Annotated in this window: 61 protein-coding genes (2 of these 61 cut by a window edge); 53 read left to right on the top strand and 8 right to left on the bottom strand. The window is 44.8% G+C overall.

From position 1 onward, the window contains the following. The 32 genes from IEY34_RS07680 to IEY34_RS07525 form a co-directional block, all read left to right on the top strand. A protein-coding gene (locus tag IEY34_RS07680) for an efflux RND transporter periplasmic adaptor subunit (RefSeq protein WP_189009933.1) crosses the window boundary here: on the top strand, window positions 1-1,257 show its 3' portion. The gene continues 27 nt to the left of window position 1, outside the view; the window shows 1,257 of its 1,284 coding nt (coding positions 28-1,284); the start codon falls outside the window, past its left edge; the stop codon is at window positions 1,255-1,257. A gap of 21 nt (window positions 1,258-1,278) precedes the next feature. Then, window positions 1,279-2,997, top strand: a complete 1,719-nt coding sequence (locus IEY34_RS07675; RefSeq protein WP_189009931.1) for a hypothetical protein — start codon at window positions 1,279-1,281, stop codon at window positions 2,995-2,997. Window positions 2,998-3,010: 13 nt separating this feature from the next. Continuing rightward, window positions 3,011-3,199, top strand: coding sequence for a hypothetical protein (locus IEY34_RS07670; protein ID WP_189009929.1), 189 nt, complete (start codon window positions 3,011-3,013; stop codon window positions 3,197-3,199). Continuing rightward, entirely contained in the window at window positions 3,196-3,465 is a 270-nt protein-coding gene (locus tag IEY34_RS07665; RefSeq protein ID WP_189009927.1) for a PqqD family protein, read from the top strand. The genes IEY34_RS07670 and IEY34_RS07665 overlap by 4 nt, the downstream gene beginning before the upstream one ends. 211 nt (window positions 3,466-3,676) lie before the next feature. Continuing rightward, complete coding sequence (locus IEY34_RS07660; RefSeq protein ID WP_189009925.1) at window positions 3,677-5,617, top strand: asparagine synthase-related protein; 1,941 nt, start codon at window positions 3,677-3,679, stop codon at window positions 5,615-5,617. Between the two features lie 14 nt (window positions 5,618-5,631). Beyond that, window positions 5,632-5,766, top strand: a complete 135-nt coding sequence (locus tag IEY34_RS07655) for a paeninodin family lasso peptide (protein ID WP_189009923.1) — start codon at window positions 5,632-5,634, stop codon at window positions 5,764-5,766. 146 nt (window positions 5,767-5,912) lie between these two features. Beyond that, entirely contained in the window at window positions 5,913-6,848 is a 936-nt protein-coding gene (locus IEY34_RS07650; protein WP_189009921.1) for an aldolase, read from the top strand. Between the two features lie 2 nt (window positions 6,849-6,850). Continuing rightward, entirely contained in the window at window positions 6,851-7,165 is a 315-nt protein-coding gene (locus tag IEY34_RS07645; protein ID WP_189009919.1) for a lasso peptide biosynthesis PqqD family chaperone, read from the top strand. Beyond that, window positions 7,152-7,607 carry a lasso peptide biosynthesis B2 protein gene (locus tag IEY34_RS07640; protein WP_189009917.1) on the top strand — a complete coding sequence of 152 codons (456 nt, stop codon included), beginning with the start codon at window positions 7,152-7,154 and terminating at the stop codon, window positions 7,605-7,607. Before IEY34_RS07645 ends, IEY34_RS07640 begins: the two co-directional genes overlap by 14 nt. Window positions 7,608-7,625: 18 nt before the next feature. Next, window positions 7,626-8,825 carry a nucleotidyltransferase domain-containing protein gene (locus tag IEY34_RS07635; protein ID WP_189009915.1) on the top strand — a complete coding sequence of 400 codons (1,200 nt, stop codon included), beginning with the start codon at window positions 7,626-7,628 and terminating at the stop codon, window positions 8,823-8,825. Continuing rightward, window positions 8,825-10,621, top strand: a complete 1,797-nt coding sequence (locus IEY34_RS07630; RefSeq protein WP_189009913.1) for an ABC transporter ATP-binding protein — start codon at window positions 8,825-8,827, stop codon at window positions 10,619-10,621. Before IEY34_RS07635 ends, IEY34_RS07630 begins: the two co-directional genes overlap by 1 nt. A gap of 167 nt (window positions 10,622-10,788) precedes the next feature. Next, window positions 10,789-11,511, top strand: a complete 723-nt coding sequence (locus IEY34_RS07625; RefSeq protein WP_189009911.1) for a glycosyltransferase family 32 protein — start codon at window positions 10,789-10,791, stop codon at window positions 11,509-11,511. Window positions 11,512-11,533: 22 nt separating this feature from the next. Then, on the top strand, window positions 11,534-12,139 hold the full coding sequence (locus IEY34_RS07620) for an acyltransferase (protein ID WP_189009909.1): 606 nt from the start codon (window positions 11,534-11,536) through the stop codon (window positions 12,137-12,139). After that, a complete protein-coding gene (locus IEY34_RS07615) occupies window positions 12,132-13,367 on the top strand; it encodes a glycosyltransferase (protein WP_189009907.1) in 1,236 nt (411 codons plus the stop codon). The genes IEY34_RS07620 and IEY34_RS07615 overlap by 8 nt, the downstream gene beginning before the upstream one ends. Continuing rightward, a complete protein-coding gene (locus tag IEY34_RS07610; RefSeq protein ID WP_189009905.1) occupies window positions 13,364-14,476 on the top strand; it encodes a polysaccharide pyruvyl transferase family protein in 1,113 nt (370 codons plus the stop codon). The genes IEY34_RS07615 and IEY34_RS07610 overlap by 4 nt, the downstream gene beginning before the upstream one ends. A gap of 16 nt (window positions 14,477-14,492) precedes the next feature. Continuing rightward, entirely contained in the window at window positions 14,493-15,692 is a 1,200-nt protein-coding gene (locus IEY34_RS07605; RefSeq protein WP_189009903.1) for a glycosyltransferase, read from the top strand. A 2-nt stretch (window positions 15,693-15,694) separates the two neighbouring features. Further along, window positions 15,695-17,239, top strand: a complete 1,545-nt coding sequence (locus tag IEY34_RS07600; protein ID WP_189009902.1) for a lipopolysaccharide biosynthesis protein — start codon at window positions 15,695-15,697, stop codon at window positions 17,237-17,239. Window positions 17,240-17,424: 185 nt separating this feature from the next. Further along, complete coding sequence (locus tag IEY34_RS07595) at window positions 17,425-21,093, top strand: fibronectin type III domain-containing protein (protein ID WP_189009900.1); 3,669 nt, start codon at window positions 17,425-17,427, stop codon at window positions 21,091-21,093. 315 nt (window positions 21,094-21,408) lie between these two features. Continuing rightward, the gene (locus IEY34_RS07590; protein WP_189010131.1) at window positions 21,409-23,238 is read left to right on the top strand and encodes a polysaccharide biosynthesis protein; all 1,830 of its coding nucleotides are present in this window, start codon (window positions 21,409-21,411) and stop codon (window positions 23,236-23,238) included. Window positions 23,239-23,251: 13 nt separating this feature from the next. After that, a complete protein-coding gene (gene galU / locus IEY34_RS07585) occupies window positions 23,252-24,127 on the top strand; it encodes a UTP--glucose-1-phosphate uridylyltransferase GalU (protein ID WP_189009898.1) in 876 nt (291 codons plus the stop codon). 9 nt (window positions 24,128-24,136) lie between these two features. Then, window positions 24,137-25,291, top strand: coding sequence for a glycosyltransferase family 4 protein (locus IEY34_RS07580; RefSeq protein ID WP_189009896.1), 1,155 nt, complete (start codon window positions 24,137-24,139; stop codon window positions 25,289-25,291). After that, complete coding sequence (locus IEY34_RS07575) at window positions 25,276-26,385, top strand: glycosyltransferase family 1 protein (RefSeq protein WP_189009894.1); 1,110 nt, start codon at window positions 25,276-25,278, stop codon at window positions 26,383-26,385. Before IEY34_RS07580 ends, IEY34_RS07575 begins: the two co-directional genes overlap by 16 nt. A 4-nt stretch (window positions 26,386-26,389) precedes the next feature. Continuing rightward, complete coding sequence (locus tag IEY34_RS07570; protein ID WP_189009892.1) at window positions 26,390-27,274, top strand: glycosyltransferase family 2 protein; 885 nt, start codon at window positions 26,390-26,392, stop codon at window positions 27,272-27,274. 21 nt (window positions 27,275-27,295) lie between these two features. After that, window positions 27,296-28,372, top strand: coding sequence for an EpsG family protein (locus tag IEY34_RS07565; protein ID WP_189009891.1), 1,077 nt, complete (start codon window positions 27,296-27,298; stop codon window positions 28,370-28,372). 19 nt (window positions 28,373-28,391) lie between these two features. After that, window positions 28,392-29,426: a UDP-glucose 4-epimerase GalE gene (gene galE / locus IEY34_RS07560; RefSeq protein ID WP_189009889.1), complete on the top strand. Its 1,035-nt coding sequence runs from the start codon at window positions 28,392-28,394 to the stop codon at window positions 29,424-29,426. 24 nt (window positions 29,427-29,450) lie between these two features. Then, complete coding sequence (locus IEY34_RS07555) at window positions 29,451-29,597, top strand: YwzD family small protein (RefSeq protein WP_189009887.1); 147 nt, start codon at window positions 29,451-29,453, stop codon at window positions 29,595-29,597. Between the two features lie 34 nt (window positions 29,598-29,631). Beyond that, a complete protein-coding gene (locus IEY34_RS07550; RefSeq protein ID WP_189009886.1) occupies window positions 29,632-30,564 on the top strand; it encodes a glucosamine inositolphosphorylceramide transferase family protein in 933 nt (310 codons plus the stop codon). Window positions 30,565-30,585: 21 nt separating this feature from the next. Next, window positions 30,586-31,182: a sugar transferase gene (locus IEY34_RS07545; RefSeq protein ID WP_189009883.1), complete on the top strand. Its 597-nt coding sequence runs from the start codon at window positions 30,586-30,588 to the stop codon at window positions 31,180-31,182. Window positions 31,183-31,198: 16 nt separating this feature from the next. Then, window positions 31,199-31,849, top strand: a complete 651-nt coding sequence (locus IEY34_RS07540; protein ID WP_189009881.1) for an acetyltransferase — start codon at window positions 31,199-31,201, stop codon at window positions 31,847-31,849. Further along, window positions 31,849-33,015: a DegT/DnrJ/EryC1/StrS family aminotransferase gene (locus tag IEY34_RS07535; RefSeq protein ID WP_189009879.1), complete on the top strand. Its 1,167-nt coding sequence runs from the start codon at window positions 31,849-31,851 to the stop codon at window positions 33,013-33,015. The genes IEY34_RS07540 and IEY34_RS07535 overlap by 1 nt, the downstream gene beginning before the upstream one ends. Window positions 33,016-33,045: 30 nt before the next feature. After that, window positions 33,046-33,396 carry a helix-turn-helix domain-containing protein gene (locus IEY34_RS07530; RefSeq protein ID WP_229757518.1) on the top strand — a complete coding sequence of 117 codons (351 nt, stop codon included), beginning with the start codon at window positions 33,046-33,048 and terminating at the stop codon, window positions 33,394-33,396. Between the two features lie 137 nt (window positions 33,397-33,533). Next, a complete protein-coding gene (locus IEY34_RS07525; protein WP_189009877.1) occupies window positions 33,534-33,875 on the top strand; it encodes a helix-turn-helix domain-containing protein in 342 nt (113 codons plus the stop codon). Window positions 33,876-33,896: 21 nt separating this feature from the next. Here the strand turns inward: IEY34_RS07525 and IEY34_RS07520 are convergent, their stop codons facing one another. Then, window positions 33,897-34,076, bottom strand: coding sequence for an anti-repressor SinI family protein (locus IEY34_RS07520; RefSeq protein WP_229757509.1), 180 nt, complete (start codon window positions 34,074-34,076; stop codon window positions 33,897-33,899). A 199-nt stretch (window positions 34,077-34,275) separates the two neighbouring features. Here IEY34_RS07520 and IEY34_RS07515 point away from each other — a divergent pair, with 199 nt between their 5' ends. Beyond that, the gene (locus IEY34_RS07515) at window positions 34,276-35,142 is read left to right on the top strand and encodes a metallophosphoesterase (RefSeq protein WP_189009875.1); all 867 of its coding nucleotides are present in this window, start codon (window positions 34,276-34,278) and stop codon (window positions 35,140-35,142) included. Window positions 35,143-35,187: 45 nt separating this feature from the next. Here IEY34_RS07515 and IEY34_RS07510 read toward each other — a convergent pair whose 3' ends face one another. Further along, a complete protein-coding gene (locus IEY34_RS07510) occupies window positions 35,188-35,472 on the bottom strand; it encodes a hypothetical protein (RefSeq protein ID WP_189009873.1) in 285 nt (94 codons plus the stop codon). Between the two features lie 246 nt (window positions 35,473-35,718). On the opposite strand from IEY34_RS07510, the gene IEY34_RS07505 reads away from it, so the two are divergent. Then, window positions 35,719-36,225, top strand: a complete 507-nt coding sequence (locus IEY34_RS07505) for a tyrosine-type recombinase/integrase (protein ID WP_189009871.1) — start codon at window positions 35,719-35,721, stop codon at window positions 36,223-36,225. A gap of 152 nt (window positions 36,226-36,377) precedes the next feature. Here IEY34_RS07505 and IEY34_RS07500 read toward each other — a convergent pair whose 3' ends face one another. Continuing rightward, window positions 36,378-36,746, bottom strand: a complete 369-nt coding sequence (locus IEY34_RS07500) for a helix-turn-helix domain-containing protein (protein ID WP_189009869.1) — start codon at window positions 36,744-36,746, stop codon at window positions 36,378-36,380. Between the two features lie 138 nt (window positions 36,747-36,884). Between IEY34_RS07500 and IEY34_RS07495 the strand changes: the two genes are divergently transcribed. Further along, a complete protein-coding gene (locus tag IEY34_RS07495; RefSeq protein ID WP_189009867.1) occupies window positions 36,885-37,313 on the top strand; it encodes a hypothetical protein in 429 nt (142 codons plus the stop codon). Between the two features lie 454 nt (window positions 37,314-37,767). Here the strand turns inward: IEY34_RS07495 and IEY34_RS07485 are convergent, their stop codons facing one another. Next, on the bottom strand, window positions 37,768-38,196 hold the full coding sequence (locus IEY34_RS07485; protein ID WP_189009863.1) for a DUF2621 domain-containing protein: 429 nt from the start codon (window positions 38,194-38,196) through the stop codon (window positions 37,768-37,770). Between the two features lie 122 nt (window positions 38,197-38,318). On the opposite strand from IEY34_RS07485, the gene IEY34_RS07480 reads away from it, so the two are divergent. From IEY34_RS07480 to IEY34_RS07455, 6 genes are all read left to right on the top strand, one after another. Further along, the gene (locus IEY34_RS07480; protein WP_189009861.1) at window positions 38,319-39,446 is read left to right on the top strand and encodes a deoxyribonuclease IV; all 1,128 of its coding nucleotides are present in this window, start codon (window positions 38,319-38,321) and stop codon (window positions 39,444-39,446) included. Window positions 39,447-39,511: 65 nt separating this feature from the next. Beyond that, window positions 39,512-40,378 carry a formyltetrahydrofolate deformylase gene (purU, locus tag IEY34_RS07475; RefSeq protein ID WP_189009859.1) on the top strand — a complete coding sequence of 289 codons (867 nt, stop codon included), beginning with the start codon at window positions 39,512-39,514 and terminating at the stop codon, window positions 40,376-40,378. A gap of 93 nt (window positions 40,379-40,471) precedes the next feature. Next, entirely contained in the window at window positions 40,472-42,493 is a 2,022-nt protein-coding gene (gene tkt, locus IEY34_RS07470) for a transketolase (protein ID WP_189009857.1), read from the top strand. A gap of 79 nt (window positions 42,494-42,572) precedes the next feature. After that, the gene (gene ppnP, locus IEY34_RS07465) at window positions 42,573-42,890 is read left to right on the top strand and encodes a pyrimidine/purine nucleoside phosphorylase (protein ID WP_189009855.1); all 318 of its coding nucleotides are present in this window, start codon (window positions 42,573-42,575) and stop codon (window positions 42,888-42,890) included. A gap of 344 nt (window positions 42,891-43,234) precedes the next feature. Then, on the top strand, window positions 43,235-43,534 hold the full coding sequence (locus tag IEY34_RS07460) for a hypothetical protein (protein WP_189009853.1): 300 nt from the start codon (window positions 43,235-43,237) through the stop codon (window positions 43,532-43,534). Next, window positions 43,531-45,846: an AraC family transcriptional regulator gene (locus IEY34_RS07455; RefSeq protein WP_189009851.1), complete on the top strand. Its 2,316-nt coding sequence runs from the start codon at window positions 43,531-43,533 to the stop codon at window positions 45,844-45,846. Before IEY34_RS07460 ends, IEY34_RS07455 begins: the two co-directional genes overlap by 4 nt. Before the next feature lie 121 nt (window positions 45,847-45,967). On the opposite strand, the gene IEY34_RS07450 is transcribed toward IEY34_RS07455, so the two are convergent. The 4 genes from IEY34_RS07450 to IEY34_RS07435 all read right to left on the bottom strand — a co-directional run bounded on the left by IEY34_RS07450 (window position 45,968) and on the right by IEY34_RS07435 (window position 49,730). Further along, a complete protein-coding gene (locus IEY34_RS07450) occupies window positions 45,968-47,602 on the bottom strand; it encodes a carbohydrate-binding protein (RefSeq protein WP_189009848.1) in 1,635 nt (544 codons plus the stop codon). Between the two features lie 639 nt (window positions 47,603-48,241). After that, window positions 48,242-48,625 carry a hypothetical protein gene (locus IEY34_RS07445; RefSeq protein ID WP_189009846.1) on the bottom strand — a complete coding sequence of 128 codons (384 nt, stop codon included), beginning with the start codon at window positions 48,623-48,625 and terminating at the stop codon, window positions 48,242-48,244. After that, the gene (locus tag IEY34_RS07440) at window positions 48,618-49,184 is read right to left on the bottom strand and encodes an ImmA/IrrE family metallo-endopeptidase (protein WP_189009844.1); all 567 of its coding nucleotides are present in this window, start codon (window positions 49,182-49,184) and stop codon (window positions 48,618-48,620) included. The genes IEY34_RS07445 and IEY34_RS07440 overlap by 8 nt, the downstream gene beginning before the upstream one ends. Before the next feature lie 138 nt (window positions 49,185-49,322). Next, a complete protein-coding gene (locus tag IEY34_RS07435; protein ID WP_189009836.1) occupies window positions 49,323-49,730 on the bottom strand; it encodes a helix-turn-helix domain-containing protein in 408 nt (135 codons plus the stop codon). 165 nt (window positions 49,731-49,895) lie between these two features. Between IEY34_RS07435 and IEY34_RS07430 the strand changes: the two genes are divergently transcribed. The 12 genes from IEY34_RS07430 to IEY34_RS07375 all read left to right on the top strand — a co-directional run. Continuing rightward, window positions 49,896-50,387: an ArpU family phage packaging/lysis transcriptional regulator gene (locus IEY34_RS07430; RefSeq protein WP_189009835.1), complete on the top strand. Its 492-nt coding sequence runs from the start codon at window positions 49,896-49,898 to the stop codon at window positions 50,385-50,387. 262 nt (window positions 50,388-50,649) lie between these two features. Next, on the top strand, window positions 50,650-51,474 hold the full coding sequence (locus tag IEY34_RS07425) for a minor capsid protein (RefSeq protein ID WP_189009833.1): 825 nt from the start codon (window positions 50,650-50,652) through the stop codon (window positions 51,472-51,474). An 11-nt stretch (window positions 51,475-51,485) separates the two neighbouring features. Beyond that, complete coding sequence (locus IEY34_RS07420) at window positions 51,486-51,704, top strand: YqzN/YkzM domain-containing protein (protein ID WP_189009831.1); 219 nt, start codon at window positions 51,486-51,488, stop codon at window positions 51,702-51,704. Next, entirely contained in the window at window positions 51,704-53,167 is a 1,464-nt protein-coding gene (locus IEY34_RS07415; RefSeq protein WP_189009830.1) for a phage tail sheath subtilisin-like domain-containing protein, read from the top strand. The genes IEY34_RS07420 and IEY34_RS07415 overlap by 1 nt, the downstream gene beginning before the upstream one ends. A 12-nt stretch (window positions 53,168-53,179) precedes the next feature. Further along, window positions 53,180-53,590, top strand: a complete 411-nt coding sequence (locus IEY34_RS07410; protein ID WP_189009829.1) for a phage tail tube protein — start codon at window positions 53,180-53,182, stop codon at window positions 53,588-53,590. Between the two features lie 18 nt (window positions 53,591-53,608). Continuing rightward, window positions 53,609-54,001, top strand: a complete 393-nt coding sequence (locus IEY34_RS07405) for a phage tail assembly chaperone (protein ID WP_079414104.1) — start codon at window positions 53,609-53,611, stop codon at window positions 53,999-54,001. Window positions 54,002-54,036: 35 nt separating this feature from the next. Then, window positions 54,037-54,177 carry a hypothetical protein gene (locus IEY34_RS07400; RefSeq protein ID WP_189010153.1) on the top strand — a complete coding sequence of 47 codons (141 nt, stop codon included), beginning with the start codon at window positions 54,037-54,039 and terminating at the stop codon, window positions 54,175-54,177. Window positions 54,178-54,182: 5 nt separating this feature from the next. Beyond that, window positions 54,183-55,616: a glycine zipper domain-containing protein gene (locus IEY34_RS07395; RefSeq protein ID WP_189009828.1), complete on the top strand. Its 1,434-nt coding sequence runs from the start codon at window positions 54,183-54,185 to the stop codon at window positions 55,614-55,616. Between the two features lie 7 nt (window positions 55,617-55,623). Beyond that, on the top strand, window positions 55,624-56,256 hold the full coding sequence (locus tag IEY34_RS07390) for a LysM peptidoglycan-binding domain-containing protein (RefSeq protein ID WP_189010128.1): 633 nt from the start codon (window positions 55,624-55,626) through the stop codon (window positions 56,254-56,256). Beyond that, window positions 56,256-57,272, top strand: a complete 1,017-nt coding sequence (locus IEY34_RS07385) for an XkdQ/YqbQ family protein (protein WP_189009827.1) — start codon at window positions 56,256-56,258, stop codon at window positions 57,270-57,272. Before IEY34_RS07390 ends, IEY34_RS07385 begins: the two co-directional genes overlap by 1 nt. Next, window positions 57,259-57,648: a hypothetical protein gene (locus tag IEY34_RS07380; RefSeq protein ID WP_189009826.1), complete on the top strand. Its 390-nt coding sequence runs from the start codon at window positions 57,259-57,261 to the stop codon at window positions 57,646-57,648. Before IEY34_RS07385 ends, IEY34_RS07380 begins: the two co-directional genes overlap by 14 nt. Beyond that, a protein-coding gene (locus IEY34_RS07375; RefSeq protein WP_189009825.1) for a DUF2634 domain-containing protein crosses the window boundary here: on the top strand, window positions 57,649-57,671 show its 5' end (the start). The gene runs 439 nt beyond the window's last position; 23 of the gene's 462 nt are visible here — the first part of the coding sequence; the start codon lies at window positions 57,649-57,651; its stop codon lies off the right edge, out of view.

The following is a 57,671-nucleotide window of genomic DNA, read 5'->3' as shown; positions in this document are numbered from 1 at the left end:
AGAAAAACTGCAAGAACCTTCTGTATCTTGGCGCTAAGCATTGGCGTTTTGTCTGGATGCTCAGATACAGCTCCGATTAATTCCGATTCGAAATCAGTTTATAATGAACAAAGTCTGAAAAGTGTGAAAGCTTTTAAAGTCATTAAGCAGAAAATTGGCGACCCTCTCGAGCGTACCGCTGAAGTGCAATCCTCGGCACAATTCGGTGTTGTGTCCAAAGCAGCGGGTGATGTGGAGCAAATCTTCAAGAAGCGCGGAGATATGGTACAAGAAGGAGAAATTATCCTCAGACTCAAATCTGGAGACGTTGCCCTGCAAAGGCAAGTTGCTGAACTAACGGTTAAGACGGCGCAAGAGGCTATTGAAAAAGCAAGAGTGAAGGCCAAGAAAGAGACCGAAAATCAAAAGCTGGAAATGAGCAACTCGATTCAAAAAAAGGAATTAGGGATGACCAGCCTGCGCAGAAGCTATAACAAAATGAAGAATGATTATGATATCGGTTTAGTGACCAAAGCCCAGTTGTTCCAAATGGAAACTCAGATGATGGATGCTCAGCTGGATCTGGATCAGCTCAAGAAGAAATTGACGATGCTGGAGCCGATTGACATGACCTCGGAGCTGGAAACACAACTTAAAAATGATCAGATTGCCTTGCAGCAAATGGATCAAATACTCAAAAACCTTGAAATAAAGGCACAAGTCAGCGGTCTATTGACCGAGATGCCGCTGGAAGCCGGGATGTCGCTGCAGATGGGATCAGCGGTTGGGGTCATTATAAGACTGGATCCCGTCAAGATCAAAGCGCAACTGACGGAAGAAGAAACGAGACACTTGAGTGACAAGAAAGAGCTGCCTTACTATTTAACGGGAACTACGCAGAAGTTCAAAGGGCCGATCAGTTATCTCTCCAAGGTAATAGATCCCCAAACGAGAGCTTATGAAATCAATTTGGAAGTGCCGAATAAGGATTTAGCCTTGAAGCCTGGTATGAAACTAATGATTCAATTGACGGAAGAGAAAGATCAAATCGTACTCACCGTTCCTACATATGCGATTGTTAAAGAGGGCGATGCCAACTATGTGTTCGTAGTTGCAGGCGATACGGTTGAGAAACGAAGTGTCCAGCTAGGTCGCTTGAATGAGCCTATTCAGGAAGTGATTTCCGGTCTTAAAGAGGGCGATCTTGTCGTAAAAACGAGCCCGAATCAATTAAGAGATAAAGAAAAAGTTCAAATGACGGCAGTTGAAGAGCAATAATGGAAAATGGAGTGACTTGAATTGAAAATAAACTGGAAACACACGATGGTCGCCCTTGTCTTGACAGCCTCTCTGGTTATATCTTCAGCGTCTTTCCACGCGGCAGCCGATGAGAAGTATACCCAAACCTCTGTAGAGAAAACTTATCAGTTAACGGATGCAATTAAGGTGGAAGTGAAGGGGATTCTAAATGAATCCACCTCGGAGGGAACTCGAATTGCGGCAACGATTCGTTTATTTAATAATGGAGATCGATTGACCGGGGTGCCCGAGTATGAAGTTCGCGTCAAGACGCAAGAAGGACTGGAGTATATCATGCGTCCCAGTCAAGCGAATGCCAAGAATATTCAGCCCAAGGAGACTGTCGAACTTAGCTATATGAACGTCATTGACCGCTATGATAATTTCTCGCTGACTGAGCTTTCATGGCTGGATGTTAATGAATTCGTCTATCCCAAACAAGAAGAAAGAATTATTTCAATTCCTATTTCTTCCAATGAATGGAAGGGGGAGAAGGCTACACTTGCCAATCCCGCTGTGACTAAGAAATGGGAAGATACGTTCACAATTCCTGTGCTGTCTACTACATTGGAATTCAAGCCCGTTAGTTTGAATGAACAGAATACACCGGATGGTCCAATGGTCATTGTAGGTTTACTTGTTACGAACCAAGGAGACAAGAAGACGACCATACCAGATTTCCGGATCAATGGTATTTCAGATAAGAAGGTCTACAATGGCAAAAGGCTGGAACAAGGCCCGCTCTCGCTGGAATACGGCGAACAGACGTATATTCATTATGCCATTCCTGCGAGAAACCGGTTAGAAATGAAGAGCTTGTCGATTCTAACACCGGAGGATTTCGCGGGAGAAGACAAAACACATACGAATTATCTAATCGGTCGACTGACCATTACGCTTCCTGGCGCTAAGAGCACGATCGGTTATATTAATCAATTATCGCCGTATGAGTGGAATAAGCCGATCCACTTCGATCCCTTGTACAAGTTAATACGGCCTGAGGTTGACGTATCGATGGTGGATCTTCGCTTGCAAGAAAGTGCTGGTGGTGGCTTCAAAGCGGCAGTCGCCAAATTCAAATTGCTTAATCATAGCGATACGCCGATGCAGGTTCCACAATTCGATACGAAGTTAACCAGCTATAATGGCAATAGCTATATGGGAACCAGACAGAACACGCAAGTGGATACGCTGATTCCGAATATCAGTTATGTCATCTATTATTCCTTTATCATTCCAAGCTCGGAAACTGGCGAGCAATTAGTGATGGAAATTCTGGATGGCAAGAGTGTAGCGCCGTACCATATTACAATGGCTGCGTTTAAGACGAAAGTAATGGATACGAAGGAAGACAGTACCCTTGCTTTCTACCCTTTTCAGGCTACGCTGAATGATTGGTCGACATCGGCTAATTATAATAACGGCAATGGTTTACCTTATTCGTATAAGCTTAATTTGGATTTTACGATCAAGCTTCAGGACGAAGTCGTTGTTGATCAAAGTTTTTCCAAGATGAGGCTTGAATTGGTTGATGCCAAAGAGCGGATCATGGTTTCCAAGGTTCTTTCGTTTACTGGCGAGAACAAGCTGGTTAGCGGGGCCCAGACCATTAATTTTGACTTGGATCGATTCGAAACAACCGTCTTCCTGCGTATGTACGAAATTATTGATACCCCTTTCGGAGAAGCAAGAAGACTTATTCAAACGTGGAAAAGATAGGAGACGTACCTTTATGACAAAGGATACTCGCGTAAATACGAATGTGTATACACGTCCTATGGTGTTAAGTCAGCAGCCGGTTTATTTGGAACCGGCTTATCGCTGGAACCAAGAGCAAAGCAAGGTGAATCAACCTTTTAAGGGGGATGAGGCTATTCATCATCCCCATCTTGACCCAACATTTAGGGGGTTGCGTATATGATAGGCCAGTATCTGCGTATGAATAACTATGAGACCATTCAGCTGGACATGGAATGGATTATCTTAAATACGGATGAATATACCTTAACGAAGTTAAATAGCGTGGGGGGATTCTGCTGGTCATTGCTGGGGGAAGTTCAGACGGTCGACTCAATTAGCGAGGCGGTGCGTCAGAAATACGATTTCGTGGATGAGTCGGTCGAAGAGGATATTGCATCCTTTTTGCATGATCTGATTCGGCGTGGACTTGTGCAGCAGGCTAGTTAAGGACTTTTAAAAAAACATCCAAGAAATTGTTGACAGTGAAGAACATAGATGGTATTCTAAGATTGTTCTCCATAAAGAACAAAAACAGATAGAATTTAGAATGAATTTCGTGTAATAAGATTATAAAAAGAAATATAAATGGAAAACTAGGCTTTAATGTTCTTTAATGAGAACAACAACGTTTTCTAGCAGATCGTTTTGGAGGAAAATCATGAGTGCCATTACCGGGATCTTTCACTGTAATCAAGAGCCAGTTAGCGCCGAGCATGGCCAAACCTTAATGCAAGGACTAGCGAAATATCCATCGAACGATATCCGAACCTGGTATAACGATCATATTTTTCTTGGGTGTCATGCACAGTGGATTACACCTGAGTCTGTCCATGAACGCTTGCCATACCGGGACTCGCAAAGGGAATTAGTCATTACAGCCGATGCGATCATAGATAATCGAGATGAATTGTTTCAGCTTTTACAGGTAGAGCCGGGGCGCCGGAATCAGATGTCCGATAGTGAACTTATCTTACTTTCGTATCAGAGATGGAAAACGGACGCACCTAAGTATTTGGTCGGTGATTTCGCTTTTATGATCTGGGACGAAAGAAATCAGAAGCTCTTCGGTGCCAGAGATTTTTCCGGAAGTCGTACCCTGTATTACCTCCACCATCGTGAACGGTTTGCTTTCTGTACGATTATTGAACCGCTTTTGACGCTGCCTTATATTCAGAAGAAGCTGAACGAACAATGGTTGGCGGAATATCTGGCCATATCGGCGCCAATCGACGGGGTAGACGGTTCCATCACACCGTACGAGAATATCGCACAAATACCTCCCTCACATAGCATTACAGTAACGCGTGAGCATATTACCTTGCAAAGATACTGCACGATTGAAGCTAGTGAGCCGTTGAAACTGAAATCCAATGAAGAATACGTCGAGGCTTTTCAAGAAGTATTCCAGCAATCCGTGGATGCTCGGCTGCGTACGTATCGTGGTGTTGGGGCACATCTAAGCGGGGGTCTGGATTCGGGTTCCGTTGTCAGTTTCGCTGTTAAATCGCTAAGTAAAGAGAACAAACGGCTGCAGACATTCAGCTACGTTCCCTCAAGTGATTTTAGAGATTATACAGCCAATCAGCTGATGGCTGACGAAAGCCCCTTTATTCAAATGACGGTGAAGCATGTAGGCGGAATCGATGATCATTATCTGGATTTTAAAGGAAAGAATTCTTACTCAGATATTGACTCTCTGTTAGAAACAATGGAAATGCCCTACAAGTTTTTTGAGAACTCATTCTGGATGCGGGGCATGTTTGAGAAGGCTCAGGAGCAAGATGTTGCCGTTCTCCTAAGTGGAGCCAGAGGGAATTTAAGCATTTCATGGGGATCCGCGTATGATCATTATGCAACTTTAATGAAGAAATTACGCTGGGTGCGGCTCTTGCAAGAACTCCATCAGTATAGTATTCATACTAGCGGAGCTCGACTGCGCAGCCTTCCAATTGTCGCAAGGGTGGCCTTTCCGTTCCTGGATCGTCTGCTTGAAAAGGGTGCTTTCAACCCATTTCCGATTTTGATTAATCAGGAATTCGCCAATAGGAGCCAAGTGTTTAATAAACTAAGCGGCTATGGCATAGACCGGTCAGGCTGGTTCTCAACTTCCAATATTTATGAACAAAGGCGTCGTCATTTCCAAGATCTTTTTCACTGGAATGCCACGAATACACTGACTACCAAATTATCCTTGCGTCATTCGCTGTGGCAGCGTGACCCAACCAATGATATCCGCGTCATTCGTTACTGCTTATCCGTGCCTGAAGATCAGTATGTTCAGAATGGCCTGGATCGCGCTCTGATTCGAAGATCAACGGAGAAACTACTGCCTGATACGATTCGGTTGAATCAACGGATTCGCGGCGTGCAGGGAGCTGATTGGGTTCATCGCATGGTGCCGCATTGGGATTCTTTCCTCGATGAAGCACAGCAGCTAAGCACAGATTCGAACGTGCTCCGATTTATGGACGGTGCGAAGATCAAGTCCGCATTGCTCAAAGTCAAGGCTGGAGTTCGACCTGAGCTGGCTACGGATTCAGAGTACAGATTATTAATGCGCAGCTTAATTGTGTATAGGTACATGAAAAAATTCGCTTGAGAGGAGGTGAAGATATGAAAAAAGAATGGAAAAAACCAGCGCTTGAGGTTCTTGAAGTAAGCATGACAATGGCTGATCCTAACAACGGAAACCATCTTGACTTTGCTTACCCATCAGGTACTCCGCGTGATCAATTAACTTATAGCTAATAGGAAATGAAACTCGATCTGCTTGGATTTCAGTACATACGAAACCATGTAGGCAGCTGGTATTTTGGAGTTAATACGTAAAGGTCCTTATACAGCAAGTCGTATAAGGGCCTTTACCATAATTAGGGAAATGGTGGCGTGAATTGATGTTGGGAACGAAGCAGCATACGTGTTATCTGGCGTTTGGACTTACCATATCCAGTGAGCTGGATTTTCCGGAATTAAAACAACTGAATCAGGATGTACCTGCTTATGATATGGACATTATTGTAGAAGATGAAGATAGAAATGGGATGTATGCGGACGTATATGAGAAACCCAATACCTATCTCATTGCGAATGATTCGGTCATGTTCTATGTCCCTGGTGTTGCCGTATTTGTTGCCCAGGCAGGCAAACGTATCGCAGTTACCCCGATGAAAGACGTGGAAGCGAGTAAATTGCGTTTGTATATCTTGGGAACTTGTATGGGCGCCATTCTGATGCAGCGAAGAGTGCTTCCGTTGCATGGCAGCGTTGTTGCAGTTGATGGAAAAGCCTATGCCATTGTAGGTCAGTCAGGGGCTGGGAAGTCTACGCTGGCTTCAGCTTTTATGCAGCAAGGGTTTCAGCTGCTTACCGATGATGTGATCGCCGTTGCATGTTCAGGTGAAATGAATATTCCTTATGTCACTTCCTCCTACCCGCAGCAGAAACTGTGGCAAGAGAGTTTAACGAATTTTGGCATGGATGCTGGGGAATATCGGGCTATTTTTGGGAGAGAGACCAAGTATAACGTTCCCGTAGATTCGCACTATTTCGCTGGAATGCTGCCGCTCGCTGGAATTATCGAATTGGTGAAGTCCGACCAGGATGAAAGCCAGATTCGCCCCATTGAACGCCTGGAACGATTTCAAATCCTATTTGAACATACGTTTCGGAACTTTTTTATCCCGCAATTGGGGTTAACGGATTGGCACTTTCAAACCTCTGTAAACTTGGTGAAGCACATCCAGATGTATCGCTTACTCAGACCAACCAACGGTTTTACCGCTCCACTGCTGGTATCAACCATTCTGCAAGCCATTAACAAGGAGGTATAGCGATGATGAAGAATGACGTCGTTTCAGTTTCGCAGAAAAATGTTTTTGTTCAAAGTCAAGGGAATATTGTTAGTGATATGGGCGGCGAGAAGGTGATGCTGAGCATTCACAATGGGAAATATTATAACTTGGGTGAGATCGGCGGGAGAATCTGGGAATTATTAGCGGAACCATCCGAGGTTGCACAGATTATTAGCTTGCTGATGGCGGAATACGATGTTGAGCAACAGGAGTGCGAGCAGGAGGTTATCACCTTTATTGAGCGGTTATCCAAAGAAGGATTGATCGAATTCGGAGAAGATCATGGGCATCTTTAGGAAAATCAATATTCTGTTTTCATTAAATTTTAGAACCCTTGGCCTGTATGCAGAGGCTGCCTGTTATCTGGGTTGGGCGCGCATCCAAGTGGCAATTCCCTTCTCGAAGGTGGCTCCCAAGCTTGGAGTTCGAATGGAAGAAACATCGAATGATAGATTTGAGAAGCATCGCACAGAGTTAATAAGCGTGCAAGATGCTATTCACTTGATAAGTCAACATACGATCTGGGAGAGTAAATGCTTGGTCAAAGCGATTGCCGCTTCGCGCATGTTGGAAAAGCGTCACATCGACAGCACGTTATATCTGGGAACGGCCCGCGATGAATCGGGCAAAATGATAGCTCATGCTTGGCTGCGCAGCGGTCCTTACTATATTACGGGAGCCGAAGGCATGGAACGGTTCGTCGTGATTGGTAAATTCGCTAAATATGCAGGTCAATAGAGGATGAAGGAGATTAAGATGACTACCCATTCCCATTCGGATTCGACGCTCTTCTCCCAAGAATTAAATATGCTACTTTCCATTTTGAAAATGAAGATAGGCAAGAATGACCTGTCTGCTTATAGAGACTGTCCAAATGAGTTGAATTGGGATGAATTCCTGCAGTTAGCCAGACATCATCGGGTTTATCCTAATCTGTATGCCAAGTTAAAGCAAACAGAAATAGCATGGATACCGCCGCATGTTAGTAAAGAACTGCAAATGTACTATCAGGACAATACCTTTGCGATGCTTCATTTAAGTGCAGAGATGGCCAATATCGCCAAAGTGTTCGCTGAGTCAGACATTCGCACGATTATGTTGAAAGGTCCCATTCTGGCGAGTGATTTGTATGGCGATATTTCCCTTCGCACTTCCGGTGATCTGGACGTCTTGGTGCCTATGGAAAGTGTGCAGCGAACCGAGGAACTTCTGAGCTGTCTAGGCTACGTGAAGGATGATGAATATAAATCCATTCTGAATGATTGGAAATGGCGGCATCATCACGTCACGTATGACCATGTGCAGAAGGGCATAAAGCTTGAAATCCATTGGCGACTAGGCCCTGGACCTGCTAAGGAGCCAGCTTTCGAAGAACTATGGGAACGCAGAAGAATCAGCTCTATTGTCAGCCATCCGATCTATTATTTGGGGAGCGAGGATTTATTTCTATTCCTGGCTGCTCACGGTGCTCGTCATGGTTGGTCACGACTGCGTTGGCTGCTTGATATCGACCAGTTAGCCAGGCAGAAGTTGGATGTTAGTAAGCTCCACGACTTGCTAAAGAAGAACCGTCAGCAGCATATTGGAGCGCAAGCGCTGATACTGGCTGTGAAAGTTCTGCATACCCCGCTAACGGTAGACCTGGAGCGATTAACCTCGGTTAAACGAGCGGATCGCCTGGCAGATGATGCCTATTTCTACATTCGGCAAAAGATCAATCTGCATACCTCCCCCGTTCCGGCCGATGTCTCCCGCTACCACAAACGTCATTTGTTTGCCCTAATGACAACTTGGCAAAAGGTGCTATTCATCCTAAGTTTCCTGTATCCATATCCAGAAGATGCGGAGACGTTGAAATTACCCGCGAAGCTGCACGTCCTCTATTTCCCGCTGCGTCCCCTTCTATGGGCTTGGAGAAAAACCAGAAAGAATGTTGTTACACAGGGAGAATTATAATGGAGCATCTATTATATTTTACGAAGCAACTGCATGCTTACGCAGGGAAGATTCTTTATATGAATTTGCTCGGTATGAGCTTCATAAGTTTACTGGAAGGGCTAGGGCTATTTCTAGTCATTCCGCTGCTTAGCATTTGTGGTATCCTGAACAGCAGCGCAGGAATAAGCTTGCCGCCAGCTTTCATGAATCTGTTGAATGGACTTCCTACATCGGGGGCGCTGCTGCTGATCATGGGGGCATACCTGGTCCTGGTCTTCGCCCAGAGTCTCATTCAACGCAACCTCACACTGCGCGATGTTCGCATTCATACGGGCTTTATTAATTACGTTAGATTAGAGACGTACACGGCGATCATGCAGGCAAACTGGGATTTCTTCATCAAGAAAAGAAAATCAGATTTGATTAATTCTCTCACTGATGAACTGGGCCGTGTGACCAGCGGGACGTATATGTTTCTTCAATTTGCAGCTTCAACCGTGTTTACATTGATTCAAGTGGGCATAGCTTTCTGGCTATCGCCGATGATGACTGTGTTTGTAATCGCTTGTGGTCTGGCTGTGTCCTATTTCTCACGTATCTTCATTAAGAGATCCAAATTGCAGGGACAGCAAACCTCCGAGCTAGGAAGAAGTTATATCGGCGGGATGACCGATCATCTTAACGGGGTTAAAGATATTAAAAGCAATATGTTAGAAGAATCACGCATTTACTGGTTAATGACCTGGTGTCAGAAATTTGCGCAGGAGCGTTTGGCTCAGGCCAAGATAAGTGCCAATTCACAGCTCTATTTCAAATTATCCTCCTCCCTCATCATCGTCATCTTCATCTGTGTGTCGGTTCTGCTCTTTCAAACGCAGGGGCAGCAATTGATTCTGGTCGTTCTTATTTTCTCTCGCTTATGGCCAAGATTTGCTAGTATACAGTCGAATTTGGAACAAATTGCCGCAGCTGTTCCGGCGTTCAAAACGATGATGGAGCTTCAAAATGAATGCCGAGAGGCCAGAGAAATCAAAGACGCAGCCCGCTCCGTCTTACCGCTTCAACTCAAGCATCATCTGGAGTGTCGAGATGTCTCCTTCCAATACAACGCCGAGGAAGAACGGTTTGCTCTTCGTGACATTAATGTTCGTATCCGATCAAAACAAATGACAGCTGTTATTGGGCGCTCTGGCGCGGGCAAGAGCACATTCATTGATATCTTAATGGGGCTGCTTCAGCCGCAGCGAGGACAAGTGTGGATAGATGGCGTGCCGCTTACCAGTGAGAATTTGTTATCCTTGCGAAAATCGATTAGCTATGTCCCGCAGGATCCTTTCTTGTTCAATGGAACCATCCGAGATAATTTATTGTTGATCGATGCGAATGCGACTGAAGCGCAGCTCTGGGAAGCCCTTGATTTTGCAGCATCCGCAGAGTTTGTAAGCAAACTGCCGGAAGGTCTTGATACCGTTATCGGAGATCGCGGTGTACGGTTATCCGGTGGCGAACGGCAGCGGATCGTGCTGGCTCGAGCCATCCTGCGCAAGCCATCGATTCTAATTCTGGATGAGGCGACCAGCGCCTTGGATCGCGAGAACGAAACCAAGATCCAACAAGCGTTAGAGCGACTGCAGGGGAAATTGACAATCATCGTGATCGCACACAGGCTATCCACGATACGCAAAGCTGAGCAAGTCATCGTGATAGATAATGGCATCATCATTCAGAATGGCGACTATGAACAATTGGCAAACGAACGTGGAGGACTATTTTCGAACTTATTAGGGAACCAAATAACGGCCATTCATTCCTAAATAGGCAATTTGGGCGGATTTACGAAAAATTATCTAATAATGTTCTCTATTGTGGTATCAGATCGTTGACAAGTTCTTTATAAAGAACTACTATGGAGAGAATGGATGTTCTTTATTAAGAATATTAGCTTTTGAGGCGTGAGCCGTCGAAAGAAGGAGATTGCGCGATGGGAATTCCCAAAATTATTCATTATTGTTGGTTTGGCAAGCAGGAGAAGCCTGAAATTGTTAAACGCTGTATAGCGAGCTGGTATCGTTACTTGCCCGGCTATCGCTTCATCGAGTGGAATGAGAACAATTTTGATCATACCTGTAATCCCTACGTTAAAGAAGCCTATGAGGCGGGGAAATATGCCTTTGTGAGCGATTATGCGCGGGTATTTGCCTTATATCATTTTGGCGGCATTTATTTAGATACGGATGTAGAAGTATTCAAATCGTTCAACGATTTGCTTCATCACGATTCCTTCTGGGGATTCGAACAAGAAAACTTCATTGCAACGAGCACGATCGGCGCAGCCAGGGAAAATAAGCTCATTCAAGCTTTTATGGACTCCTATCAAACCAAAAGTTTCCTCCTCGCGGACGGCACATTCAATTCCTTAACGAATGTCGCCATGATTACCGAAATCATCGGCGGCATGGGCATCATTCCTAATGGTAAATATCAGGAAATTAAAGGTCTCGGCACCTTTTATCCACAAACATATTTCTCGCCGTATGACTATATTAACTGTCAGAGCTTCAAAACTGACAAGACGTATGCGATGCATCACTTCTACAAAAGCTGGCTGCCGCGCAAAGCGAGATGGAAGGGACATATCAAGTTGATGGCTTCGAAAGTGATCGGTGGTCATAATATTGCTAGAATTCGCAAGCTGCTAAGCTAAATAATTCAATTGGGAGAACCGAATGATAAGTATTCTACGGAAAATAATGACCACGCTGATTGCGGAAAGCCGCGGCAGAGGCTTGTATTACACCATCCTAATGAATCTATCCCATCTGATTGGCATTCTGAGAGCTGGATGTAATAAGCTTATTTATTTCAAAAACATTAAATCTTCCATCTTCTCACTCCAAGCGAATAGTAGAATCGAAGCCTTCAGCAAGCATGCCACCATTCACATCGGGAAATTCGTGTTTATTCGCAAGAACGCCAGTATTCGTGTAGATCATTTTGGGGAACTTCGCATGGCAGAAAAGGTTTTCATTAACGATAACTGCAACATTAATTGTGTGTATAAGATCACTATTGGCAAGCATACCAAGATTGCGCCTAATGTTAGTATCAATGATCATGATCACAACTATAAGAGCAGCACGGGTGATCACTTGATCAAAGGAGAAATTAAAATTGGGGAAAATGTCTGGATAGGCTCCAATGTTGTTATTCTTAGGGATACAATTATTGGCGATAATGCCGTAATCGCAGCCGGTAGCGTTGTGAAAGGGAATGTGCCAGCCAATACGCTGTATCTAAATAAAAGAGAAAAGAGTTATATCCAATATGCCTAAAATCTTGATTACGGTCTTTGACATGGAAATTGGCGGTATAGAACGAAGCTTAATTAACATGCTGGAGAGCTTTGATTACGAGAATTATGAGGTGGATCTGTTTATCTGCCAGCATGCCGGTGACTTTCTCAGCTTCATACCCGAGCAAGTTCATGTGCTGCCTGAGCAAGCCCAATACACGGTTTTTCGTAAATCTATGCTCAGTTGTCTCAAAGAGGGGCATTTCTCAGCTTTCCTGATCCGACTAGCGAGCAAAATGCTGGCAGGTTGGAAGGCGAAACGCCGAAAACTGAAAGAGGGCTCAGGCTACATTCAAATGCAGCTTGTGCTTAAGTTCACGTCCTATGTGCTGCCAAAGATAGACCAAGAATATGATTTAGCCATCAGTTACGCCTGGCCGCATGATATTGTTGCCAATAATGTAAAGGCAGCGAAGAAAATGGCCTGGATCCATACGGATTACAGCGAACTGGAAATAGACAATGAGATAGACCTTGCGCTCTGGAACAAATTCGATACGATTGCCTCGATCTCAGACGCCTGCACGGAGGCATTTCTCAAGACTTACCCTTCTCTGCAATCGAAGATCATGCTAATCGAGAATATAACATCACCTAGGTTTATTAAGCAAATGGCAGAAGAACCGCTCCAAATCAATGAAGGTCAGGAAGAAACATTTTCCATCGTCTCTGTCGGTCGGTTGTCGTATGTAAAGGGATTCGATATGGCCGTTCAAGCATTGAGGCTGCTGCATGATAAGGGACTCACCGCTATCAAATGGTATATTGTTGGGTATGGCGGGTATGAGAACCAGCTTAAATCAATCATTGCCGAGAACAAGCTGGAGAACCACTTTATCCTCGTAGGCAAGCAAATGAACCCTTACCCTTATATGAAGCACTGTGACTTATACGTTCAGCCCTCCCGGTATGAAGGCAAGGCAGTAACCGTTACGGAAGCCAAGATATTGGGCAAACCTGTGATGATAACGAATTATCCAACAGCCGGCAGTCAGATTGAGGATGGGGAGGAAGGCCTTATTTGTGAGTTAAGTGTGGAGGGTATCGCGGAGGGGATTGAGCGGTTGTATAAGGATGTCGTTCTAAGAGACAGTTTGGCAAGCCATTGCGCCAGGACAGATTATAGCAACACCGATGAGCTTAATAAAATTTATCATACAGTGGGGCATTCAGAACCGAATTTTGTAAGGAAAGAAGTGACAGTATGAAGGTATGTACGATAACTTGTCATGATGTATATAATCATGGTGCGTCTTTACAAGCTTACGGATTAATGAGATATCTCAAAACATGCGGACATGATGTAGAAATTATTGATTACAAGCCGGATTATCTAAGCAATCACTATAATATGTGGAGTATTAATCATCCCAAGTGGGAAAAGAATGCAGTAACCAAATTGTTGTATTTAACGCTCAAAATACCGACGAGAATTCGTGAACGTGCCAAGAAACGGGCGTTTGATCGATTCACAGCCAAGTATTTGCCAATAACAAATGTTAGGTATCGAACCAATGAAGAATTAAAGCAGGATATGCCTGATGCGGATGTCTACTTGTGCGGCAGTGATCAAATATGGAATTGCTTGCACAAGAATGGCAAGGATCCAGCCTTTTATTTGGATTTTGTTCCTGATCAGAAAGTAAAAGCAGCCTATGCGGCAAGTTTTGCCACTGACAGCATCTCTGACGAGTATCAGCCCGTGGTGAAGAAACGCGTAGAACGGTTGGATGCTGTAGGCGTAAGAGAGAAAAGTGCTGTGGACATTCTAAGCAGATTAAATATAACAAAAGCCAATCATGTTGTAGATCCAGTTTTTTTATTAGACTCAACAGATTGGGATCAAATTGGAAATCAAAGCTATCAAGAAAAATATATTCTAATCTATGATTTTGACAGCAGTGCATTGATCAAGCAGATAGCCATGGATGTTGCCAAGGAGAAAGGATATAAGATCTATACGCTGCACTCTGGCAAGTTGAGGTACGCAGACAAATACTTTACATTGGACGGTCCGGAAACTTTCGTATCACTTGTGAGAAATGCTCAGTTTATTATATCGAACTCTTTTCATGCCGCTGTTTTTTCTATCCTGTATGAAAAATCGTTCGTTATTGTGAACAGGAACGAAGCTATTAACACAAGAATGAGAGATCTGCTAGATGATTTAGAGCTCAAGGATCGTTTAGTTACTGAAGATTATAGCCTGAAAGAAATCGTGAAGAAGATGGAATTTCATCGGAGCAAGAAGCTTTTACAAGATAAAATCGACTTCTCTAAGAAATACTTGCAGGATGTACTTTCCATTCAGAAATAGGATGAGAGGGCCGAAGATGAAAACGATATTATTCGTTATTGATTCCTTACATAGCGGTGGTGCAGAAAAAAGTTTGCTTTCCTTGCTTACTTTATTTGATTACGAGAATTACAAAGTGGATTTGCTTCTGTTTTCACAGAAGGGACTCTATCTTCCTCTGCTTCCCAAAGAAGTTAATGTGCTGGAAGTGCCGCCATTTCTCCAGAGACAGTCTGGTGGACTCAAGAGCCTAATTACCGCCAGAAGATTTAAGGACCTATATTTAAGTGTCGGAAGGTCAATATCGCTAAGACTTCCGGCTCAAACCAAGAGGCTGCATAGTGCTCAGATCAGCTGGAAATGGTTATCCAAAGGGATAGAACCTTTAGATGGTCATTATGATGTTGCTATTGCGTACAGTCAAGGAACACCGACCTATTTTGTTACGGAGAAAGTGAAGGCTGACCAAAAAATGTGTTGGGTGAATACGGATTATAAAATGGCTCCTTATAACAATGAATTCGATACAAAATTTTATGGGCAATTTGATCACGTCGTCGCTGTCTCTGACTATAACAAAGACGTATTCACGGAAGAAATGCCCATAGCCAAAGAAAAAACGAGCGTCGTTTATGATATCGTCTCCCCAGGCCTCATTGTTTCTATGTCGGAGCAAGAGGGTGGGTTTCAGGATGATTTTGACGGAGTGAGAGTACTAACGATAGGCAGGTTAGTTGAGGCCAAAGGCTACGATCTAGCCTTAGAAGCTTGCAGCAAACTGATTCTAGAAGGATTTAAGCTTAGGTGGTATGTGATCGGGGAGGGGCAGTTGAAGGAGAAATTAGTGAAGACTGTGCAATCGCTTCACCTGGAAGAGAATTTCATTTTTCTTGGCACCTTTCAGAATCCCTATGTCTTTATCAAACAATGTGATCTCTATGTGCAGCCATCCAGATTTGAGGGGTTTGGTTTAGCCATAGCAGAAGCGAAAATTCTACAAAAGCCTGTCATTGCCACCAATTTCACCGTCGTTCACAATCAACTAATCGATGGCGAAAATGGTTTAATTGTTGAGATGAATGCAAATGCGTTATACACCGGAATTAAGAAGTTGCTGTCTGAACAATCCTTAAATGATAAAATACGCAGCCATTTAGCCAAAGAAGAGCTTGGAACAGAACGGGAAATTGAGAAAGTATATGCAATGATTGAGTCCTACTCAAAGACGGTGAGCTAAGCATGAGAGTCAAGAAGGCAAGTATCAATGTAGTTGTTAATTTATTGACCTTTATACTAGGTCTAGTCCCTTCATTTATTCTAAGAAAAGTATTTCTGGATACATTGGGGAATGAACTGTTGGGGTTAACCTCTTTATACACGAACATAATCGGACTCCTGTCTATTGTAGAATTGGGCATAGGCAGCGCCATTATTTACTCCTTATATAAGCCATTTGCCGAGGGCGATTATGTAAAGGTTAAAGGCTATTTAAATTATTATGCGAAGCTCTATAAGTTTGTCGGTTTTATTATTCTGGGATTAGGCCTAATCATGACTTTCTTTTTACATTTCTTTGTAAAAGATCAGGTCAACCTCATCGATGCACAGCTATATTTTCTGTTGTTTTTGGTCTACACACTGACCAGCTACTTTTTTTCTTATAAGTTATGCATTTTAAATGTAGCTCAAGATGGATATAAGATATCTATTGCGACTACGTTGAGCAAATTACTTATTTCTATCCTTCAATTTATGATGTTAAAATTTCTTCCCGACTTATATGTCTATTTGTGGATTCAAATTATTATCAATTTTTTGTTTTATTTGTTTATGAACCTATACATAGACAAAAAGTATCCATGGATAAGGAAAACACGGGGGCATATTACGACAGAGGAACGAACTTCTTTGGTCAAAAACGTGAAAGCCCTGTTTTTACATAAGATAGGCGGCATTCTAGTTCTAGGGACAGACAATCTGGTGATTTCGTCTTTCATTAACTTAACGGTTGTTGGGGTATTCAACAGTTACAGCATGATCGTAGGTGCTGCGCAGGGGCTAATTTCCACTTCCTTATCTGGAGTTGCAGCGAGTGTAGGAAACCTATTGGTGGAAGGAAGCAAGGATGTCATTTACAAGGTCCACCGTAAACTGTTCTTTTTAAGCTTTTGGATTGTGTCCTTTGCGACGATTTCTTTGATTAACACAATCCAGCAATTCGTTAGACTATGGTTGGGAGACAATCAAAGATTAGATAATTTAACAATTATATTATTGTTGATCAACTTCTATTTTTTCTTGATGCGTGGATCTGTCGAGCGGTTTAAAGAAGGCGGAGGGATCTATTATCAAGATCGCTTCGCGCCATTGGTCGAGGCGTCCATTAATTTAATTGCTTCCATTATCTTTATTCAATTAATCGGGTTGCCAGGTGTACTGCTAGGTACCTTATTAAGCAATGTAACGGTCATATTCTGGATCAAACCCAAAATGGTGTATAAGTACATTTTCGAGAAGAAACTAAGGGAGTATTTCAAAATGTACGTGAAGTTTTTGGTTATTGGTCTTATTCCATTAATCATTACGTATTTGCTCACTTCTCAGTTAAAGCACATAAACAGTGTTTATGCACTTGCCGCGAACTGCATGGTTCATATCATTGTGATAAATCTTATTTATTACATCCTATTTAGAAAAAATGAAGAGTTCATCTATTTCAAGGGACTGCTTCTGACTTTACTGGGAAAAATGAAGTTTAAATGGGGAACCTTGCCTATGCGATGATGAGTTCATACAAAGATCGCCGCTTTCTTGGTTATTGCTGGGGCTGAAAAGTATAAATGCAAGGAGACGAACAAATATAGAGTCTACAGATCATAAATTAGTGCGCTAGCGGAGATGAATAGGCAAACGTTCGTAGCATAAGCACCTTCAAATGAATATCTTTTTAACATGGAGGTGTGTATATAATGGCAGATGGCGGTGATTACAAAGTTGAGTTGGATCGTTGGGGTATAAAGAATAATGGGACAGAAGCATTAAACACTAGCAAGGGGATCAACGATGCATTGAAGTTTGCTTCTGATCAAGGTTACGCAGAGGCCATACTTCCAAAAGGCTTATATCTGATTGATGAGAATACGCCTATAGAGCCTCAAAGTTACATGACATTAAACTTAAATGGATCTACACTAAAAATCCAGAGCAATGGTTTAGTGGGTTATGCCATCATCATGTTTCAAAGAAATCAACAATTCTCAAGAGTTACAAATGGCATCATTCAAGGTGATAGGGACACGCATGATTACACGACCATTAAAAGTACCCATGAAGGCGGACATGGGATTTACGTAAATAATATTCCTATAATTGGTTCTAATATTAGGTTCCTTACGCTGGATAACCTTGAAATTCTGAATTGCACAGGTGATGGGATCTCACTTGGAAGCTTATACGGACAGATTGCTGGCTATACCTTTGATGGGAAATTTGAAAGTGGCAGAATCAGCCTCACGGATGGATCCTTGCAACCGGATAATAATCGAATTCGATCTTCTGTCAAGATCGACTTAAGTCAAGCGAATATCCTTAAGTGGGGTTACTTTGGACTCTATGGCGATAGTTACGGGGGACTTGGAACAGGTATAACTTCAGACTTGTACGATGTCATTTTTTATAATAAAGATGATACATGTTATTCAGCCAAATCGAACGTGCAATTTTATGATGAAGTTGAAGTCCCTAAAGGGCCAAGCTATGCGAAATTTGTTATTCATCAAGGTGCAGTACCAGCTGCAGGACAGACAACCCTCACGCTGAAAGTAGTTGAGTTTGCCAAGAATGTATACATCGAAAAATGCCGTATACATGATTGCAGAAGGTTGGGGATCTCAGTCAACGGAGCCAAGTATGTGTATATTAGAGGCAATGAGATTGACCATATTCAAGGAACTGCTCCGCAAGGGGCTATAGATATTGAGGATATGTATGATTTTAATCAATACATCTATATAGAGAATAACAACCTACACGATAATAAATCTTATAATATCATTGCTGTCGCAGGTAGACATATCAACATAACGAACAATGCGATTAATGGGGGTACACTTGCAATTAATGTCAGTGCGGATAAGGTGATTATGGAAGGCAATGATTTAAGAGATGTAGGTGCCCAACTTGCTGGACAAATTAATTTCTCCAATAATCATCTCTATGGCACTAAACTCGTACTTAGTGCAGGAGATCGAGATATACTTATAAACGGATGTCTATTTCATAATAGTGTGCTCAACGTAAATAGAGATAAGGCCTATAGTGTTGGCATTAATGATTGCAAGTTTAGCAATGACAAAGATTTCTTCAGCTCATATGCAGGTTTAGGCGCTACGCTTAGTTTCTCTATCGAACCTCAAACCTTCTCTGATTGTGTGATTGAAGGCAGCGGCGTTATGGGCAGCGCTTTAACCTGGGTGGCTAATGAAACGAAGAACGGTTGGATACTGAACAATATTACTTTTACCAACACCAAACATGATCAGAATATTATGACATGCTTGCCGCCAGGCAGGTATTCAGGCTGCAGGTTCTCTAATCCTGGTCCATTATCCATCGTTAATAACCCTCAAGCAGAATATGTATTTGATGGATGCGGGTTTGATTGGGATACGTATACGTTATTTACAACTGTTTCGGGTAAAAAAGTTGCTATGCTTCAAGTAAGCAACAGTACTTTTGCTGGCAAGCAAAATTCTGCCTTTACTCTTGCGGATATAGGCGGGGAGTTGATCTTTGCCCAGAATATTTTTAACTATACGACGGCTACTGCCAACGGAGCTATGCTCGATTTTGCATGGGAGACCTTCATTAGTGAACGTATAATTCTAGATGGAAATCGATTCAAATCAGACGTTGCCATGAAAGCGATTAACGCGGGGGATTCCCGTGCTTCACAGACACCAATTATTTTTAAGAATAACGTGGTTCAGACAGCAGTAGTCAATATCGTAGAAGATCCTAAACACCTACAGATCAACAACGTCATTAATGGCGTTCTCGATAGTAAAGTTAACAACATCAATGGAACAATAAATGATATCATTCCGCCACTTGCGGTAACCAATCTCAAAGTCGGGAATGTAACCTCTAGCGCGATAACAGTAACTTGGACCCACTCAATCTCTTCCGATACGGCTAAATATGAAGTAGGTTACAGTGTGGATGGAACGAATTATACCATTGCTAGTGACTCGGTAGTTGGGACTTCCTATAATTTAACAGGACTCAGCGCCAGCAAGCTGTATGTAATCCGAATTACGGCCATTGACATCTCTAATAATCGTTCAACTGATAACCCAACCGTACAAGTCCTCACCTCTACTGCCTCTAATGCCCCCAGCCCTGTAACCAATTTAAAAGTAGGGACACTCACAGCTGTTTCCATTAATGTGTCATGGATTCCATCCGCATCTGCGAATGCGATTATGACAGAGATTGCTTATTCTTCCGATGGTACGAATTATACAGTAGCCGGCCTTATTGATAAGGCAGTCAGCTCGTATACCATTTCAGGTTTAATAGCCGGAAAAACATATACAGTTCGGGCTGTAAGCCTTGATGTATCTATAAATAGGTCCATTGCAGCAACAATATCAGCTACGACAGCTAGCCTAGGTACTCCTGATACGATTGCTCCGGTTGTCAAAGCATATCCGGAAAGCATGACGTTTGCCTTCAACCAGACGGTATTTGTAAATTTAATTGCGAATAAAGCAGCGACAATCTACTATACATTGAATGGAGCTAACCCGACTATTGTAAGCTCTGTCTATCTCTCTCCGATTCCCCTCAATGCTACAACTACGTTAAAATACTTTGCCGTAGACACATCATTAAATGCATCGATTGTAAAGACTTCAACCTATAGCAAGATGACATTCGCAATACCGAATAGTACAACATTAACTAGTGGCCTACTTCATAACTATGACTTTAGTCAAGATACAGGTTCTACTCAAACGGACTTGGCAGGCGCTATGCCTTTGGTTCTTAACGGATACAATACGGATGGAACCGAAGGCAGGCAAGGTGCAGGTTTAAAATCCACAGGCACAGGCTATGCCAATAATCCCGATATAACTAACCTTGGAATAAGTATTGGCAGCTCCTTCACAGTCGTTGTGATGGGTGCGATTAATGTAGGCACGTTCTCAACTAATATTTTTAGCAGCAACAAGAATAACGTAGCGATCCAGATAGGGACACCTCAGGCTAGCATCCTAGGAAGATTTGTAATAGGCACTTATAACGTTGGCGCTTTTCATGTCCATCCTCAGGTGGTGGTTGCAGACGGTACAAGTGGAAATACAGTTATTGTCAGAGATGATGCCGCAACTGCTGATTCATCCATTGTGAATGGTAAGGTGTATGTGATCCAGTTAACCTATGATGCTAATAGCAAACAAGTTTCCTTGTTTCTGAATGGTTCGCTTAATCAGATAAAAGTGGTAAATAACCATCTTAAGTTTGATGGCCTAACGCTCAGTAACAGCAATACAACGGTTTGTGCGCTGCTCCTATATAACCGCATACTGACAAGTGCCGAATTAGTGCAAGTGAGCAAGGAGTTGTTAACTTGAGCGTAAGTTTTGGTGAGGGGGAAGCGATGCTTACCCCTATTTCGGCGCGTTGAGAATAAGATTTAGTTGATTCTTTATAATGAACAATTTTCGGTTATTTGGCACAGAATATTTACAATTACGCTGTTGACATGTTCGATATAAAGAACTAGAATGAGTCTATACAGAATTGTTCTTTATAAAGAATCATGCCACATTTTTTGTTCGTTCTCTGGTCGCAGTCTATTCTTTTTTGTAATCAGCATGTAGAAAGTAAAAAAATTTAAACATTTTGTTCTATATAAAGAATTTATTTTACGGAAAGGGTGGATTATTCTGTCATATCGTCAACGGTTATCGCTGCTCATCGCCATAGACTCCGTTATCGTGTTAACTTCAATTTTTGTTAGTCACTTTTTGTTAAGCGCTGATTTCCACTTAGTGTCGCTTCCGCTGGTTGTAAGCTCAATTACGCTGCTGCTAAGTCATCATTTCTTCTCATTGATCTATAAGCTCTATAAAAAGGCATGGGAACATGCCAGTATAACGGAGCTGTTGATTATTTTCAAAGCGATCACGTTTTCAATCATAACGGTCGCTTTCGTGCAGCAAATCATTGTTCACGACATTTACTTTCGGCTGCTGGCAGTGACCTGGATGCTGCATTCGCTGCTGATCGGCGGGTCGCGTTTCGGTTGGAGACTTATTCTGAGTACCTACATTAATAAATCTGTGAATAAGAAAAGAACGTTGATTGTTGGTGCAGGTTCGGCAGGGACGATGGTGGTCAGACAATTAATTAAGAGCATTGATGCTGAACTCTTACCTGTTGCTTTTATTGATGACAATGTGAATATACATAGCCTCGACATTCTAGGCATTCCTGTTAAGGGTGGGATCGAGATGATCGAGCAAACGGTAAAAGACCTGAATATCGATCACATTATTATCGCGATTCCCTCTCTGAGCAAAAAGGAATTAAACACCATTTTCCAAGAGTGTACGAAGACCAAAGCGAGAACACAAACGCTTCCGATGCTGGAGGATCTTGTATCAGGCAAGCTTTCTGTCAATCACTTCATGGACGTACAGGTGGAGGATTTGCTCGGACGTCAACCGATTGAGCTGGATATCGAGAGCATCTCGGAGTATATCGCCAATCGCGTGGTGCTGGTGACCGGGGCAGGCGGGTCGATTGGTTCTGAAATTTGTCGGCAGGTGACGAAGTTTAATCCTCAGAAGTTGATTCTTCTAGGCCACGGTGAGAATAGTATTTATAGCATTGAAATGGAATTAAAGGATACATACGGACGGACAGAAATCGAATTTATGACAGAAATCGCGGATGTGCAGGATGTTAAGAAAATGATGTCGATTATGAATAAATATCGGCCGAGTGTCGTCTATCATGCCGCTGCCCATAAGCATGTGCCGCTGATGGAGCGCAATCCGGAAGAGGCTTTTAAGAACAATGTTATAGGCACAATGAACGTGGCGATGGCTGCAAGCCAGTATGAGGTAGATACATTCGTCATGATATCGACGGATAAGGCGGTCAATCCGACAAGTGTGATGGGCGCTACGAAAAGAATGGCAGAAATGATTATCCAAGACATGGATAAAACGAGCAAGACGAAGTTCGTGGCTGTGCGTTTCGGCAATGTACTGGGCAGTCGCGGCAGCGTGATACCTCGGTTCAAGCAGCAAATTGTCAAGGGCGGTCCTGTTTCCGTGACGCATCCTGATATGATTCGTTACTTTATGACGATTCCTGAAGCTTCCCGCCTCGTTATACAAGCTGGCGCGCTAGCAAGAGGGGGAGAAATTTTCGTGCTGGACATGGGAGAGCCGGTGAAGATTGTTGATCTGGCTAAGAACTTAATCAAGCTATCTGGGAATTCCTTAGAGGATATAGGTATCGAATTTACGGGTATGCGGCCGGGAGAAAAGCTGTATGAAGAGTTGTTGAAAGCTGATGAAGTGGATGGAAAGCAAGTGTTTCCGAAAATTTATATTGGCAAAACAGCAAATCTCTACATGGAAGAGATCAAAGAAATTATTTCCATCTATACCACATTGGATAAAGAAAGCTTGCGAACACAGTTGCTGGATTTAGCCAATAGCAAGGTCATTCCGATTCCGAAAAAACTAGTCTCGATTGGCTAAAAGGAGCAACGACATGAAAGTAAGAAAAGCGATTATTCCCGCAGCGGGTCTGGGGACACGTTTCTTGCCAGCGACCAAGGCAATGCCCAAAGAAATGCTGCCTATTGTCGACAAGCCTACGATTCAATTCATTGTTGAAGAAGCCATCGAGTCTGGCATCGAAGATATTCTTATCGTAACTGGCAAAGGGAAGAGAGCCATTGAGGATCACTTCGATAATTGCTTTGAGCTAGAGCAGAATTTGTTTGAGAAACAGAAATTCGAATTGCTAACGGAAGTTCAGAAGTCTTCCCGCGTAGAGATTCATTATATCCGTCAGAAGGAGCCGAGAGGTCTTGGACATGCCATATGGTGCGCGCGCAAGTTTATCGGCAACGAACCCTTCGCAGTGCTCCTGGGTGACGACATTGTTCGGGCACAACAACCTTGCCTGGAGCAAATGATGCTGCAATACGAGAAGCTCGAAGCTTCCATCATTGGCGTGCAGCATGTGCCGCTTCAAGAAGTGTCGCGTTATGGCATTGTGGACGGACAAGAAATAAATAAGCGGTTGTTCAGCGTCAACCACTTAGTGGAGAAGCCGAAACGGGAGGAAGCTCCTTCGAATCTGGCGATCATGGGCCGGTATATTCTAACACCAAGAATTTTCGATATTTTAAGCAATCAAGGGCCGGGTTCCGGCGGTGAGATCCAACTGACAGATGCGATTGCGGAGTTGAATCGGCTTGAATCTGTCTATGCGTATGAATTTGAAGGCCAGCGATTCGATGTGGGGGAGAAGTTAGGTTTTATCCAAACTTCCATTGATTATGCGCTGCAGCGGGAAGATCTGAAATATGATCTGCTCAAATACCTTGCCTCTATTGTAGAGAAGGAATTAATTAAGTAGGGGATGCAGATGCCGAAGAAAGTACTGTTTTGTGCGACGGTTGATTATCACTTCAAAGCCTTTCATATTCCCTATATGAAATGGTTTCAGGAGCAGGGCTGGGAAGTCCATGTTGCTGCTAAAGGAGGTATGGAGCTTCCTTATGTAGATAAGAAGTATAATCTTCCGATACAGCGATCACCTTTCAAGCTAATGAACTTGAAGGCGTATGCCCAGCTTAAATCAATGATCAAGGAGCAAGAATTCGACATCATTCATTGCCACACGCCGATGGGTGGCGTATTAGCCCGATTGGCAGCACGGGCAGCCAGGAAGAAGGGGACAAGGGTCATCTATACGGCTCATGGTTTTCACTTTTGCCAAGGCTCCTCTCTGGCGAGTTGGTTGGTTTATTATCCATTGGAGAAAATTCTTTCTTATTTCACGGATTGCTTGATTACCATTAATGAGGAAGATTACCGATTGGCTGTTTCCCGGAAATTCCGCGCTCAGCACGTAGAGTATGTACGTGGCGTGGGTGTTGATACAGAACGTTTCAAACCTGTGGGTGAGGCGGATAAACGGGAAATGAAACAGTCTTATGGATTTCAGCCAGAGGATATTCTGCTCTTCTATGCGGCTGAATTCAACTCGAATAAGAATCAACAGATGCTAATACGAGCTCTCTCCCTCATCAAAGCTGATGCTCCCAGCGTCAAACTTTTGCTTGCTGGAGAAGGCGCATTGAAAGAACAATGCCAGGAACTCGCTGATCAGCTGGATGTTGCTGGGAACGTCTCGTTTCTGGGATATCGCAATGACATCGATCAGTTATTGCCGATGTGTGATATTGCGGTAGCCTCAAGCCTCCGTGAGGGGCTGCCCGTGAATATAATGGAAGCTATGGCCTGTGGACTTCCGATTATTGCCAGTAGGAATCGGGGTCATCATGAGCTGGTTCACGAAGAGCAGAATGGTTATCTGGTAACGCCTAACGATCATGAGGCGTTGGCAGAGAAGATGAAGCTGCTTGTGCATAACAAGGAGTTAAGGGTTCATATGGGCTTGCAAGGCCGCGAATTAGTGGAACAGCGGTACGCAATCCAGCAGATTTTGGCAGAGAAGAGCAGGATATACGCTCTATTCATGGACGAAAAGGTGGATGTCATGTGGGCAATCCAATAAGAATTCTACACGTAGTGGTGAATATGAACCGCGGAGGAGCCGAGACCCTCCTGATGAATTTGTATCGGAATGTGGACCGTACGAAGGTTCAGTTTGATTTCCTAACCTGCAAAACAGGCGCCTTCGATGCGGAGATTCAGGAGATGGGAGGGACGATCCACCGCATTCCCTATGTTTCGGATATTGGTCATAAGGGATATATTCAAGCGTTGGATGACTTCTTCGCTGCCCATCCCAACTATAAGATCGTTCATGCCCATATGGATAAAATGAGTGGATTCGTGCTGCGCGCAGCGAAGAAAGCCGGAACACCGATTCGGATTGCACACAGTCACAATACGAGCAGTGAGGGCGGAATCGCAGCCAAGGCTTACAAATGGTTCGCGGGAACATTCATCAGATCCTGCGCGACCCATTTTGTAGCCTGCTCACGGAAAGCAGCCCAATGGTTATTTACCAATCAAGAGAAGAAAGCGCTCATTCTCAAGAATGGCATAGAAAGTGATAAATTTGCTTTCTCGCCTCTGGTGAGAGATCAGGTCAGACGAGAACTGAAACTGCCAGCAGATGCCTATGTCGTTGGTCATGTCGGAAGATTCGCCCAGCAGAAGAATCATGCTTTTCTGATCGATATTTTTGCCCAATTAAATCGTGAGAAGCCGGAAACGCTATTGGTTTTAGCAGGTGACGGACCGCTAAGAGCGCTTGTGGAGAAGCGAGTTAAAGCATTAAATTTGCAAGACAAGGTTAAATTTCTAGGCGTACGAACGGATATTACGCGGCTGCTGCAAGCCTTCGATATGTTTGCTTTCCCTTCCTTGCACGAAGGGCTTCCGGTGACGCTCATTGAGGCGCAAGGCGCAGGGCTTCCTTGCCTGATATCGGATCGAATTACGCAAGAAGTGGATATGGACATTCATTTGGTAGAACGCTTGTCGCTGGGGGACAAAAAGGAGTGGGTAGACCGAATGAAGCAGCTCATTGCGGGAACATTTCCCCGCCAGATACCCGCTTCCTCCTTATCCAGCAAGGGATACGATATTAAGAGTACAGCAGCGTGGACCGAAGGTTTTTATTTAGGCATATCGGGGTGATGATGTGAAGCGGTTGACAGTGTTTACGCCGACGTACAATAGAGCCTATTGTCTGGGGCAATGTTACGAGAGTTTGAAACGACAGACGTCCAAGGATTTCATATGGCTCATTATTGATGACGGATCAGCGGATGATACGCGCGAGTTGGTGGCAGGTTGGATAGCCGAGAAGGAGATCCAAATTCGTTATCATCAGCAAGAAAATCAAGGGATGCACGGAGCTCATAATACGGCGTATCAGCTAATTAATACGGAGTTGAATGTATGCATTGATTCCGACGACTATATGCCGGATGAGGCTGTGGCCAACATTCTTGCGTTCTGGGCACAACATGGAAGCGAGAAGGTGAGCGGAATCATCGGGCTGGATGCCTACACAGACGGTCGATTGATTGGCACGAAGCTGCCGGAAGATCGCAAGACTTCAACGCTGTTCGAATTGTACAGCAAATATGGTGTTACTGGAGATAAGAAACTCGTCTATCGGACGGAACTGACGCGGGATTATCCCTACCCCATTTTTGAAAATGAGAAATATGTAGGCTTGGCCTATAAGTACTATATGTTGGATCAGCAATATGAATTGCTGCTGATGAATCATGTGCTCTGCCATGTGGAGTATTTGCCAGACGGCTCCTCCATGAACATGCTCAAGCAGTATCGCAAGAACCCAAGAGGGTTTGCTTTTTACCGTAAAGAGCTGATGAAACTCCCTTTTGCAAGCTTGTTGTTTAAATTCCGGCAATCAATTCATTATGTGTCCAGCAGCTTAACGTCGAAGAATCGCAGCTTCATGAAGGAAACGCCGGCCAAATGGCTGACCGTTCTAGCGATTCCGCCAGGCATTTTCCTCTATTGGTACATGATTAGAAAGACAAGAATCTCTTAAACATCCGAAAGGAACATCTGAATGGCTATCATATGGGTTAATCTGATTGTCGTCTACATCGCCTCCTTCCTTTCCCGCCAACTGGCCAAACCAGTGACGATCGGCTCTGGCCTCTCTGTGATGAAGCCTAATAAATGGTTAGCCGCCATTGTGATGGCAACCTTCGTACTTATAGCTGGATTGCGCAACAACATTGGGGATACGTTCTTTTACATGTATGCCTACAAGCTCAATGCTTTTACCTGGAATCAAGTGAAAGCTGAGAAGGATATCGGTTTTGGCGTTTTGCAAATGATATTGAAAGCCTATACGGATAATCCGCAATTGTTAATATTTCTAACGGCCTTAGTAACGAATGTACTGATCGTCTATGTGTTATACAAGTATTCCAAACTATTCGAAGTTAGCATTTATGTTTACATCACTTCTGGTCTGTACATTGTATCCATGAACGGGGTGCGCCAGTTCTTGGCATCCGCCATTGTATTTGCCGCTACGAAATACTTATTTGCGGGAAACTGGCAGAAATATTTTCTCGTTGTCGCTTTTGCTTCAACCTTTCACGAGAGTGCTTTAATTCTCATTCCGATCTATTTTGTGGTGAGAAGGAAGGCTTGGACATCCTCGACATTTGTTCTTTTCGTTCTGGCGATCGTGCTGATTTTGGGATATAACGTTTTGTCGGATCTGATCTTCTCAGCCATTGCAGATTCCCATTACAGCGAATACAAGAATTTCCAGGAAGGCGGAGCTAGCGTCATTCGCGTAGCAGTTGGGGCCGTCCCACTAATTTTTGCTTATCTGGGCAGACACAAGTTGAGAGAGATGTTCCCGCAAAGTGATTACATAGTCAACATGTCATTGCTGAATTTTGTGATTATGGCTGTTGCCACACAGAACTGGATATTTGCCAGATTCACAATCTACTTCGGCCTATACAACGTTCTCTTGATTTCATGGGTCATAAGTTTATTTGTAAAAAGACAGCAGAAGCTGATTTACTACGCAATTCTAGGTTTCTATGCCGTTTATTTCTACTACGAGAACGTGATTACGTTAAATATTATTTATAGAAGTGATTATTTGAAATTATGGTAATGGAATGGAGGAAGAAAGAATGTCAATCCTTGTAACTGGCGGTGCTGGCTATATAGGAAGTCACACGTGTTTGGAGCTGTTGAGTGCCGGCTACGACATCGTGGTTGTCGACAATCTTGTGAACAGCAGCTTGGAAGCCATCAGACGTATGAAGGCATTAACAGGCCAAGAATTCCCGTTTTATCACACCGATCTCTTAGACCGACAAGGAATGGAAACGATTTTCGAACAAAATCAGATTGATGCTGTCATTCATCTTGCAGGTTTAAAGTCAGTAGGGGAATCGGTGAAACAGCCTTTAAGTTATTACCACACCAATATGACGGGTACCCTCGTACTCCTTCAGCTCATGCAAGAGCATAGGGTGAAACGGATTGTCTTCAGTTCATCAGCGACCGTATACGGAACGACCGAAAGCGTGCCGATTGCTGAGGATGCGCCACTTGGGGCAACGAATGCATATGGACGAACGAAATTGATGATTGAAGAAATGATGACGGATCTGCATGCATCCGATACGGAATGGAGTATTGCGCTGCTGCGCTATTTCAATCCAGTCGGAGCTCATAGCAGCGGATATCTTGGCGAAGATCCGAACGGCAAGCCGAACAACCTGATGCCATTTATTACACAAGTAGCGGTAGGTCGATTGAAAGAGCTGCAGATTTACGGAAACGACTACGCAACGCCAGATGGCACGGGTGTTAGAGACTACATCCATGTCGTGGATTTGGCGCGAGGGCATCTGAATGCTCTTGAGAAGGTGATGGCAGGATCAGGCATAGAAGCCTATAACCTAGGGACTGGGCGCGGTTACAGTGTGAAAGAGATCATCACTGCATTCGAGAAAGTAACCGGCATATCCATTCCTCATACTTTTACGAATCGAAGAACGGGTGATATCGGGATATGCTACTCGGACCCTTCCAAGGCAGAAAGGGAGCTCGGATGGGTCGCTCAGAAAGGGATCGAGGATATGTGTCAAGATGCTTGGCGCTGGCAAGCGAGCAACCCTTATGGTTATCAGAAAGACGTTTATCAATATCAAGTTTAACTAATTCAGAATGAGGTTGTATTCATGGATATTTCGGCGTTGACGAATCAACAAATGAAAGAAATTGTTATGGATGTCTACCGTTTGGGCAAGGATTCCGAACATCTTCAAGCCAAAGATTTGATTGAAGAAATCAAAAAGCAAATCATTTCCGTCTTGAGGGGGACATAGATTGTCAGCCTTAAACAGGAGATCTCTAAGCAAAATGTACAATCTGCTTTCTCTGATTCAGAAGGGAATGGAAGATCAGATTTGGTCCATCAAGGTGTTCCCGTCTGAAGACATGATTTCCCAGTGCAACATTAAAGCGAATATGGATAGACCCTCTTTGCAAGCTTCCGATGTTCGTGATGTGCAAGCTGAATTTGTCGCAGACCCTTTCATCATCCAGCATAATTTGAAGTACTATTTATTCTTTGAAGTATTTAATAAAGGGTCAGCACGGGGAGAAATCGGCGTAGCGATAAGCGAGGACGGAGATAAATGGGAGTACCAGCAGATCGTGCTGCGCGAGAAATATCATTTATCGTATCCGCAAGTATTTGTCATCGGAGAAGAGATCTATATGCTGCCGGAAACGACAGGGGCAGATCGTGTTTTATTGTACAAAGCTAAGAAATTTCCTACAGAATGGGAGATCGATTGCGAGCTATTCCCAGGCCGCTACTTGGACCCCTCAATCGTAAAATATGAGGAAAAATGGTGGATTTTCGCGGGTTCAGAAGGAGGCAATCTTCACTTATTTCATTCGGATCACTTGCAGGGGCCATGGATGCAGCACACTCAAAGCCCGATGATTACGAATGATAAACGAATTACAAGACCTGGGGGACGCCTTATCGCTTGTGGAAATCAGCTCTATCGTTATACACAAGACGGCTCCCAATATTATGGAAGTTCAGTGAGGCTGTTCAAAATAAATAAACTATCCGAATTTGAATATGACGATGAAGAAGTATCGCTCATCCTGCATGGCACGAATAAGGAGAGCGATTGGCGCAAAGATGGCATGCACCACATTGATCAGCTCATGATCAGCAATAACCGGTGGTTGGTTGCCGTGGACGGCCAGAAGACCCGGAAAAGGAATTATTTTGCCTGGAAGCTGGACCGCATTCGATCCAAAATATTTAGATGAGACCTTAGGAGTAGATAGCTGATGAAACGCTTATTCGATTTGTTGATTGCCGTTCCGCTCTTCATCCTATTTCTGCCGATTATCGGCATCGTCGCTGTTCTGGTGAGATATAAACTGGGTTCACCTGTCATCTTCAAACAGATGAGGCCAGGACTCCATGAGAAACCGATTAATCTCTATAAGTTTCGAACTATGACGGATGAAAGAGATAGTGAAGGCGTGTTATTGCCAGATTCGATACGTCTAACGCCCTTTGGTAAATTGTTGCGCAAGTATAGTTTAGATGAGTTATTGCAATTAGTTAATGTCATCCAAGGTGATTTGAGCCTGGTAGGACCAAGGCCATTGTTAATGGACTATCTACCGCTTTACACGGAGGAGCAGGCGAAACGTCATTTGGTTAGACCGGGGATCACGGGTTGGGCCCAGGTAAATGGCAGGAATCAGATTTCGTGGGAAGATAAATTTAAGCTGGACGTTTGGTATGTGGAGAAACAGAGCCTTCTGCTTGACTTGAAAATCCTTGCTTTAACCGTTATGAAAGTGCTTAGATCTGACGGTATTAGTCATGGCAATCATGTCACGATGGAGAAATTCTCCGGATCCAATCTTTCCTGATAAGAGGTGAGGCAGCATGGATATTGTTGTTATCGGTGAAGGCGGTCATGGCAAAGTGGTGAAGGAACTCATTCATTCCAGGGGTAAGGATAGGATCATTGGCTTATTGGATGATCGTTACAATCATTTACAACTAGTTGATGACGTCTACACAGGTCCAATTTCCTCTGCGCACTTTCTGATAGACCGAATGAAGGAATTAAAATTTGTTATTGCTATCGGGAATAATGCCATTCGCAAGTCGATCGTAAACAAGCTGGGCTTTCCACGAGAAAGCTACATATCACTAATCCATGAGACAGCCATTATTAGCAAAAGTGCAACGATTGGCCACGGCACGGTTGTTATGGCCCATACGATTATCAATGCGGATGCTGTCATTGGCGACCACGCCATTATTAATTCCGGTGCAATTATCGAGCACGATGCACGGATGGGAGACTATGTGCATGCCGCTCCGAAATCGCTGCTGACGGGGGCTGTCCGCGCTGAAGAAGGCGCCATGATAGGCGCAGGAGCAACCATCATCCCGGGAAAGAACATAGGCGATTGGGCGGTCATAGGAGCTGGTGCCACCGTGATTAGCGATATTCCCTCACATATGACGGCAGTTGGGACGCCGGCTAGATTATTAATGAAAATTCGGGAAGGCTGTGAGACAACGTAATGACTGGGCCTAACAAAAAGATCTATCTCTCTCCGCCACATATGAGTGGGAATGAGATGTCGTATATCCAGGACGCTTTTGATACAAATTGGATCGCTCCGTTGGGTCCGCACGTGGATGCTTTCGAGAAGGAGCTTGCTGCGCACGTAGGGGTGAAAGATGCCGCGGCTGTCAGCTCAGGAACGGCGGCCATTCATTTGGCGCTGCAGCTCATTGGAGTCAAAGAAGGGGACACGGTCTTCTGTTCCAGTCTTACTTTTGTAGCGAGTGCCAATCCTATCCTTTATTGCGGAGCCAGTCCGATTTTCATTGACTCAGAGCCAGAGACATGGAATATGTCTCCACAGGCTTTGGAATATGCGCTGCATGAAGCCGGTCGGGAGGGTCATTTGCCCAAAGCTGTCATTGTGGTCAATTTGTATGGGCAAAGTGCAAAAATGGATGACATTACTCAGTTATGTGATGCCTATGGAATCCCAGTAATTGAGGATGCTGCTGAATCGCTAGGTTCATCTTACAAAGGGAAAGCCAGCGGCTCTTTTGGCAAATACGGCGTATATTCCTTTAACGGAAATAAGATTATCTCGACCTCGGGCGGCGGGATGTTGATTTCCGATGATGTCGAGCAGCTGCAGCGGGCCCGATTTTTTGCAACGCAAGCCAGAGATCAAGCCGCTCATTATCAGCACAGCCAACTGGGATTTAATTATCGCATGAGTAATGTGCTGGCAGGCATTGGCAGAGCGCAGTTAGCCGTGCTGGAAGATCGTGTTAGTGCCAGAAGGCAGGTATTTGATCGCTACCAAGAGGCGCTAGCATATTTGCCAGGCGTCCGGCTGATGCCGGAATTAGCCGGTACACGCTCCAATCGCTGGCTTACGGTTCTGACGCTTGAAGAGCAGGAATCAGGCACGAGCGTTCGTGAAGTGCTTGCCGCATTGGGCGAACAGGATATTGAGGCTCGGCCGGTATGGAAGCCGCTGCATTTGCAGCCTATTTTCAAAGGAGCTTCATTCTACGCCCACAGGGATAGAGACAATGTATCAGAACGATTGTTCCACACAGGAATTTGTCTGCCTTCCGGTTCCCAAATGACAGAAGATGATCAGCACCGCGTTATCGCATGTATCCAAAAGACGATGAAACAGACCATTCACTCAAACTAAATAGGAAAAGGGAGGTTGTGTTGTGGCGTGATGGATGTCATGATCGGACAAAATATATCAAGTATTCGCAAACAACGGGGGTACACGCTGTCCGAGCTCTCCGAGCGGACCGGTATCTCCAAATCGTATTTAAGCAACATCGAGCGAAATTTAAAACAGAACCCTTCGATCCATGTGATGGAACGAATTGCCCTGGTGCTGAAAGTAGATTTGAAAACGCTATTAAAAATAGCCGTAGATGTTGAGACCAACCCTCATCTGGATCAAGAGTGGATTGATTTTGTTGCCTATCTGAAACAATCCGGAATTGAGAAGGAACGCATACATGAATTCAAAATGTTGATAGAGTTTATGAAATGGCAGGACGATCAGGTAAAATAGATGGGGGTTAACGGCCGTTGATTGCCCCTTTCTCCGTATGGTCGTTCTTAATAAGAAACAAAATTTGTTCGTTGTAAGAAATTCTGTTATACTAACAACATGAGCAATTATTACTTCACGAAGAGGGAAGAACCCAAATGATTGGAAAACGTGTACAACAATTGAGAAAAGAAAAAGGCTTGTCCCTAACGGAACTAGCGGAACGTGCGGGCGTTGCCAAATCCTATATCAGCAGCTTGGAGCGGGATATTCAGAAGAATCCGTCCATTCAGTTTCTTGAGAAAATTGCATCCGTCTTAAAAGTTCCTGTCGAAAGATTGATCGATGATCAAGAAGAAATGGCCCAGAATGATCAAGAGCTGGATCAGGAATGGTATGCGATCATTAAAGAAGCCATGTCTTCTGGTGTGGATAAGCAGCAATTCAGGGAGTTTTTGGACTTTAATAAATGGAGAATGAAACGCCCTAACGATGAATAGGCGATTCTTTATTATTGGATGTTATGAGGATGTGCAAGTATCGTTCACAAGGGAATGAAGTGGTTTTTTCGTGGGCTGATAAGGGCTTCTTAAGAATGCTCGGATATCCTCTAAGGAAAGACCCAATTTACGTGCACTCAGAATCAAATGAATCCATTCCGCGTCAAACTCTTCGGTTGTTGTCTGTTTTACCATGTTCATCAATAACCCCTCCATAGCAATCCGTTGTGATACGATTTGTATCTCATTGCTTATTATTGCATGTTTTTTCACTGAAATCAATCCTAATTATTTTAAAATTATACAAAGTGTATCGTGTTATTTGTCGATTTCTTTACAAATAAATGCCTGGTGCCGATATGCCGTCTTCATTCCTGGAGGATAGGAGGTAAATGATACGTTGAAAAGTAAAGGCCTAAGCCGCAGAGCGTTTCTCAAGCATAGCCTTTTTGCTGTGAAAGCTCTTGTTACATTAGCTGGAGCTACTGGGATATATGCGATATTCGGTGAACGATATTGGATTCAGAACAAGACGATTCGTCTATCTTTTACGCGGTACCCGGCTTCATTCCAGGGAGTGCGCATTGTTCAATTCAGTGATACGCACATTGGCAAATATTATAGTCTAGCGCGATTGCAAGAGATGGTTGAGCAGGTACAACGGCAGAAGCCTGATATCATCTGCTTTACAGGAGATTTATTTGATTCAACCTATGGTGAAATAAATCATGACGTCATTCCCATTCTGTCGCAGCTGCAAGCGCATATGGGGAAATTTGCTGTACTTGGCAATCATGATATGCGATTGGATGCCAAGGGCGTCGTCGACATCCTGGAGAAATCGGGATTCACGGTCCTTGTCAACGAGAATCGCTCCATCCTGCATGGCAATGAACGGATCCGCGTGGTCGGAATCGACGAAATGTTCCATGGTAAGCCTAATTTGCCTCTTGCCTTGCAAGGCGTAGCCAAGGACGATTTCGTGCTTTTGCTCGCTCATGAGCCTGATTTTGCAGATACCTCGATCAAATTTCCAATTGATCTGCAACTTTCGGGGCATAGTCACGGCGGCCAAATTCGAATCCCCTTTTACGGCAGTCTCTTTACACCAGACCTGGGACAAAAGTATTCTATTGGTTTGTATGCGTTTGCAGAAAGTGAGTTTCGCACCTACACGAACCGGGGGATTGGCACAACCTTATTTCCGATTCGGTTCAATTGTCGTCCTGAAATCACTAGTTTCATTCTGGAGACGAAGATGACATAATTCTTTAAAAGCTCCGCTGGTTGAAGCCAACAGAGCCTATGTACGTTAGTAGCAGAACCATTTTTTCCAAATGTCAAAAGAGTCTGGACAATCTTTATCATTCCACTTGATGTCATTGTAAAACTTGGGATTCTTTTTCAAGAAATCTTCTACATCTTTTTCAACTACTTTTTTGTTGGAGAAATAGGAAAACAATTGTTTAATCGTTTGTGCAGCGCTTTTCTTGTTGCTTAATGAGTGGTTAGAGCCTGTTGAAGCGGATGCATAGGCAGGAAACATAATGGCACTGAAAAGCAAGAAGATGAGAGTGAGTCTAACGAACTTTGACATCGCAGTTGACCTCCTTTCCGCATAAGTTATCATCTGGTATTGTTCGTTATTAAGAATTATACATGAAAAATTAGGATTTGAGAACTAGAAAAGGCATAGATCATTTTTAATATTTGTGATACAATACGTATCATATAATACAAAAAGAGAGGTGATAGGGAAATTTAGGGAAATGCTCACAGGTATCTAGATACAAATGGTATCGAAATTGGTGAAATTGATTAAAATTAATGTGAGGTGCAACTCATGCAAGTTGTTCAACCAATTAGAGAACAAGAGAAAATTGAAGAGTTACAAGCGGTATTGAAAGAACAGTCGATTCGAGACTGGCTGCTATTCACCATCGGTATTAATTCCGGACTTCATTTAAGTGATCTTCTTTCCTTGAAAGTAAAAGATGTGAGGGATCGAACGACTGTAAGTGTTCGTGAGGAAAAGACGGGTAAATTAAAGACATTCCAACTCTCAGCGCAACTCAAAGATTTTATTGAGGATTATATCAAATATATGGACGAAGGCAACTATTTGTTTCCATCTCAACGCACTGGCAACCCTATCAAACGTATTCGGGTTTATCGGATTTTGAGTGAAGCTGCCAAGCAGGTGGGGCTATCTGATATTGGCACACATACGCTCCGCAAAACGTATGGCTATCACTATTACCTAAAAACGAAAAATGTTTCTGTTCTTAGAGATTTATTTAATCAGTCGGCCCCATCTGTTACTTTAAGATATATTGGCGTGACTTTATAGTTAACCCTGTAGGATTATATCTGAACGCTGGGAGTGTTATTTCTTTATGAAAAATGAAGAAAAAATATTAGTGAACATTCATCAAGTTCTTGAACAGCTAGGGATCGATCCACAGAAATTTCAAGCTTCCGTAAGCATACAATCCTTGCAAACTACTCCAAAGAACGTTCAGCTCTCACGAAAGCTATGAATCTTTTGGCTTCCGCTGGCGTCAGTCTTCTGCCATCAACGGTGAGTGAGAACTTTTTCAAGATGCTCTCATCAGTTAGATCCAGGTGTTCAACGAATTCCCTTACATCACGGTCAAGAACCATCTCTGGCTGGTCTGTTCGTCCAAGCAAATAATCAACCGTAACATTAAAAAAATTGGCAAATTTATTAATCGTTTCATAGTCAGGCTCTCGGCGACTTGTTTCATAGTGGGAAAGGGCTGCTCTGGAAATACCAATTTTATTGGATAACTCTTCTTGTGTTAACCCTCTTTTTTCACGTAGTTGCGCAATTCGATCTCCATACTTCAAGTAGGTATCATCCCTCACAATTTATTTTTTCCTTAACATTATATCCACTGCTTATAGGCTGTATCAGGAAATTATTATAGCAAAGCGGAGATTCATTTGACTAGATAAAAGATGAAATCATAAAGGAGAGTTCAATAAATGGCTGTTGAGAGTAGGGAAACATTATCACTGATCGAACCATTTAAAGGGAAATTGAACATTATTCGAATTCGAAATCAACTCATCAATAGCAAATTTACGATCATTGATATTTTCGAACTTGAGAAATATCATTTTATCTTTACTAGCTCTCTATGCTTGCCGACAAACCATGAAGTCACCTACGGCTTCGAATTTGCCCTGTTTAATCAGACCATTCAAGTTGTGGGTGAAATTAAGCTAGTCAGCAATAATGACAACGAATACGTGTATAAGGCGATTATTAAAACGGATGAAGAAACGAATACGGAAGCATCTTCTTTCATTAATCATCTGGCCGTTACTCAAAATAAAAAGTACGAAAAGCTTATAAAAAGCTACACACAGGACAATTATTTAAGCGAGAATACGTTGGATCTGATCTGCTAAATGTTGATATTTCATAAAAAATGGCTTTCCCCACTTGTAATGTTACATATCGTATCTTATAATCAATTCATATACATATTGTAACAATTGCTGTTTTTTGAGCACTCAAGGGGGAATATCATATTATGAATTCAGATAATGTTTATTGTATTCAATGCAATTCGATTATGGTAAAAGCGAGTGCAGAGAAGATTTTTAAGACTGGCTTTTATCATACAACGATACCGCTTTGTCTCTGTAAATCTTGTGCCTTCGTGCAAGAAAATACGCTGAGCATAGAAATTATAAGCAATTCACATAAATGTTATGCGGATTTTCATTTGCCTCAATCTTATCTAGTTGACGGGGTAACTGCTTGATCAGTCCTCCTATCCACTAGATAAGATTGAATTCGTCATGCCAAAGTACCGAGGAGCCATTCCTACAGTTATGTAGAGATGGCTTTTTATTTATTTTACTGAAGCAAATGCTTATAAGCGCTGAAATCAATCTCCTGCTTCTCCAAAAAGGTAGTTAAGCTCTTGTAATCACGTTTGGGAGTAGCGAGGATGTAACCTTCAATGCAGTGATTACGAGTCACTTGCTCGGCTTGCGCCTCCAAAGCCACCTGTCCGATGCGCGCGGCGATCGAGTGTTTGGCAATATCTCGAAAGGCTGTCGGCACTGGCGACACCAATTGATCGAGAAATACTTTGGAATCTTCTGTCCATAGATGACGAGAGCTGTCTACATAATGATTCTGCCAGTCCAGCTTGGATTTGCCGTCTTCCTTGGGCAGAACCTTGAGAAATTTGCGAAACATGAAATATCCGCCCACCGACATGAAAAAAAGCAGAACACATACCCAAAAAATAATGAACCACATGAAAAAATCATTCGCCATATATTTGTCACCTCACCAGTTTACGTCATTATCTGATAAGAATTATACCTTATTTCTAGATTTCTTGCGACAATCCTAGTAAAATAGGAGGGTAGAAGACACATACAAAGGAGTTATGGATCATGCCCAATATTGGCTCACACGTTTCATTCTCAGATAAAGGCTTGTTAAATGCAGCTGAAGAAGCAGTTTCATACGGTTCTTCCACATTTATGATATACACAGGTGCCCCGCAAAATACGCGCCGTAAACCGATCGAAGATCAATACATTGAAGAAGGCAAGGCGCTAATGGACAAGCATGCGATCGGCGAAATTGTCGTACATGCCCCTTACATCATTAACTTGGGTTCCTACAAAGAGGACACATTCGAGTTAGCTGTGCGTTTTCTGCAAGAGGAAATTCGCCGGACCGACTACATCGGTGTTAAGAATATCGTCCTTCATCCAGGCGCATATACGGACAAAGATGCCGATTATGGCATTGCCCGAATTGCTGATGGTTTGAATGAAGTATTAGCTGGCGTTAAGGATACGAATGTCAAAATCGCGCTGGAAACGATGGCTGGCAAAGGGACCGAAATCGGCCGCAGCTTCGAGGAAATCGCAGAAATTATCGAACGTGTCGAAGAGAATGGTAAAATCTCGGTTTGCCTCGATACGTGTCACATTCATGACGCTGGTTATGATATCGTGAACGATCTGGATGGCGTGCTGCACCACTTTGACAAAGTCGTCGGGTTGGAAAGACTCGGCGTTATCCACTTGAATGACAGTAAAAATCCGCGCGGAGCCAGCAAAGACCGCCATTCGCCGCTAGGCTCAGGCTGGATTGGCTTTGAAGCGATGAATAATGTGGCGAACCATCCGAAGCTGCAGCATTTGCCGATGATTCTGGAGACGCCTTGGATTGGCAAAGAAGACAAAACACAGCGTCCGATGTATGAAGTTGAGATTGCCTTGTTGTCCGGCAAATTGAGTGGACGTTTTGGCGGCGAATTCTTGGATCAAGTTGAGCGTATTGACCATGCTCTCAGCCAAAAGGACATTCATCACCGTGATTATGTGCTTGGCATCTGGGACGTTCTGAAGAATGACGCCAAAGCGAAAAAAGCGGACGGACGCGAGCCGTTGGAACGATTGTATGATATTCTGTTCGAAGAACGCGTCTTGGCGGATTTAACGGAAGAGCAGATCAACCAACGGTTGATCGTATGGCTGGCCGGCAAAGATGTGCTCAAGAAAGCGTAATAAACATTGAGATTTACAGCTCCCTTAACAGGGAGCTTTAGTTTAGGCATATTAGGGGGAGAAACATGGCACAGGAGATTAAAAATAGAGCAAGAATGTTGATTTCATGTCCCGATCAGCCGGGAATCGTCGCCGCCGTTTCACAGTTTTTGTTTGAATATGGCGCGAATATTGTGCAATCGGACCAATATACGATGGACCCGGAAGGCGGGATGTTCTTCATCCGGATCGAATTTGATCTTGAAGACCTGGCGAATCGTGTCGAACAACTAAGAGCGGATTTCTCCGTTATTGCGGGCAAGCTATCGATGGAGTGGAGCTTGTCCTTGGCGAGCCAGAAGAAGCGGATTGCGATCTTCGTATCGAAGGAAGACCACGCTTTGCTTGAGCTGCTGTGGCATTGGCGTGCCGGCGATCTGAACGCGGATATTGCGATGGTTATCAGCAATCATCCGGATATGCAGTCATTGGTAGAGCCATTCGGCATCCCGTATCATCACATTCCGGTAACAGCGGACACGAAGGCTGAAGCAGAGCGCCGTCAGCTTGAAGTGGTCGGCGACAACGTGGACGCGATTGTCCTTGCGCGCTATATGCAGATCGTATCGCCGTCTTTCATTAAGCATTACGCGAATCGAATTATTAACATTCACCACTCGTTCTTGCCTGCGTTTATCGGCGGCAAGCCTTATGCGCAAGCGCATAACCGCGGCGTCAAAATCATTGGAGCCACGGCACATTATGTGACGGAGGAACTGGATGGCGGACCGATTATAGAGCAGGACGTACAGCGGGTAAGCCACCGCGACAACGTTGATGATTTGAAAAGAATCGGTCGCCATATTGAACGTATTGTTCTGGCCAGAGCGGTGGCTTGGCATGTGGAAGACCGCATTATTGTGCACAATAATAAGACGGTAGTTTTTAATTAATGGGAATGGTACAATAATGCAAGCGAGAAATTTGACTTGTATGTACAAGTTGCAAAGTATGTTAATACAGATAAAATAGGAGGGAATTCTCGAATGACAGTTACAAATAAAACGATTGAACAATTAGCCGTAGATACGATCCGTACGCTCGGTATCGACGCCGTTGAGAAAGCCAAATCAGGTCACCCTGGTATGGTCATGGGGGCAGCCCCAATGGCTTACGTACTTTGGAAACAACATATGAAACACAATCCAGCTAATCCTAAATGGGTCAACCGTGACCGTTTCGTACTTTCTGCTGGACATGGCTCCATGCTGTTATACAGCCTTCTTCACTTGTGCGGCTATGATTTGCCAATTGAAGAGATCAAGAACTTCCGCCAATGGGGCAGCAAAACGCCTGGGCATCCAGAATACGGCCACACAGCTGGTGTTGACGCAACAACAGGTCCTCTTGGACAAGGTATTGGTATGGCTGTTGGTATGGCGATGGCCGAAGCTCACTTGAGAGAGACCTATAACAAAGAAAACTTCCCGGTAATCGACCACTATACATATGCAATCTGTGGTGATGGGGACATGATGGAAGGCGTTTCCTCCGAAGCGGTTTCCTTGGCAGCTCACTTGAAACTGGGCAAATTGATCATGATGTACGATTCCAACGATATCTCGCTGGATGGCGAGCTTAATATGGCATTCTCCGAGAATGTGCAAGGACGTTTCGAAGCTTATGGCTGGCAAGTTCTGCGTGTCGAAGAGCAGAATGATCTTGCTGCTATTTCCCAAGCGATTGCTGAAGCGAAAGCTGATACAACGCGTCCTACCTTGATTGAAGTGAAAACGACAATTGGTTTCGGCAGCCCGAACAAAGGCGGCAAGGGCGGTCACGTTGGTCCTCACGGATCCCCGCTTGGCGGCGATGAAGCCAAATTGACGAAGCAAGCGTACGGTTGGCCGGAAGAGCCGGATTTCTTAGTTCCGGACGAAGTAAGAGCACACTACGCTGAGATTTCCAAGGAAGGCGCTGCGGCTGAACAAGCATGGAGCACTTTGCTGAATGACTACATCAAAGCTTTCCCTGAACTTGGCAACCAGTTCAGCGCGGCTGTGAACGGTGAATTGCCAGCAGGCTGGGACGCAGACCTTCCGGTTTACAGCACATCGGACAAGCCTATGGCGACTCGTGTTGCTTCCGGTAATGCGATCAATGCCATTGCAGGCAAGCTGCCGCAATTGATTGGTGGATCTGCGGATTTGGCTAGCTCCAACAACACGATGATCAAAGGTGAAGGGAACTTCACAGCTAGCAACTATGCTGGCCGCAACGTGTGGTTCGGTGTTCGTGAGTTCGGTATGGGTACTGCGCTGAACGGTATGGCTCTGCATAGCGGAGTAAAAGTATACGGAGCAACCTTCTTCGTATTCTCCGATTACTTGCGTGCATCCATCCGCTTGGCTGCTCTTATGCAGCTTCCGGTTATCTATGTGCTGACACATGACAGTATCGCTGTTGGCGAAGACGGACCGACGCATGAGCCGATCGAACAATTGCCAGCGCTTCGCGTCATTCCGGGCATTACGGTAATTCGTCCTGCGGACGGCAACGAAACTTCCGAAGCATGGCGCTATGCGATTGCTGAAGCCAAAGGGCCGGTTGCGCTTGTGTTGACTCGTCAAAACTTGCCGATTCTTGAAGGCGCAGTTGAGGGCGCGAAAGCGAACCTGAGCAAAGGCGGATACGTCGTATCCGAAGCAGCGAACGGTAAGCCGGATGCGCAAATCCTGGCAACAGGTTCAGAAGTGCAGCTCGCTGTCGCGGCGCAACAATTGCTGCAAGCTGAAGGCATCCACGTTCGCGTAGTCAGCTTGCCGAGCTTGGAACTGTTCGAGAAACAGTCCAAAGAGTACAAAGATTCCGTTATTCTGCCAGAAGTTAAGAAGCGTCTTGCCGTTGAAATGGCGTACCCGCTTGGTTGGGAGCGTTATGTAGGCGACGAGGGCTCCATTCTGGGCATCTCCACATTCGGAGCGTCCGCACCTGGCGACTTGGTTCTTAAAGAGTACGGCTTCTCCCCAGAAAATGTAGTAGCCAGAGTGAAAGCTCTGTTGTCTTAATTTCATTCAATATTGGTCCAAGCCCACCCTAGGTGGGCTGGCCGTTATTCATAGCCATTTTGAGGGGGAACTATTGATCATGTCCAGCTTTGAAAATGTAACCGTGTTAACGAAAGCCAACGTCTATTTTGACGGTAAAGTAACCAGCCGTACGGTGGTATTCGCAGATGGCACCAAGAAAACACTAGGTATCCTGCTTCCAGGTGAATATGAATTCGGAACAGACACCAAAGAAATTATGGAAATTCAAGCTGGTGAGCTAAACGTATTGCTTCCAGGCAGCAGCGAATGGATCACGATTAGCGGTCAAGGCGAATTCACCGTGCCGGCTAACGCGAAATTCAAGCTTGAAGTGAAAACCGTAAGCGACTATATTTGTTCCTATATTAGTGAGTAGAAGAAATGAAGAATCCCATATATCTTGTGAATATTGCTCACAAGATATATGGGATTTTTTTGCAACCGCAGGGGTTCAAGTTCTTCTACTCGCACCAACTACAAAAATGAACTCTCTAAAATGTCATGGATTGATTTAATAAGTTGGAAATGATATAATAATTTTCATATAAATGCACGAATATATAAAAAATGTAAAATTTGAGTCAGAGACACAAAATAACGGAGATAAAGCTTCACAAGCATGCTATGAACTCCGGATTACCCTAAAGTTTACGCAACCAGACACTACCTCTTGGGTAAGTGTTTTTTTGTTACCTGAATTTAACGGACAGGGGGGCAGACTTGAATTCAACGATTGGTCGGAGGGTGGAGAAAATGGGAACGTACATTCTTTTTATTTTTGGCGTAACAATGGCTATCGAACTTAATAACGGTTTGACAGATACAGATGGCTATAAAAAAAACAAGAAGCACACCATAGAGTATCTGAATAAAATATCGAAGCAGCAAGAAGCGGTGTATATTGGAGATGAATGGCGTGACATCATCGCATATGAACGATCTGGGATTCATGCTTTGAGTTATGGTTCACCCGAATTGTTGTCAGAAGGCCCCAGGCTGTCGCGGGGGGATGCAGAGTGAATATAGCAAAGAAGTTTCAATCCAAAAATGTTGCCCGGGTCTGCTTATGGTTCGTCTCGGCAATCTTGCTGGTGATTTCTATCCTATCGTATGTCGTTTATTTTTATGTACAGGAAGAAGTTGTTGAACGCGAGTATAATAATAGCAGGGTGCTCCTTGCCCAGAGCAAAAAAAATATTGAATATGCAGACAACATGGTTCGTCAGTTACTGTTGTCGATTTATAACAAAAATGATGTACGCTCATTAATGGACATGAACAACGAATCGGCTTTCGATCCCAAGAATGTTATCGACAAGCTGAGAAATTCGGTTGTTTGGAACCGCTCCTTCGTCCAATCAGTGTACATCTATAACAACAACAAGAAGATCTATTTCTCCACCTATGGGGAAATCCTATACAAGGATACGGAGCTTGAGAAGCTGCTACAGGAGCATGGGGGGGCTATTACGCCGCTCAAGCCGGTTATCCGTGATATAGACGTCAGTCTTGACTCGCGGTATATACAAATGGAAAAAGTTCTTACCTATGTCATGTATGAACAGACGGATGAGATGGGCCGGATGGATGGCGCCGTCATCATCAATATCAAATTGGAATGGTTACATAATAATATCCACGCATTTAACAATGGGGAAACCGAGCAGTTAAATGAAATGTTTATCCTTAGCGACAATCGGCATCTCATTAATGTGTGCAAGGAATTGTCCGAGAGAGGAACGAAGCTGGAAGCTTTATTCATAGACAAATATCAATCTGTGGGAGAGTCCGGGAACTTTTTCAGCATCCGACTGGACGGCACCAAATATTTGACGGCGTACATTCCTATAGACAATACCGGATGGGTTCTGTTTAAAACGGTGCCCTACGATGAAGCATACGGTTTGTTGATTAGACTCCGAACATATATCGTTGTCATTGTTCTGCTGGTTACGCTGCTTATTCTTTTTCAATTATCAAGAGGCATCCGTAAGCCTGTTGACAAATTGGTTCCGAAGCTTCGTTCAAGCCATGTATTCGGCGAAGCAAGCGAATCTCTGGCAGATGACTTGATTTATTTGCAGGACGTTTACAGATCACATCCAGGGATTTTCAACTACCAGTGTATGAAGAAACGTTTTTTAAGGAAGTGGGTATTAAACAGCTTATCGGTTTCCTGCGACGAGTTAGCATTGTTTTGCCAAGAGTACAAGCTGTCTTTCCGGCAGGATGGCCAATTTAAGGTCTGTATCTTGAAATTCGATAATTACAAACTGCTGGCTGAAAAAAAGATAGAGGAGAAAGAACTTCTCACATTTGCGGTCATGAACATCGCTTCGGAATTTGTAAGCAAAGTGTGCCATACCGGAGCAGTTGACTTGCAACATGATCACGTCGCCATGATTCTTCAGGCGGATATGCCGTCAGACATGCTGGAAGAAACGGTTTTGCTCCTGCTGAAGGAGTGTCAAACCTATTTGTTTCAATACTATAGGTTGTCGATTACGGCCGTTTTAAGTGTTAGCGTCACAGATTACACCCATGTAACAACAGCATACCAGCAGGCTCTTAATGTCTCCATGTATCGGTTTCTTGCCGGAAAAATGTCGGTGTTGACACAAGACAACATCGCGAAGCTGGGCCGGAATTCTTCCATAGAGCGGCTGCCGGAGCTTGAGAAACAATTGCTTGAACAGGTGAGGAATGGAAACCACCAGGAATCTGCCGATAAGCTCGCCGTTCTGCTAGAGGAAGTAAGGCAGCTGGATTACTGCGACATGATGCTGACTTTGCGTCATACTGTGAATCAGTTCAAGTATCTCGTTTCTGATCTTAACCAGCTGCGCCAAGAGCCAGTTAAAGTAAATACGATTCTCATGCGCAAAGAACTGTTGGAGTCGGAGACGATTTCGGAGTTTCAAACCAAATTGATGGATGTCATTTATGAAGTGACGAGCAGTTATGAGGCTGAGGACAATCAAGTTGCCGAAGTTGCAGACATAGCGCTCCCGCTCCAAATCGAGCAAATCATCGCTGAGCGGTATGCGGATATGAATCTGGGGGCTGCAGAAATTGCGCTGATCGTAGGCGCACCAGCCGTCAAGGTAGGAAAGATTTTTAGAATATACAAAAAGATGTCTATTACCGATTACATCAATCGAGTGCGGCTGGATAAAGCGGTGGAGTGGATGGAGAACTCTGAGTTGCCCATTCAAGATATCATCCACAGAGTCGGAATTGAAAGCGAGAGCTATTTTTATAAAACTTTTAAAGCCAAATTGGGGGCAACCCCCCGTGAATTTATGGCCAAACGGGCAAAGGAGCGCATATGAGAAAGCAAGACTGCTGCGATCCCTCGTTGCAGCCTTGCATTTTCTATTAAATTTTAAAAAAGGTAGCCAGTAATTTGGCTACCTTTAAGATTGTGAAAATTTCTTGATATAGTTTGTTTTACTAACTTATCTTTAATAATCTAATGGATTTTACATTTACAATGCCAATTATATTTTTAAAAGAAATTGTATTATTGCCTTGTTCAAGATCTATAGTCTTAGTACCTACTGTTACAGGAGAATAAGAACCCCCGCCAAACAAATCTGGAGTAGCATCCGCTATTAGATATATATTTTCAGTTGTAGAAGTATTGTTTGTTAAATTACTTAAACTCATTTCATATGTTTCACCCCAATTTTCTATGGATGCTTCTATCGTAATTAAATATTTGCCTTTTGATGGAGCGTTAATGTTAAACTGAGCGTTTGAACCTCTATAAAACAATAAATAATTATTTTTGAATACAGGTGGGTAAGTGCCAGAACCTTTAAAGTTTGATAAATCTGTTATGTTAACAGAATTGTTTGCACTTGTAATATAGTCTTTACGACCAGACAAGTAATCTACCGTTATATTCTTAAATTTAATATCGGATTCCTTATTATTAATCAGTTTTAATTCATTTACTCCAGCTTTTAACCATACATAAATATCTGAACCTTTGGTAAATGATTCGGTAATATTCAGTTCATGAAAGTGTCCCGTAGCCCTATCTTTGTATCCATAAATAAGCTTACCAACGCCTTCTATATCACCATTGATTTTATAAAGTCCTTCCTTTAATACAGGAAGTCTATATTTCAAATATCCATTAGGTTTAACTCCTATTGCAGAAGTATCTACATAATAGGCATCAGTTTTTCCAATCGTAACATCCGCATTAGCATATATAATCCTGGTCGGTATATTCGATTCGTTATATGCAGAATTTTCTTCAGTTATTCTTATAGCTTCTATATTTTTTAAGTAACCATCTAAAGATTCATTATCTTGCCAATTTTTCAGAAGATTTGATACATCTAAATTTTGAGTAAATTGTGGCAAGCTCATATTTCCTTTAGAAATGCTTTTGCTTTGTCTATATAATTGATTTCTTACGTCAGGATATAATCTTAATATGTTATCTATGAATTCACCTCTTTTAGATACTAGGTAAGGCTTGTATTGATCATATTTACCACCTGAGTAAAATTCAATCAAATCGTCATTATATACTGTGCCTGTTTCTTTTTGAAGATAATATATATTGTTATTTTGTGCTAAAGCTATACCATAATTTTTGTTTTTAAACTCTTTTGATAAATAGTAATTTCCGAAAGGCGTAGTTTCCCCTGCTTTATAAAATTCCAATATATATTCTGAAGTATCAAATCCAGTATTTAATTCAAGCTCATCACCTGACTTTAAATTGTAAACGGAAGGATTTTTAGGATCATTCTTTGGATATGCTTTAACCGTATATATGGTGTCAGTACCCTTGGGGTTAAAATAATTGAATGCGCTTATGCTGAATTTCCCTTCTTTGAATTCAGCAGGAAGAAAATATTTGAATTCAACGTCAGATCCACCATTTGCCTGATCTCTATTAGCTAGCTGATGTAAGAGTGGAATAATGAATTTTTGCCCAACATCAACAACAATTCCTGCAAAATCATCAGGACCTACTGCAGATACTCTTGTAGTACTAAAAGATGCAACTGAACTAACAGAAATAATAGTAGCTAGGGAAAAGGTTAATATTTTTTTCTTTAACATTAAAATTCCTCCTCAAATTATTACAACTTCGAAACAATCAAGAACTGCGCCATAAGAAATTCCACATCTCAGCAAGCTTCAAAACTTGAACAAGCTGTTCACGAAAGATACCTTCAAATCACTTCAAGCTACGTTAAACATAGGCATCACCCTCCTTAGTATTAAAAACTTCATAACCATCCCGCCATAAGTTGAATATTCTTACTTCGAGTAGTAGGTATGGAATATTAAACCAAATATATAAAAGAACGAATCAAACGTATACTGCTCATTTTTCAGTACTATCTTTTCGCACTATTCTTTTTTACAAGCGGACTATACATATCTGCAATAACATCTCCTTCTCCAGGAGATTCAGGCAAGCTGTGCTCCCTTTGATCTTACCCCCCATCGGAAGTAGTCGTTGAACCATTTTGCCATAATTGAATATTTTTCTTCAAATGGTTTTTATTGGTATTAAAATAAGTCTGATTCATAGAGATATGCGGCAGTGCTGCATGAGCGAGAACTGCCTGGACGTGCACGGGAAGAGATGAATGCAAGGGCCGAATTTTCTCCGTTTGGGCTGACGTACTGCGGAAAGCCTTTCCTCGGATAAAAAATACACCGTCTCTTCCCCAAAGGGAAAAACGGTGTTCTTCACTCGTCAACTTTGGGTGACCACGCATAGTAGGAACGGCTGTCCAACTGCAGCACCTCTTCGATGTCGCTCATGCGAAGCCAGAGATGAACGATCGTTGGCAGGGTATCCGTATGCGCCGCGTGTCTTTGTTGGATGGAGGAGAGGCTGATGCCAATGGAGTGAGGGCGCTCGGGATGGATGATGAGATCATCCAGGAGGACCGTTATGCCGGCTTCGAGCTCCGGGATCTCTTCTAGCATCAGCGGCTGAAAAGGGCCGTCTAGAGGGATATATAGAGATGATTTGGTCCAATCCAGCTCATGAGGTTGAAAGCGCAGCGCCATGATAAACGGCCGGATATGATCCTCATGAAAATCATAGAAAACCGTGCGCTTAGCCATCGACAGATGCTCCTTTCTGTTTCAATTGCTCCAGCTTGTTCATAATGGCACGAGTGGAATCGGACCAGTTGGCGGGGCTGTATCTCGTGAATTGGCTTTCCGTAAGCCGCTGATATTCTTGGTCCATAATTCCTTGGAGGACGCGGCGCTGAATTTGGACAATGCGTGCTTCCGCAAGCCGATACGTGACTTGGAATTCCTCGGATAATAGAGCAATCATTTCATTCTTCTGCTCAGGCAGCGCAAGCTTCTTCAGCATCGCAAGCGGCATCGCTGCGTAGAGCTGGAAGTTCGTGGCATCCTGCTCCTGCCAATCGACGTAGCGATCAGGCATGACCATTTGGTTGCCGGAATGACGCAGCACATGGCAGAGTTCGTGCAGGAAGTCTTCCCACTGCTCTTTGGCCGATAGTCTGCGGTCGACATTGATGCTGAACAGTCCGTTCTTCTCGACAGCCATACTGCTCATATCCATCGTATATACCCAGATGTTAAGCTTTGCTGCCAAATGAGCCATGGTCAGATGTCCAGGTGCTGTGATCCCGTGCTGGATAAACAAAGCTTCGACCCACTGCTCCAGCGGGGTAGTTTGATAATGTGTAAACAGGACAAACACCTCGTTATAGGAATGTATGTTCGTTTAAATAGCCAAAAGAAAAGCCCGTACGGGCTAGGTAGATTCGTTAAGAAGTTCGGACTATTGCTCGCTGTCCGGTTTACGGGATTGCTGCTGCTCCTGAATAAAATGCCAGAAACGGAGCATCTCATCGCGGCGTTCTTTGGGCGCATTCTTAAAATCTTTAAAAAATAAACTGACCTCAGGGTCATCGACATCAACAAAATTACCGCCTGAATGGGGTCCTTCAAGTGCTTCTTCTTCCGTCGGAGCAAATCCGGCAAGCAGCAGAAGCTCGTCCTTTTCTGCGCTGTTAAGCGCATCGGCTAGGGCGATAACCGTTTCTCTGGATGGGCTGAAGCGGTTATTTTCTATGGAGTTAATAAATGAATAACTGACACCGGATCGTTCGCCAAGTTCTCTGAGAGAGAATTGGTTCATCTTTCGCAGATGCCGGATTCGTATGCCGAATTGCACCATATCTTTCATCGCTTCATCACCTCGTTCTATTGTAAATGGTTTGTGGTGCAAAAAACAAGAGGGAAGAATAAAAAAAAGTTTTGATATTCAAAACTTTTGTATTGAAATTCGATACAAGACATCGTATGATTTGTTTAGAAATTCAAAACGACAAATTTTAGGAGATGATCGCAGATGATGGATCGCATTATAGATATAGAGCAAGCTGACATCGATCAGAAAGCAACGCGCAAACGTGTGGAAAGGGTGCTTGAAATGGTGCGGATGTATCAGTCTATTGGCAGCATGCGTAAAGATCGGGGAGTTTTTGCAGATTTCAAACCAGCGCCGAGGGCAGCTGATTTGCGAAGTTTGAATGGGGGCGATACCGCGGCGGATTTGCCAAGTTTGAACGAACTCGATACCGCGGCTTATTTGGCAAATTTGTGTGTGGAGGTGGAAGAAGTCGTCTCGAGGCTCGATGAGCAGGAACAGGAAATGATTCGCAGGCGATATTTGCAAAAGGAAAAGGTGTTTGATTTCTTGCTCTTCCATGAACTGAATTTAAGCGAACGAACGTACCGCCGGGTGAAGGCCAAAGCGATGAGCAAGCTAGCCTACATGATGCGATTGGAAGTAACCGGCAGGAAGAAGACGCTGGAAGGCCCTCAGCAAGTTGGCCGCTAGTTGGCAGTTCATCCATCGAAGGGGCGTGGTAAGATCGTTGTGTAGACCGATAAGGGAGGCGATGTTCCTGAACAGGCTTTGGTATAAATCGTTCGGACTTGTGTCGAGTTAGGCCCTCGGAAGGCTGCTTGGAGGACGAGCGGAAGGAGTGAAGCATGTGGAACGGCGGAATGTGTGCAGGAAAAGTTTGAAAGAGAAAAAAATGTGTTGAATTTCAAAACAAACCTAATAGGACATGCCCGAAAGGAGGTGAGAGAAGTGAATGATTAATCTAGCTAATCAATTAGCGCTCTATCTTCAATCGGAGGGTGAAGGAACGCTGGGAAGCAATCTGTTCGTGGACAGCTTGCCGGCATCTCCGGATGCAGCCGCATGGTTCAGTCATGTTGGCGGCAGCGCTGAGTTCAAGCTTGATGCGCCGCAAGGCTGGCGCAAGCTAAGTCTTAGTGCGAGGCACACAACACCGCAGGGCTCGCAGGATCGGATATGGAGCGCCATTCATAAGCTGCTTAATCCGCTAGCAGGCGTCATTGAGGTGGACGGACAGGCTTACACGGTACAAGTGACTTCGCTGCCTGCTCTGCAGGAGAAGGATGCATCGGGCCGCTATATCATGAAGGCGGTTATGATTCTGAAACAGGTTGCACCTGTCGCAGAACCGTGGCTGGAAGCGATATCGCTGTTCACGGGAACAGCATTAGGCTCGCCATGGCGTGTCTATCGCGGGTTCAATGGCACATGCCGTCCCAGCGTCTCCTGGCAATGCATGAACGAGCAAAGTGCCGCAGCGTCAAGAGGAGCCAACCAACTGACCAAACAGTTCGTTGGACAGCTTGCGGCAAGATCGGCAGGCGAGTATCAAATGGCTGCCCAGGCTTTGCTGTTGGGACTTTCTGAACAAGCCAAGCTCCCTATGGCCGGCGTCGGCGGCAGGTGGCTAACCGTGTTGAATGCCGGCGTCAGCATTCGCGCTGGCGATTTGTCCACGGGGACGTTTAGCGTGACGTTAAGTGGTACTGCTGCTGTGCCGCAAGGGACATTCCCGCTCATTGCTGGCCTGCACACCGCAACACAAATCGATAATTGAGGTGATTCATTTTGAAACAAGGTACGACGAAAACAACGGGCAAACAGATAGAATCCGCAGAAGCGGCATCCTATCCCCAAGAGGAATTAATCGCTCAATCGCAAGCGCTGTTTGCTTGCCAACCGGAAGTGCTGATCGGCGCTTTGCATGGTTGCGAAGAGACTGAATTTACGCTTGAAGCAGCGAATCAACGTATTCAAAACTTTTTACAAAGGAAGGTGTTGGCATAATGGCAGGTGGAACTTGGAGTGGGACGGATCGTCCGGTATTGCCGGGTTTTTATATGAATTTTGAGGCAGCGGCGTTAAGCGCTATTGAGCCTGGCGGGCAAGGCGTAGTAGCGATGCCTGTGAAAGCGAACTGGGGCGCGGTGCGGCAGTTTGTGGAAATTACGAGTGAGCAAGGCATCTATGATGCTTATGGCGTTGATCAAGGGGATGCGGCGACTGCGCCGGCTGTGTTGAAGCTGGCTTTGCTCGGCAAGCCGAAAAAGCTGCTCGCTTACCGGATTGCCGATGCGGCAGCGGCCAAAGCGAGCGTGACCCTGAAGGACTCCGCAGCGGCCAATGTGTTGAAGCTTACGGCCAAATACGAGGGTACTCGGGGCAATAACTTCTCTGTCATCGTACAGACGAATGCTGTGGACGGGACCAAAAAAGATTTGAAGCTTCTTGAAGGAACAGCGACTCTCAAAGTATTTACCTTCTCAGGCAGCACCATTCAAGCGGCAGCCGATGCGATTAATCAGGATGCCAGCAACGTATGGTTGACGGCATCGGTACTCGCTCCAGGCAATGGCACACTCGCGCCAGTCGCAGGCAGCGCATTAACAGGGGGCAACTCCGGTATCAGCACCATTGTTTCCACAGATTATGTGAATGCGCTCAGTGCGCTTGAAACCCAGCAGTTCCATGTTCTAGCGCTGGATGGGTTATCGGATGCAAGCATTCAAGCTTCGACCGTTGCTTGGACGACGCGTTTGCGCAGCGAAGGCAAAGGCATTGTCACGGTGCTGGGCGGTTCAGCCGCCGACGATATCGCGGCTGATGCGGTCAGCCGAGCGACAGCGCGAAGCGCAACATTCAATCACGAAGCCATCGTGAATGTGGGAACTGGGGCTGTATTGGCGGGGACAAGCTATAGTTCGGCGTATATTTCCGCCTATGTTGCTGGCCTCATTGCAGGTCAGAAGTTAAGCGAAGCGACCACCTACGCAGTCGCGCCATTCAGTGATGTGACACGCCGCTGGACGCGAAGCGAACAGGAAACGGCCGTGAAGAACGGGGTCTTCCTTTTGTACCATGACGGTCAGAAAGTAAAGGCGCTTCGCGGTATGAACGCGTTGATCAGCTTGCGTCAAGGACAGAACGCGGCCTGGAAGAAAATCCGCACCATTCGCGTGATGGATACAATTAACAACGATCTGCTCCGCACCGCGGAAGACAGCTATATCGGCAAGGTGAACAACACCGAAGAAGGAAGATTGGCACTAGTGGAAGCGGCTAAGCAGTATATGCAGACATTGGCGCAAGCCGGTGTGATTGAAGCGGCAAATTTCGATGTGTATTTGAACCCGGCCTATTATGGTCAAGGCTCGGTGCTGACGCCGGCTGCGGACCAAGTGTATATCAAGTGGGAAGCGAAGCTGACGGACGTGATGGAACAAATTTTTGGCACGTTTATCGTAAATTAAGGGGGACTAGCGATGAGTTTAGATGCGAGCAGAGTTATTTTAGGGACGTATGGCCAGGTATTTATTGCAGGGGAATGGCAATCGAATTTTAACCATTTGGAAGCCAATGTGGAAATTCAGAAGAAAGAATTGAATCTTGCCGGCGACCCTTGGGTGCGTCACAAGAAAGGCGCTATGAAGGGAACGGGAACGATGAGCGGGTTCAAAGTGACCAGCAAGATGATTGCCCGTGGCTTCGATAAATTCAGTCTCGTTTCCAAATTAAGCGATCCCGATTCCTACGGCTACGAGCGGATTACATTGAATAATGTGATGCTCGACAAGCTGCAGCTGGCGAATTGGACGGCAGGCGAGGAAGTGAAGGAGGAAGTTTCCTTTACGTTCGAGGGCTACACACTGAATGACCCGATCAGGGATATCTAAAAGAGGAGGAACACGATCATGTTAACGGATGAACAGATTTTGCAAAAGCTGCTCGACGCAGATCAATTGCCAGAAAAGACGGTGACCCTTTCGAGGGTCGGCGTCCCGATTATCTTGCGCGGATTAACCGGGAAGCAGGTGTTTGCGCTGCGTGAGCGCTGCACGGAACGTTCGGATCGCCGAGGCGTGCACACCGACCGCTTGGACGAAGAGCAGTTCAACGTTGCGTTGATCGCTGCTGCCACCGTGTCCCCCAACTGGGGGGACTCGAGGCTGCTGACGAAGTACCAAGCCAGCTCCGGCGAGGAAGTGATCAAGCGGATTTTGCTCGCAGGCGAGCTGTCTGCGCTTGGGGATGAAGTGCTGGACCTAAGCGGTTTCAACACGACGCTGGATGAAGTAAAAAACTAATTGCCTCCGGGGGGCTCCCGGCGATGCTCCATGCGATGTGGACGCGTCACCATCTGCGCCCCGGAGCATTCTGGAAGCTGCCTCGCGGTGAGCAGCAGTTCCTGCTCGCCAGCTTGGAACTCGAGCTGGAGCAGGAACAAGCGCTGCAGCGAGAGCGCGATCGCGCAAGGAGGTGAGAGCGATGAGTGATACCGTACTAGTTGGCAATATGGCCAAAATGATGGCTGCGCAGGATCGATTGCGCAGTATGGTGGACCGGACGGGCGCATCAACGAGGCGTCTGGAAGATATGTTCGGCAAGGCTGCTGAGGCCAGCGCCAAATTAAGTCAGATTACCGCCAGACCGACGATTGCGATCAGGGATTATTTCTCCTTCGTGATTGACCGACTGCTGCTGCAATTGGCGGATTTGCGCCACACGAAGGTGGATTTGAAGCTGATGCTGGGTGAGGACATCCTCAGGAACGCCAAGCAGCTTCGCGATTTGTTGAAGGGGCTCGGCGGCAGTCTATCCATTGACGTGGAGGCGAAAGGAGCGGCTAAAGCGTCGGCTTCCGCCTCAGCATCCGTGACGATGGTGAGCGTGACCACCAAACCGGATACGAACCCGATTGATACGTGGATTGATCGAATTCTGAAAATCGCCGAAGCGATTAAGGCTTTGGGAGAGGCGTTCCAAGCGTTTGGCGCAGGCTTTAAAAGTTTTGCACAGGGGATCAAAATCCTCAAGGAGCTGTTTACGGGAAAAGGCAAACAGCCTGCGGGAGATAAAACCAAGCCAAAGGCAGGCGGGAAGACTGATCCTTGCGCCAAGGAGAAGACGAAGTGCAAGGGCGGGGATAAGACCAAGTCCAAATCCGGTTCGAAAACGAAGTGCAGAGGCGGCAGCAAAACGAAATCGAAGACAAGCGATGCTGCACCCAAGAGCAAGTCGAAGGGCAATAAAGCGGAAGCTAGCGCAGGGGAAAGAGCCCGTGGAACTCCTCCACCGGCGCCGCCCGCCACAGATGTGATACCGGAAGGAAATCCGGCAGCTCCGCAAGGAGGGCGCTTGGGCAAGTTGTTCAAGAAAGGCGCCAAGCTGCTGAAAATGGGTGGGAAAGTGTTGAAGCCGCTAGGTATCGGACTATCTGCCGTAGATATTTTGACCTCCGATAATAAGGCTGCGGCAGCGATTCAAGCAGGTTCAGGCGCAGCAGGCACTGCGCTGGGAGCCACGATCGGGTCATTTATTTTACCAGGTGTAGGGACAGCTGTTGGCGGTATTGTGGGTGGTTGGCTTGGTGATAAAGCCGGTTCCTATATTAATGATAAATTGTTTGGGAGTAAGGATACCTCCCAGGATCAGGAATCCAAAACAGATCTGCTGCCTGCGGGTCGTGAGTCTGCGGCTGCTGATCCCTTGCAAGCGAATGACTCAGGAGGGAACGGGGGTAGTCAGGAGGCTGCGCCGCCTAATCAATATGAGATTACGGTGGACGGGATCACGATTAATTTTCCCAAAGAAGAAGTGGATGAGGAAGAGTTGGCCCTCACCATCGGGCACCAAATCGCCTCGCAAATCAATGCAGCCATTCAAAATCGCGTAGAGAACGGAGGGGGCGCTTATGGCTGATAAACAGATGGATTTTACGCTGGAAGATCCAAGCGGCTTGAAACTCCATTTCCCTGTCAATCCGTCTGAGGTGAACATTCGCCGGGACAAAAGCTTTGAAACGATCACGATTATTCGTGGCGGTGAGCTGGATGTACCGCAAGGAGTGAAGGTGAAGGAAATTGCCTTCTCCTCCTTTTTTCCGGCGGATTATGATGCCAGCTACTGCAAATATAAATCGCTGCCTAATCCACAAACGGCGATGAATCAGTTGAATACGTGGATGGAGAGCCAGGAACCGCTGCGGCTGATTATTACGGAAACCGATGTGAATGTGCTGGTCATGCTTTCGGCGCATAACAGCAGCTTCAGGGGCGGCGAGCCGGGCGATGTGTATTTCGATGTGACTTTTCGTACATGGAATGACTATAAAGTAAGAACATTGGATGAGCGATTAGGCAGCTCGGGCGGGGAGGCGCGTTCTGATATTAAACCGGTGCCTCCTACTTATAAGGTCAAGTCAGGCGATTCTCTATGGGCTATTGCCAAAATAAACCTAGGCTCCGGCGGCCGTTGGCGGGAGATTTATGAAGCTAATCGGGCCATTATCGGTGATAACCCCGATCTGATTCAGCCTGACCAAGAGTTGGTGATACCGTGATGACCGCACTAAGGTTGGCAGGTGCTTATGATATTTGGCTGGAGGATCGGTACGCCTTTCAGGATTTGATTTATGAGCTGACGCTGGAAGAGGCGTTGGATGAGATTTCCTACAGGGCCCAGGCGACACTGGTTGTGTCACCGGATTTTCCGGGGATGAAGCCAGGACAAGCGGTTCGTGTGTTGGGGGTTCCTTTTGGCGGGAGCGAGCAGGTTGATTTGCTGAATCCTGCCGTTGTTTGGCAGTGTGAGAATCACTATGAACGCAGCGACCGGCTAACAGTCACGATGTATGATCGCACGATTTATTTGGCCAAATCCGAGGATGAATATGTGTTCCCGGCTGGGATGACGGCGAGCGAGCGCATTCGCAAATACGCCGATGATTGGAACATTCGGTATGACCGTTTACCGGATACGGAAGTGAAGCTGGCTAAGGCGCTTTATCGCGCGGAGTCGATCTACGGGATGATGATGAAAGATTTGAAGGAAACGGCCAAGAAAGGCGGTCCGATGTATCGCCCCCGCATGACGGTCGCAGGCTTGGAACTCGTGCAAATTGGCAGCAACAGGGTGGTTTGGTCGTTAGAGCCAAGCGAGAATGTGATAAGCATTATGCAGAAAAGGACGCTCGAAGGCGCCGTGACCAAGGTAAAAGTGCTGGGCACCAAAGAGGCCGGTGACGATGCTGCCGCACAAGTGCTAGCCGTTGAAGAAGGAGAAATTGCAGCGCTGGGCACCTTGCAGAAAATTGTGCAGGAAAGCAGCTACAACTCTGTCAGCGAAGCCAAAGAGGCCGCACATGCGCTGCTGGCGGGCGTACAGGAAACCATCAGCGTGACATCGCTGGATATCAACACGATTCGCGCAGGCGATAAGGTCGATCTGGCTGGCAGCGGGATGGAGCTGATCGCGATGTCCGTCCGGCATGAGCTGGGCGACCCCGGCAAAATGGTGCTGGAACTGGGCAGCCCCGAGCTGGTAAGAAGGAGGTATTACATGAATGAATCCGTATAAAAAGCTCGCGACTACGCTCGACAATCGGATGTCTGGACATGCGGCATCGGCCATCACAGGCCTGCCTGCGGAGCTGGGAACGATGACGGCCGGGGGACTCAAGCTGGATCGTTTTAAACATGAGATTGCGGACTATTATGTGGCGGATTGGATGGCGAAGCTGCATCTGCCTGCTTTTACACTTGGCGGTAGTGTCACTGGATTGACCAGCGGCAGCGGGGCTGTGACCGGGCAGGGGGCGTTTGCTTTTGGCGAGTCCGTGGTGGAGGATGTGCGTTTGGAGTTTCAGCATGGCTTGAAGTCTGGAGACCGTGTCTTGGCGATTCCTATCAATGATGGCAATGATGCTGTGATCATCTGCAAGGTGGTGAAATAGATGCCGAATTTATTTCCGCAGGT

The organism is Paenibacillus marchantiophytorum, assembly GCF_014640555.1.
In the GTDB taxonomy this organism is placed as follows: domain Bacteria; phylum Bacillota; class Bacilli; order Paenibacillales; family NBRC-103111; genus Paenibacillus_E; species Paenibacillus_E marchantiophytorum.
The sequence above is the reverse complement of the archived record's forward strand: the minus strand, read 5'-3'. Positions and strand labels throughout refer to the sequence as shown.

Excerpts from the sequence above, each read along its gene's own strand:
- IEY34_RS07670 (WP_189009929.1), top strand. The coding sequence starts at position 3,011 with ATGACAAAGGATACTCGCGTAAATACGAATGTGTATACACGTCCTATG.
- IEY34_RS07665 (WP_189009927.1), top strand. The coding sequence starts at position 3,196 with ATGATAGGCCAGTATCTGCGTATGAATAACTATGAGACCATTCAGCTG.
- IEY34_RS07660 (WP_189009925.1), top strand. The coding sequence starts at position 3,677 with ATGAGTGCCATTACCGGGATCTTTCACTGTAATCAAGAGCCAGTTAGC.
- IEY34_RS07655 (WP_189009923.1), top strand. The coding sequence starts at position 5,632 with ATGAAAAAAGAATGGAAAAAACCAGCGCTTGAGGTTCTTGAAGTAAGC.
- IEY34_RS07650 (WP_189009921.1), top strand. The coding sequence starts at position 5,913 with ATGTTGGGAACGAAGCAGCATACGTGTTATCTGGCGTTTGGACTTACC.
- IEY34_RS07645 (WP_189009919.1), top strand. The coding sequence starts at position 6,851 with ATGATGAAGAATGACGTCGTTTCAGTTTCGCAGAAAAATGTTTTTGTT.
- IEY34_RS07640 (WP_189009917.1), top strand. The coding sequence starts at position 7,152 with ATGGGCATCTTTAGGAAAATCAATATTCTGTTTTCATTAAATTTTAGA.
- IEY34_RS07635 (WP_189009915.1), top strand. The coding sequence starts at position 7,626 with ATGACTACCCATTCCCATTCGGATTCGACGCTCTTCTCCCAAGAATTA.
- IEY34_RS07630 (WP_189009913.1), top strand. The coding sequence starts at position 8,825 with ATGGAGCATCTATTATATTTTACGAAGCAACTGCATGCTTACGCAGGG.
- IEY34_RS07625 (WP_189009911.1), top strand. The coding sequence starts at position 10,789 with ATGGGAATTCCCAAAATTATTCATTATTGTTGGTTTGGCAAGCAGGAG.
- IEY34_RS07620 (WP_189009909.1), top strand. The coding sequence starts at position 11,534 with ATGATAAGTATTCTACGGAAAATAATGACCACGCTGATTGCGGAAAGC.
- IEY34_RS07615 (WP_189009907.1), top strand. The coding sequence starts at position 12,132 with ATGCCTAAAATCTTGATTACGGTCTTTGACATGGAAATTGGCGGTATA.
- IEY34_RS07610 (WP_189009905.1), top strand. The coding sequence starts at position 13,364 with ATGAAGGTATGTACGATAACTTGTCATGATGTATATAATCATGGTGCG.
- IEY34_RS07605 (WP_189009903.1), top strand. The coding sequence starts at position 14,493 with ATGAAAACGATATTATTCGTTATTGATTCCTTACATAGCGGTGGTGCA.
- IEY34_RS07600 (WP_189009902.1), top strand. The coding sequence starts at position 15,695 with ATGAGAGTCAAGAAGGCAAGTATCAATGTAGTTGTTAATTTATTGACC.
- IEY34_RS07595 (WP_189009900.1), top strand. The coding sequence starts at position 17,425 with ATGGCAGATGGCGGTGATTACAAAGTTGAGTTGGATCGTTGGGGTATA.
- galU (WP_189009898.1), top strand. The coding sequence starts at position 23,252 with ATGAAAGTAAGAAAAGCGATTATTCCCGCAGCGGGTCTGGGGACACGT.
- IEY34_RS07580 (WP_189009896.1), top strand. The coding sequence starts at position 24,137 with ATGCCGAAGAAAGTACTGTTTTGTGCGACGGTTGATTATCACTTCAAA.
- IEY34_RS07565 (WP_189009891.1), top strand. The coding sequence starts at position 27,296 with ATGGCTATCATATGGGTTAATCTGATTGTCGTCTACATCGCCTCCTTC.
- galE (WP_189009889.1), top strand. The coding sequence starts at position 28,392 with ATGTCAATCCTTGTAACTGGCGGTGCTGGCTATATAGGAAGTCACACG.
- IEY34_RS07555 (WP_189009887.1), top strand. The coding sequence starts at position 29,451 with ATGGATATTTCGGCGTTGACGAATCAACAAATGAAAGAAATTGTTATG.
- IEY34_RS07550 (WP_189009886.1), top strand. The coding sequence starts at position 29,632 with ATGTACAATCTGCTTTCTCTGATTCAGAAGGGAATGGAAGATCAGATT.
- IEY34_RS07545 (WP_189009883.1), top strand. The coding sequence starts at position 30,586 with ATGAAACGCTTATTCGATTTGTTGATTGCCGTTCCGCTCTTCATCCTA.
- IEY34_RS07540 (WP_189009881.1), top strand. The coding sequence starts at position 31,199 with ATGGATATTGTTGTTATCGGTGAAGGCGGTCATGGCAAAGTGGTGAAG.
- IEY34_RS07535 (WP_189009879.1), top strand. The coding sequence starts at position 31,849 with ATGACTGGGCCTAACAAAAAGATCTATCTCTCTCCGCCACATATGAGT.
- IEY34_RS07530 (WP_229757518.1), top strand. The coding sequence starts at position 33,046 with ATGGATGTCATGATCGGACAAAATATATCAAGTATTCGCAAACAACGG.
- IEY34_RS07525 (WP_189009877.1), top strand. The coding sequence starts at position 33,534 with ATGATTGGAAAACGTGTACAACAATTGAGAAAAGAAAAAGGCTTGTCC.
- IEY34_RS07520 (WP_229757509.1), bottom strand. The coding sequence starts at position 34,076 with ATGAACATGGTAAAACAGACAACAACCGAAGAGTTTGACGCGGAATGG.
- IEY34_RS07510 (WP_189009873.1), bottom strand. The coding sequence starts at position 35,472 with ATGTCAAAGTTCGTTAGACTCACTCTCATCTTCTTGCTTTTCAGTGCC.
- IEY34_RS07505 (WP_189009871.1), top strand. The coding sequence starts at position 35,719 with ATGCAAGTTGTTCAACCAATTAGAGAACAAGAGAAAATTGAAGAGTTA.
- IEY34_RS07495 (WP_189009867.1), top strand. The coding sequence starts at position 36,885 with ATGGCTGTTGAGAGTAGGGAAACATTATCACTGATCGAACCATTTAAA.
- IEY34_RS07485 (WP_189009863.1), bottom strand. The coding sequence starts at position 38,196 with ATGGCGAATGATTTTTTCATGTGGTTCATTATTTTTTGGGTATGTGTT.
- IEY34_RS07480 (WP_189009861.1), top strand. The coding sequence starts at position 38,319 with ATGCCCAATATTGGCTCACACGTTTCATTCTCAGATAAAGGCTTGTTA.
- purU (WP_189009859.1), top strand. The coding sequence starts at position 39,512 with ATGGCACAGGAGATTAAAAATAGAGCAAGAATGTTGATTTCATGTCCC.
- tkt (WP_189009857.1), top strand. The coding sequence starts at position 40,472 with ATGACAGTTACAAATAAAACGATTGAACAATTAGCCGTAGATACGATC.
- ppnP (WP_189009855.1), top strand. The coding sequence starts at position 42,573 with ATGTCCAGCTTTGAAAATGTAACCGTGTTAACGAAAGCCAACGTCTAT.
- IEY34_RS07450 (WP_189009848.1), bottom strand. The coding sequence starts at position 47,602 with ATGTTAAAGAAAAAAATATTAACCTTTTCCCTAGCTACTATTATTTCT.
- IEY34_RS07445 (WP_189009846.1), bottom strand. The coding sequence starts at position 48,625 with ATGGCTAAGCGCACGGTTTTCTATGATTTTCATGAGGATCATATCCGG.
- IEY34_RS07435 (WP_189009836.1), bottom strand. The coding sequence starts at position 49,730 with ATGAAAGATATGGTGCAATTCGGCATACGAATCCGGCATCTGCGAAAG.
- IEY34_RS07430 (WP_189009835.1), top strand. The coding sequence starts at position 49,896 with ATGATGGATCGCATTATAGATATAGAGCAAGCTGACATCGATCAGAAA.
- IEY34_RS07425 (WP_189009833.1), top strand. The coding sequence starts at position 50,650 with ATGATTAATCTAGCTAATCAATTAGCGCTCTATCTTCAATCGGAGGGT.
- IEY34_RS07415 (WP_189009830.1), top strand. The coding sequence starts at position 51,704 with ATGGCAGGTGGAACTTGGAGTGGGACGGATCGTCCGGTATTGCCGGGT.
- IEY34_RS07410 (WP_189009829.1), top strand. The coding sequence starts at position 53,180 with ATGAGTTTAGATGCGAGCAGAGTTATTTTAGGGACGTATGGCCAGGTA.
- IEY34_RS07405 (WP_079414104.1), top strand. The coding sequence starts at position 53,609 with ATGTTAACGGATGAACAGATTTTGCAAAAGCTGCTCGACGCAGATCAA.
- IEY34_RS07400 (WP_189010153.1), top strand. The coding sequence starts at position 54,037 with ATGTGGACGCGTCACCATCTGCGCCCCGGAGCATTCTGGAAGCTGCCT.
- IEY34_RS07395 (WP_189009828.1), top strand. The coding sequence starts at position 54,183 with ATGAGTGATACCGTACTAGTTGGCAATATGGCCAAAATGATGGCTGCG.
- IEY34_RS07390 (WP_189010128.1), top strand. The coding sequence starts at position 55,624 with ATGGATTTTACGCTGGAAGATCCAAGCGGCTTGAAACTCCATTTCCCT.
- IEY34_RS07385 (WP_189009827.1), top strand. The coding sequence starts at position 56,256 with ATGACCGCACTAAGGTTGGCAGGTGCTTATGATATTTGGCTGGAGGAT.
- IEY34_RS07380 (WP_189009826.1), top strand. The coding sequence starts at position 57,259 with ATGAATCCGTATAAAAAGCTCGCGACTACGCTCGACAATCGGATGTCT.